A 57,671-nucleotide genomic window follows, 5' to 3' on the forward strand; every position below is an offset into this window, starting at 1 on the left:
ATGATTCCTCCTTGTAAACTCTGAATATTCTTTCTTGTTCGTTAACCTAAACAAGCTTATTGAATGTTATGATTTTGACTCAAACTTATACCCGACGCCCCAAACGGTTTTGATAAAATCATCATCGTTATTAGGCGTGGCAAGTTTGGTTCTCAGGCGGTTAACTGTACTGCACACCGTGTGGTGATAACCGGAATGATGAGTATTCCAAACATAGTCAAGTAGCTCATCTTTACTGTATACGCGTCCCGGTCGTGTAGCTAAAAAATGAAGTAAGGTAAATTCTGTTGCAGTCAATGGGACATCTTGATTATTAAGTGAAACCTGATGGCGCTCTGGTTGAATAGTGAGGCCACCAAAGCTCATAACCAATTCTATGGTTGAAGTATCTTGATCTGTTGATTCAGCATGGCTTAAGCGACGGAGTACATTCCTAACACGAGCTTGAAACTCCAGCACACTAAATGGTTTAGTGATGTAATCATCAACACCAGCTTCTAAACCCGACACCTTGTCTAGTTCCGAGTCTCTTGCCGTTAGCATCAATACAGATGTCCAGTCCTCTTGTTGGCGCAGCAGGCGACAAAAATCGAGGCCATCACCGTCAGGTAAGCCTCGGTCAAGCACAATCAAATCAAACTGACCTCCTTTATACAACGCTTGAGCCTTTGCGATCGAATTAGCTCTGACCACATCATGACCTTGAAATTTAAGATGCATCTGCACCAGTTCTGCCAAGTCATCATCGTCTTCAACCAACAATATGTTTGCCATCAAATTTACCGCAGCACTATTCATGATCCCTGCTCTATTTGGATTTTGCCCACATAAAACTGACCGGAACAGAGCAGGAATTCTTTCATTGCACCTTCAAGTCAATTACTCAGTTCGAGTAATTGTGATTCTTGCGCCTGGGTTAAGGAAACGATGGTTGCCATTTAGTGCCGACGTCGTCAGGCCATCATCTTGGCTTATAATGCCTGCGTGGAAGCTCACTACATCCGTGTCATTTCTTGTGGTGTTAAAGCCTTCACCACCGCCAGCAGGTCCCGGAATGGTTGCAGCAAGCTCGTCGTTCAATTCAGTCCCCGAATCCCAAACATTCATGTTCATAACGAAGGTGTCACCCACGGCTAATGACTTAAGCGACAAACCGGATTCACCAACAAACGCATCATTGGTGTTAACCAACATTGAAGCCACAGAGAGGTAGTCTTCTTGGTTAGGTTCAACACGGATTGAAACAGTGTCGCTTTCACCAGAAAGAATCAAACCATTACCAGAGATGCCTTGATAAACGTTGGCGTCACTGTCACTGAGCGCAATCAACTGTGCATTGCTACCCCCTTCGGCTAAGTATTCAAGTTCGACCGAGGTACTTTGCCCTACTTCAAATAACTCGAAACTATTATTGTGAGTCAGCACCGCAAGTGGAGACATAGGTTGATTTGGCGTGAGGTTAGTGACACTTACATCATATCGGTAGTAATCGTCGCCATCGTCCGGACAGCCAGCTAAGACGGCGACAGATGCAGCGATAAACAAAATTCTAGCTTTCATAGATCCCCCTTACTTCACAACAATAGTGATGGTTGCGACAGGGTTTAACCAACGATGACTACTGCTATCGAGGTCACTGATACCTCCCGCCGCATCACTATCACCAATGTTACCCGGATGAATATGAACCTTAGCGTTTGACACCGCAGTTTCTACACCAGTACCACCAGCACCAAAGGTAATAAATGGAGGGTTTGGCATACTGCCTGCCAATTCATCGTTCGCTTCAGTACCCGCATCATAACCGTTAAGCGTTGCTTTGTAAGTGCCAGCTTGAGTTGGGATCTTCCAGCTATCTAAACCCACAAAACCATCATTAGTCGGTAATAGCATTGCGCCTAGCGACAGGTAAGCTAAGTTGCCAGTATCAATATCAAATGTCGTTGCAACACCTGGATCAAGAATACCTGTTGCAGGGTTCTCAACCACTACACCACCCGCATTAGCAATTAAGCTAGATAGGCCTGAAATAGCGCCGCCTTCTGCCATAGCTTCTAATTCCGAAGAAGCCGTTTCACCCGTTCTAAACATGAACAAGCTAGAGTCATGAGCTGCTGCCAAGATAGGCGTAAAGTAGATCCCTTTCGTGGCATTGGTAACGGTCACCTCAAGCTGTGCCGCCTGAACTTGACTTGTTCCAAGCGCCAACATAGCTGAGCTGATCACTAAGCTGATTTGAGTGCGTTTATTCATTTTGATTCCATCCTTTATCGAGTCCTATCGTTGCCAACAAAACGAATAACAGCCAGATACCGTTACCTTTGCCAGAACGAACTGTGGTGTTGTTAACTCTAAGAATGACGTTCAAATCTATCAGCAACTTCATTGAATTCTCATAAAACTATCACAAGTTTCTTCAAACTTCTTACTATGCAGAAAGACAGGCATAAGAGACTGATATATATAGAAACTCTCGTTATAAAAATGAGAATTACACAAGGAGTCATGCTTCAAGAATAGCGCAGACCAAACGCAAAAAGGCCCAGTCGATATACCGACTGGGCCTTTCTGTGATGTACAAAGCTTCTCTCAGGAAAGCTCTATTCGCTTCCAACTGAGCTCGCCGAACAACACCACTTTAGAATGCGTAGTTTGCGTCAACAAGTTCGCTTACTTCAACTTTGCTTACTTCTGCGCGAGCTTCAAGCCACTGCGCTACTTGCAGTTGCTCTGCTTCTGTCACTGAACGGTAGCGCTCAATAGAACATAAGAAACCTTCGAACAGCTCTAAACCACCGCCACCAAAGCAAAGGCCAATGCTATCAATGAAATCGATAAATTCATCGATGAACACATCGTATTGGTCAAAATCAGCAATCGAAGTCGTGCAGCTTACTTCAAAACCTAAAATAGCGAACTCACCTAGGTATAACTTCTTGCGTAGGCGACGATTTTTGTTTTCGATTTTATCTAATTTCATAACTGTCTCTCTTTTCGTTTAATAGAGCATTTATACACAGTTCCTAGCTAATCCCCAAGAGTTTTGTATTACACAATAGCCTTAACGGCAAAAATCGTGCTACAGAAACAAAACCTTAATCAAAACTATAAAAACTTGTCACTTAACTGCTTCACGATTGGTCACACATTGACCCAAGTTATTAACTCATTCGTTGATAGCTGGGTTACTCATGAATAACAAACAATAAAGTCAGCCAACAGGAAGCAGTAGCGATGAGCAAGGAAACATTTAATAGCACTCGTTTCAACAAGAGCAAAAACAAACCTTTCGAAGAAGTATTAGACGCCAACCTATCAAGAAGAAACGTATTGAAAGGCGGTTTGGGTATCAGCGCAATGACAGCCTTTGGTGCATTTGGACTTTCCGGGTGTAACTCTTCTAGTCCAAATGCTTCTGTCGGTAATGGTTCAGGCGCCTCAAGTGCTGTACTGAACTTTGATTCGATTCCGGGTTCACTTACCGATGCGGTTTCCGTTCCACAAGGGTATGTTGCACAAGTTTTAGTCCCATGGGGAACACCTCTAAACGCACAGGGCAGCTCATGGAAAGATGACGGCAGTAATACGAGCACCGATCAGCTCAATGCGCTAGGCATGCATCACGATGGTATGCACTTTTTCCCGCTAGACGACAGTGATACTGATGGCTTGCTATGTATTAACCACGAGTACATAGATACTTCCGCACTGCACCCCAGCGGCCCGACGATTGTGGGGGGTGTTCGCACTATCGTCGATGAAGTTCGTAAAGAAATTAACGCTCATGGTGTATCTGTCGTACGAATTCAACTTGAAGACAATATGTGGACACTGGTCGATAATGATCCACTCAACCGTCGTTATACTGGTGCAACGGTCATGGACCTATCGGGACCTGTTGCGAACACAGAGTTGACCGTAACCCGCTTCTCACAAGATGGCAGCCAAGCTCGCGGTACACTAAACAACTGTGGAAATGGTTTTACTCCTTGGGGCACTTATCTAACGTGTGAAGAAAACTGGCCAGGGTACTTTGTGAATACTGGCATTCGAACTGAAGAACAAAACCGTATTGGTATCGATGATCAAAACACACGTTACTTATGGGAAACTTTGGCAGGTAATGCAGAAGAACGTTTGGATGAATTTACTCGATTTGACGTAGAACCGACCGGCACAAGTTCAATTGACGATTACCGTAATGAAGCAAATGGTCACGGTTATATTGTTGAAATTGACCCATATACGCAAAACTCTCGTGCCAAAAAGCGTACTGCCCTAGGTCGTTTCCGTCATGAAGGTTGTACTTTTGGTAAGCTTGAAGAAGGTCAACCAGTGGTGTTCTACTCTGGTCACGACTCTCGCTTTGAGTACCTATATAAGTTTGAATCAACAGCCAACTGGGACCCAGCAGATGCAAACCCTTCAAATCGCTTGACAGCTGGTGATAAATACATGGATGAAGGTACGTTGTACGTGGCGCGCTTCAACGAAGACAGCACCGGTACTTGGCTGCCGCTAACACTAGAAAGTACCACTGTTTCTGGAGGTACACTGGCGGACAACTTTAACTCGTTAGCAGAAATAATCCTAAACACGGCAGGTGCCGCCGACCTTGTTGGAGCCACTCCAATGGATCGTCCGGAGTGGTGTACAGTAGACCCATACACTGGTTCTGTATATCTAACGTTAACCAACAACACTTCTCGTACCGATGAAACAAACGCAGCAAACCCACGTTTGAACAACAAATTTGGTCATGTGATTCGTTGGGATGAGAGTGAAGCTGCATCAGACTTTACATGGGATATTTTTGTGTTCGGTTCACCAGCCAATGGTGATGCAGACACTAACCGTTCAAGTTTGACTGACATGAACCAATTTGCGAGTCCGGACGGCTTAGCGTTTGATCCCCGCGGTATTTTGTGGATTCAAACCGATAACGGTGCAGACGAAGTTACGTCTTATACTAATGATCAAATGCTCGCAGTCGTACCATCAAAGCTGACAGATGAAAATGGCACTCAAGAAGTGGTTGGTGCCGATAATCAAGCAGAGCTCAAGCGCTTCTTTGTTGGCCCTAACGGTTGTGAAGTAACAGGCTTTACCATCAGCCCAGATTACAAGTCATTATTTGTAAACATTCAGCACCCTGGCAACTGGCCATACAGCACCGATGCAGCAGAAGAAACGCCATCAGGAGTTTCAGTTCGCCCAAGAGCATCTACAGTTGTGATTCGTCGTGAAGACGGCGGTGAAATCGCGGTTTAATAAGCAAATCTAGCTAAGATCAGTAACCTTACTGTTATCTAGCTTCTGTTCGCTAGCTAAATCAAATCAAAAAGAGCGATAAGGCTAAATACCCTATCGCTCTTTTTATATTCTATGAACTAGCTAACCCGTTGAGCATCGTTAGCTAACCAGAATTAGCTCACAAACAACCACACGCCAACGCCCATCATTAACGTACCAGCAATACGGTTCATCAACTTAACGTTATCGGCTTTACCCAGCATATGTTTTAGGCTCTTACCACCTGTCGCATACAAGGTCATGCAGACAAATTCAGAAACGAGAATAATAGAAACAAGAATAAACAACTGAGGCGCCAAATCGACATTACTATTAATGAAAGGAGGCAGTAATGAAATCATGAACGCCCAACCTTTCGGGTTGGCAATTGCTGTCACGAAACCTTGTACCACAAGGTCCCAATCATTGTTCACTTCAGTTGTTTGATTATCAGTACTGATCGCCAACTTGCCTCTTGAACGCCACATCTGAACACCCAAATAGAACAAGTAGCTTGCACCCACAAATTTGAAGGCCGTAAATAACCATGGATAATTAAGCATAATAGAAGCAATACCCAGTACCGCTGCGACAGAAACCACAGCGACACCGGCCAGTTCACCGATCATCATCCATAATGTACGTTTGTAACCAATGCTCATACCCAATGTCAAAGCTAAGGTCATACACATCCCAGGCGTAATTGATACGAAGAAAAACGTGGGAATAAAAGCCCAAAGTAGTGCGCTATCCATATTATTACCTATCGACTTATTTTTATTTAATGGTTCTTGTTTCTTGATCGGGCTTGAAATGAAGCGAGGTTGAAACGAAGTAGTAATGACAATAAACAATCTTACTAAAAATACAAACAAAAAGAGCCACATAACAGTGGCTCTATTCAACACCAACCGTAATTACTTACGACGGTTTTTAATTCGCTTCATCATAGTCAAACGACGCTCAGCACTTGCTTGATCTTGAGGCTCTTCGCTCGCGTTGTTCTTGCGACCCTGACGGTTTTTGTAAGCCGATTTTGTGTTCAACTTCTCAATGTAAGCATCACGTTTCTTCGGTTCATAACCTGGTTGTTCGACACGGCGAATACGTTGTTGAATAAGTGTTTCAACTTGAACAACAGTCAACTCTTCTTCGCGGTTAACGAAAGAGATTGCATGACCTTGTTTACCAGCGCGGCCTGTACGACCAATACGGTGAACGTAATCTTCCGCTAGGAAAGGCATGTCGTAATTAATTACGTGTGGCAAGTCTTCAATATCAAGGCCGCGGGCTGCAACATCGGTTGCTACCATTACACGAGCTCTGCCTTCTTTAAAGTCATCTAATGCACGACGACGAGCACTTTGCGCTTTATCACCGTGGCAAAGAACCGCTTTGATACCATCTAACTTAAGTTCTTTAACTACGTCATTCGCTGTTTCTTTGTAGTTCACAAACACAAGTACTTGGCGCCAGTTTTTACGACCAATCAGTTCAGAAAGCAGTTCTGTTTTACGTTCTTGATCCACTGGATAAACCACGTGGCCCACCGTGGCGGCCGTTGAGTTTTCACGTTCAACACTGATGCGCTTTGGTTTACGTAGAATATCAACTGAAAGTTGGTTTAACTGAGTTGATGTTGTTGCCGAGAACATCATGATTTGTGGAGACGTTTCTACATCCAACATGATCTTACGAACGGCATTGATGAAGCCCATATCGAGGATTCGGTCAGCTTCATCAAACACTAGGAACTCTAGATTAGCAATCGACACGTTACCCGCTTCCAAGTGCTCTTCTAAACGGCCTGGTGTTGCAACCAGAATATCAACACCCAGTTCTAATTGACGAACCTGTGAAGACATTTTGTTACCACCATAAACCGCAGCAACGCTTAGTTCAGTGTATTTCACGTAGTCTTTAATGTTTTGAGCGATCTGTGCAGCAAGCTCACGAGTTGGCGCTAGAATAAGTCCACGAGCCGTGCCACGAGAGGCTTTTTTATCACTGTTCAATAGATGCTGAATAACAGGCAATGAGAATGCCGCTGTTTTACCCGTACCGGTTTGAGCAGTAGCAAAAATATCATGGCCTTTACGAGCCATTGGAATCGCTTTTTGTTGAATTGGAGTGAGTTTTTCATAACCACACTCAGTCAACGCTTTGACTAATTCAGGAGCAAAACCTTGAGAAGAAAATGACATTGTTACGGGTTCCTTAAGCAGACAGCCTACATTCTTATTTCAGCCGAGCACTATAAAGTAATTAGAGTGATTTATCTCACATTTATCGTGATATAACGCAAACTTTCTCATTTAATCGGGTGTTTACCTCACCATCCGCGAAGCAAACACCAGAATCATCATTCCAAACAGGATAATTGGGCTATTTGATACCACACAACTTGAGTAGAATCTGCTCGAGATCACCCCAAGGCATTAACTGCGAATCGATCACTTCCAGTCGGGATTCAAAGCCATCAAGGGAAATTTCATTCACTGATACTACTTGATTCGCGACGTTAAACGCATAGCAGCCTTGATTAGTATTCACGACAGCTTTTACACGCTCAGCCGTCAGATCCGACAGCATTGAGAACAGCGCATCGAAATCAAATTTATGCTCTGCACCAAACAGCCAGCCACAACTAAAGTAACCCTGCCCTTTGTTCTCTTTTCGAATGAACGCTTCACCGGGAGGAAGTAGGAATTGAGGTTCTTGTTCGGCGTGATCATGATGGTGCGATTCAATATGAGATGAAGCACTGCCGTGTACTCTTTCGATATCTAACACTTCCAAAGGCACTTCACCATCATGGATTAACTTGTGGAACACTTTTGATGGCGATTGGTTAGTGACCCAGTCATTAAATACATCGATATCTTCAGAATGCACTAAATCAACCTTAGTGCCTAAAATCACATCAGCACTGCCTAGCTGATCGTTAAAGTTCTGATTCAAGGTGTACTTTTCATTAGATAGATTTCGTGGGTCAACCAAACCAAGCGTCGCTTTTAAATCAACATACGGTGTGTATTGTTCTGAAGTCAGCGTAGCAATAACCTGCTTAGGGTGGCCAAGTCCTGTTGGCTCAATCAACAAGCGATCAGGCTTCTGACGAAGCAAAGCGTTGATACCCACCGACATTGGAACGCCAGCCGTACAACACATACAACCACCTGGCACTTCTTTAATTAGAGCTCCTTGATCTGTCATCAATGCCCCATCAATACCGATTTCCCCGAACTCATTAACCAGAACAGCCCAGCTTTCATTTTCAGGTTTATTTTTTAGCAGGTTCAAAATAGCGGTTGTCTTACCAACACCCAGAAAACCCGTGATTATGTTTGTAGGAACTTTTTTGGTCATATCAGTCCTCCTTTTTTAGGGAGTATATACTCAATTAACGAAAAGTTGACCCCAATCGCTTGTTTATACTGAGAATGATTTATAGAGGAATGATAATTAATAGAATGGCAAGGGATAAGCAGGAGAGATTAAAAGCGGGAATGGATGATCCAGACGAACTAAAGGCGTACTTCATCAGTACGCCTCACCCTCGTTACTCAATCGTGAGTTCGCGAATCAGGAAGCCTTAAATATCGACCTGAACAATTAACGAGGAACTAAAACTTTATTTCTGAATCCATCCAAATTGTGTGTAAAACCTCACTTCTCCTTGCGGTTTGTTATGTTGCTTTACGATTTAACTATGGTTCATTTTTGGGGATATTCAAGCCACCGCCAGATAATCGATCAAAATTGTGACGGTGATACCACTATTACCCATAGATTCCATAAATGGAATGAACGCACTCCATAAATGAAATTCAACTTTTCATCTTTATTACTATAGGATATGTATAGGAAGCGTATAATTCATAACAGCCCCGCCTTATCGACACAGGAACCTAACCTCAATGACCAGAAGAGAGAAAATTAAGCAGTCCTTACTCGCAAAAATGCCAAGGGATGCTATCAACCAATTTCTCTCTAGAGACAAAACACCCGCTTCTGTCCTCTTTCTTTCTTGTATCGTTGGCGTGCTTGCTGGGGTTGTTGGCACCTATTTCGAAGTAGCCGTTCATTTCATTTCAGAAACTCGTACCGATTGGCTAAAAGATGAAATTACCAATTTTGTTCCTCTTTGGTTAGCCGCTTTTATTATCAGTGCAGCATTCTCTTTTATTGGATATTTCCTTGTACATCGCTTTGCTCCAGAAGCCGCAGGTTCAGGTATACCTGAAATTGAAGGTGCTATGGACGGAATGCGTCCTGTTCGATGGTGGCGAGTATTGCCAGTCAAATTCTTTGGAGGTATGGGAGCACTAGGTTCAGGTATGGTTTTAGGCCGTGAAGGGCCGACTGTTCAAATGGGCGGCAGTATTGGTCGTATGGTAACTGATATTTTTCGCGTCAAAGATGATGATACTCGACACTCGCTGCTTGCTTCAGGAGCGGCTGGTGGTTTAGCTGCAGCATTCAATGCGCCACTAGCGGGAATCATGTTCGTCGTCGAAGAGATGAGACCCCAATTCCGCTACTCGCTCATTTCGATCAAAGCAGTGATCATCTCTGCTATTTCAGCCAATATTGTTTTTCGTTCCATCAATGGACAATCGGCCGTTATCACGATGCCTCAATATCAACCACCGGAATTAAATGCGCTTTGGTTGTTCTTGTTATTAGGCGTATTGTTCGGTTTGTTTGGCGTAATTTTCAATAAACTGATCACGCTGTCGCAAGACTTATTTGTTGCGATACACAAAAATGACCGCAAACGCTATTTAATCACCGGCACCCTGCTTGGTGGCTGCTTTGGCTTGTTACTGCTTTACATACCTGAATTAACAGGCGGTGGTATTGGTATCATCCCGAATATCACTAATGGTGGTTACAGTGCAAACGTACTGCTGCTGATCTTTTTAGGACGTGTTATCACCACCCTACTTTGCTTCGGTTCAGGCGCTCCTGGCGGCATCTTTGCACCGATGCTCGCACTAGGTACACTCTTTGGTTACGCCTTTGGGCTTACTACAGCAGCATTCTTCCCAGAACTGAATATTGAACCGGGTATGTTTGCGATTGCAGGTATGGGAGCTTTGTTTGCTGCTACGGTACGAGCACCCATTACAGGTATACTATTGGTTATTGAAATGACCAATAACTACTATCTTATTCTACCGTTGATCATCACTTGCTTAGGGGCAGTTATCATTGCTCAAATGCTAGGTGGGCAGCCAATTTACAGTCAATTACTTAACCGTACGCTGAAAAACGAGAAGCTCAGACAGCAAGATCTCCCACAGCAAGATGAAGCACGTTAGCGACATTGTATGCATTACATCTCTGTGATAGGTCAGTACAAAAAGTTAGCTAATTACAAATAACTCAAGAAATAAAGCACACTTTCCCCGTGCTTAATGTCCCGATTCCGCATCAAAATCAAAAAAGCAAACGTTAAACTTGCTATCATCCACTCAAAATTATTTGAGTGCTCTTAACATCTATTGATGGCATAACTGAACGTTCTAGCTAGAACAGACATTCGATAATTCACTCAAATACTATAAACACCTCACATTCTATAAATTATTAAGTTGGAGCAAGTCGTTGAACTGGAGAAGATTAACCCAGGTAAAAAATGTGCCGCCATCTCAGGCGTCTTTAGCACTTGGAGTAATTGGACTAGGACAAGCATGGGCTTTATATGTCCCAGGCATTGGTGAAATCATTCGCCCTTACCTAGCTTCATTTGGCGCACTATTATTGCTGCCCGTTTTATTTCGTTACCTAACGAGTTTAAACACTTTCTTAAATGATATACGCCATCCCTTAAGTGGTAGTTTGATGGCACCAATGAGCATGGCGCTTCTTATCCTGTGTGATTATTTAGCCGAGATCTCTGCAGTCATTGCTTACCCCGTCTGGTTCTGCGCGTTGTTGTTGCACTTTACAATGATGGTATTGTTCTTTAGTTTCCAGATCATCAATTTCAAAATGTCGAACATTGTACCAAGTTGGTTTCTGTATCCGGTGGGCTTGATAAGCAGTTCGTTAGCGGGCACACAATTTGGACACACCGTCTTTTCAGAAACACTTGCAGCCACTTGTATTGGCATCTATTTTCTTATGCTGCCAGTGGTATTGTACCGCTTAGTATTCGAAGGAAATCTACCCCGGCGAGCAAGGCCAACACTGGCCATTATGGCGGCTCCGGTGAACCTGTCTTTAGCCGCTTACTTGGTAAATTTCGACAATCCAGACCCGATTCTTACTGGCGCGTTGGCAGGCATTGCTATCACGATGACTTTACTCATTTACTTATGCTACATCCGATTAATGCGCCTAAAGTTCCAGCCTTCGATTGCTGCCGTCACCTTCCCTTCCGTTATCAGCGCGATAGCTATGCACCGCCTAACTACGTTTTTCGGCGCTGAATATCCACAATGGTATTGGCTGCATAAATTCGGTTTCTTTGAACTGACCATCGCAACCATCTTAGTGATTTGGGTTGCAGGTGGTTACGTGAAAATGTACTGGCCAGAGTTTTTTGATGCTGAATATATGTCTAAGAAGATCAAGCGCCTTTAAAGCTAAACCAAGTAAAATACGGAGCGCGTATCACCACGGATACTCGCACCGTAAGCACATGAGAAACTTATATGCTGGCTATTGGCTAGTTGGTGTTAGATGTTATGCTCCAACCAATAACGTCAATAACCTGTTTACCTTATTAATCGATCAATGCACCCTCTTCGTCAAAGAATGGGTAAGGTCCATCGCTATCATCAATGTAACTGATATGAGAAACGACTGTCCGACCTTTTACCGTTAGCAATTGAATCGCTTTTGGTTCCAACGAAAATGACGAACATGCGTTCGGATCTAAATCGAGTGTCACTGAATGACTGTGAGATGGCCCAACCCAAACTGGAATTGAATTCCAAACGGCAGTAATCGGTCGATGTAGATGACCTGCGCAGATACCAGTCACATTGCCATATCTTTTAAGGACATCATATAATTCATCACTGTTTTGCAAATTCTGGACATCCATGTGATTAAGGCCAACTTCCATAGGGGGATGATGGATAAATAACATCGATGGCTTAGTTGAATTTTTAGTCAAAACAGAATCAAGCCACTCCAGTGTTTCTGTTGTTAAATAACCATATGGCTTGCCAATTACAGATGAGTCCAGTCCTACTAATATCAATTCATCTTTCTCGGCCACAAAATTGCAATATTGCGGATGATCAAAGGATACAAGATTCGATAACCCATCACGTAAATTATGCCTATCATCATGATTTCCAGGAATAACATGCAATGGCATTTCAAACTCTGCGAGAGCCTTATTAATCAATTGATACTCTTCAAGCACTCCGAAATCACCCAAGTCTCCCGTCACCACAACACAATCAGGTCTCGGGCGTAAGTCGTTGATATGGTTTACGGCATCATATAAACATTTCAACGTATCAACTTTCTTATAGGCCGGCTTGCCCCCCTGCTTGATGTGCAGGTCTGTCAGTTGTGCAATTAACATAGTATTACTTCTTTAAAAGAATTAGCCGCTCAGGGGCGAACGAGATAATGACAACTTGACCAATTTGATAATCAACTCGAGCAAAACAATCAACCATCAGAGTTCTGTTTTTCTGTAAGCCCGACAACGTTACGCGCGTGCGGTCGCCAAGAAATACAGTACTAATAACCGTTGCAGTTAGTGCGCTGTTTTCATCAGTTACTTGCGTTAGTAAAATATCTTCAGGCCTTAACATTACACTGATTTCTTTATTAGTAGAGACCTGTGAGAGCACTTGATCAGACAAAGTAATCTGTTTGCCTGTATCCAACATCAGTTGTCCATCACCCACACTCCCTTCGAGTCGGTTCATTTGACCAATAAAATCGGCAACAAAGTTGTTAACTGGCTTCAAATAGATATCTTTTGCTGAACCAATTTGCGCAATTTCTCCATGGTCTAAAACCGCAATGCGATCCCCCATAGCCATTGCCTCTTCTTGATCATGAGTGACATATACCGCTGTAATGCCGAGTTTTTTTAAGAGATTTCGGATATCACCACGTAACCTTTGTTTCAGCAGAGCATCTAATGCAGATAACGGTTCATCAAGTAAAAGAACATCTGGTTCAGTGATAATTGCTCTTGCTAAAGCGACGCGCTGACGCTGGCCTCCTGAAAGCTGATGGACATTTCGACTTGCATACTTTTCTAAGTCGAACATGTTAAGCATTTCTTTTAGTTTTCTGGTTATCTCAGACGGAGCGACTCCACGAACCTTAAGTCCATAAGCAATGTTTTCGCTAACATTCATATTCGGGAATAGAGCATAAGACTGAAACACCATCCCAACTTTACGTTGTTCGATTGGTAAACACGTAACATCATGATCACCAAACACAATCGTGCCGCCATTTTCATCCGCAAACTCTAGGCCTGCAATCATACGCAATGTAGTTGTCTTTCCGCATCCTGATGGGCCCAGCAAAACTAAGATTTCGCCCGCCTCAATTTTGAGATTTGTCGGCTTTAACGCCAAGGTTCCATCTGGGAATGTCTTCGTAATATTATTTAGCGAAATTTCCACGCCATTTTTTTTCTCTAACATATTAATTTTTATCTTAATTATTTATCACTGGTTTCTTGTTCAATGCTTGAGCCAAGACCAATAGAGGGAGAATTAAACAAAGGAAAATAAGTGTGTACGCTGAACTTATCTCAAGTCGCATAGAAGCATATGAATCAGCAAGTCCAACAGGCAGCGTTTTCGTCAATGGTGTGTGTAGCATCCACGTCAGGTTAAACCCGCCAATAGACAAAGTGAGTGTCATCAACATACCAGCGACAATACCAGCCTTGCAGTTGGGTACAATCACATCAAAAAATCGCTGCCAAAAAGTCGCTCCAAGACTTGCCGCTCCTTCCTCAAGAACACGGAAGTTAATACTCTGCAAAATTGATAGAACAGACTTAACCATGAAAGGCAGTGTGAAAATCACATGACCAACGAGAATAAACATCCAACTTGATCGGAAGTCAGTAAACCCTCCATACGCTAGAATCAAACCTAACGAAATAGCCATTCCCGGAATTGCAATGGGGAGTGTAAGTAGCTCGTCAAAAATAGAAGCCCATCGACTTTTACTTTTCGCAAGTACGTAAGCACACGGTACACCTATGACAACATTGATTAACGTGGTTGCAATGGCTATTTGTAGGGTTAACCAAATCGTATCTGAATACAGTGCCCATACTTGTTCAACCCAACGAAAGGTAAACCCACTTTTAACACCAACAAAATAGTTATTTGTGAGACCAGCAACTACCGACATAAACACTGGCACAATTAAGAATGCACATACCGTCAATGTGAAAAACAGCTGCATGTAAAAGTATTTATCTTTTTTCATTATTATCCCCCCATCGCTGCAGATGCGTTGCCATGACGCTTAGCAAACGCCAAACAAAACCAAGTCACTAGGCCGAGAATCAAACTCAGTGCAGCTGCCATTGCGAAATTGGCATTGAGCGTAAATTCGGTATATATCGTCATAGGAAGAACGTTGATATTAGTCGCCAACGTAAACGCGGTACCAAATGCACCCATAGATGTAGCAAAACAAATCGAACCCGAAGAGATTAGGCCAGGGGTTAGCGCCGGAAGCGTCACGTCTTTAAAGATCTGCCAACGATTTGCACCTAGGGATCGACCGGCTTCAAGTAGATTGTGATCGAGCTTTTCCGCCGTTCCCATTACGGTCAATACAACCCGTGGAATAGAAAAATATAAATAACCCAAAAACAGCCCTGCCATCGTATAAGCAAACATCCAACGTTCACCCGTCAGCATCAAGCCAAGCTGAGCGAAAAGCCCCTGCCGCCCTGAAAGCATGATGACAAAAAAACCAATAACAACACCAGGGAAAGCCAATGGGAAGCTCAGCATTGCAACCAAGACCTGCTTACCTTTAAAGTCATAGCGAGTTAAAAACAATCCTGAGATGGTCGCTATCGCTAAACTAACCAGAGTTACTAAAACAGACAGTCCAACTGTCGAAATCAAACTTTTTAAATAGATAGGTCTAGTTAAAATATGCCAGTAACTTATAGCACCGCCATCTATTAGCGAAACCTTGATTAACTGCACGACTGGCAATAGAAAAAATGCACAGCTAACGGTGATGGCTGGCAAAATCAGAAATAAGGAAATATGATCATTTTTCATAGAGATATTGGCGGGTGTAACCCCGCCATCCAACATTTTAATAGGCTATTAGTTCACTTCTCGAATATACATATCCGCAAATGTAGATTGATTTTCAGACATTTTTGCGAAATCAACAGAGCCTACTCGTTCGTACTCAGAAGCTGGGAGGAACTTACTTTGCGCCTCTTCGCTCATCACACCATCAATTACTGGGCGTAAGTAGGCTTCTGCCCATAATCGTTGACCTTTATCTGACAAGACAAAGTCTAAAATCTTCTGAGCATTCTCTGAATTCGGAGCATTCTTCACTTTACTCATTACATAAGGAACAGCAATTGAGCCTTCCTTAGGAATAACAAAGGCAGCATTAGTAAAGTCATTGTATTTGGCACGATACGCATTGAAGTCATAATCGATTAAGATTGGAATCTCTCCAGAAATCACACGAGCGTAAGAGGTTTGTCTAGGAACTATTGGGCGGTTATTCGCCAACTTCTTGAAATACTCGATTGCAGGGGCAAAATTATCAATACTCCCTCCCATGGCTTCATTCACTGCGACCGCACTCGCGTAGCCAACAAAGGCACTCGTTGGGTCTAAGTATCCCACCATCCCACGATATTCAGGTTTTAAAAGGTCTTCCCAACTTGTCGGTACGTCAGCACCATCAAGTGCGTCTACGTTTACAAAAAATCCAATAGTACCGGAATGAATGGCAAACCAATGTCCTTGTGGGTCTTTCATGCCTTCGGGTATCTGGTCCCAATTCTTTGGTTTATAAGCGCTTACAACACCTTGCTCTGTCGCATTAATACCGAAAGAAACACCGTAATAAACCACGTCAGCAACTGGGCTATTCTTTTCCGCAACCAGTTGGGATAAGGACTGACCTGAGTTCTTGTTGTCCATAGGAACTCGTATTCCTAGCTCTTTATTGATCAACTGAAGTTGCCCACCCCAGTTCGCCCATTCTGGTGGACAGTTGTAACAAATAGCATTGGATGCCTGAGCCTGAAAAGCGACGCCAGCAAAGCCAATGAGTAAGCTAGTTAGTTTTCTCATTTTTGATGACTTTCCAGCTTGTAATAAATGATGTTGTGCCATTGCGTTCTCCAACAAATCGTCCGTTAACTAAATTGGGTGGTTACCGGAACCGCACCAAGCGATCCCTTCATTTGTAGTTCATATTTCAGCGAAAATTCACGCTGGGCGATTGAGCCTACTTTCGCATTAAACAAAATATCGACAGCCATTTTCCCCATATCGAAATGTGGGATAGCAACCGTCGCCAAGCTAGGACAAACCAACTGCCCAAGCCCCATACCATCGAAGCCCACGACCGAAACATCTTGCGGGATTCGTCTACCTATACTCCTAAGTGCGTTCATTGTTTTAAGCGCCAGTAAATCATTGCTGCAGAACCACGCTGTAGGGGCAAAATCCCCATTGAATAGCGTCATCTCAGAATCAGTGAATGGGATAAGCTTGTTTTGGTCTACTTCAAGAAGCTGGCTCAATTCGACACCGCTCTCACGTAGGCCTTGCTTAAACCCCTCATATCGTTTTTTCGCACGGTCGGATGAAGCAAAGTGACCAGTAATCATCCCTATCTCTGTATGCCCATATTCAAAAACTTTCTTTGCGACGTCCTTACCTGCTTGATAGTTATCAACGTAAACGCAAGGCTCATTTTCAGTAGATTGGTTGTGCAACAAACAGTAAGGAAACTTAAAGCTCCGCAGTAATTCGAGAGCCGCATTATCCGAAGCGTTAGCTATCGTCAAGATCACTCCTTCAACCCTTTGACGAATAAAATCAACCGCAGCTTGTTGCTCTTGTTCATTGTCATACTGGGTGTCTAAAACTAAAGTTGAGTAACCAAAATGTCTCGCCCGTTCCTGAATACCCGCAACAACTTCTGAAAAGACAGGGTTAAGGAGACTCGGAATCAGTACACCAATCGTCGGATTTTTGTTGAGCTCAAGCGCCTGTGACTTTCTCTCAATTCGATATCCTGTCGTCTCAATCACTCGCTTAATCTTGTTAGCTGTCGTCAAAGCCACTGATTGTGGTCGATTAACAAATCGAGATACCGTTGCTGGAGAAACTCCCGCAAGATCTGCCACATCCTTGATGTTCAATCTCTTTCCTTAACCTGTGCCGTAAGTTGACGAACGAAAGACTAGATGAAGGGTATGACAGTTTTATTAATGAAATCAGCAAAATTAACACTTTTAGCAAACGTTAATTACACGTTCAGAACATATAGAACCACGTTATCAAATGAAATAAATTCGTTTCATACGATAATGCAAGTTTTCTAGTTATCCCTGAGAGAGAAATATATTTATGTGAGAGGTTATAACAGGGTCGGAAATAGGCGTTCGATTAACGACCGCTTTTTTAACGGGGGGATTTAAGCTAAGTGGACGGCGTAATTTAGCGATACAGAAAATGTAAAATAAGAAAAGTACATACATGTAAAAAAGGCCTCACAATGTGAGGCCTTTGAATAGGCAAGGTGTTAATAGTTCAGGCGAGTGTTAGTAGATCAGGCGAGAACGATTAGAAGTTAGCGTGAGGGCCAAAAACTTCGTAGTGGACGCGAGAGCGGTCTACTTTAAGTGCATCTAACTGTTCTACGATATTCTTCATGAAGCCAACAGGGCCACAGATGTAGAAATCGCTCTCTTCAAAGCCTTTAGTGTCAGAGATAGATGCTAGATCCATTTGACCTTGATGTGTGTTTTCACATGCAAACTCGTCTTTGTTCATGTACCACGTTTTCGCTTCCCAACCTTTGTCGGCAACAATGTCTTTTACGCGAGTAGTGAACGAGTGCTGATCTACATTCTCACAAGCGTGAAGGTAGAGTACTGGCTCGTTTTTCTCTTTAGTGTTTAAGAACTCAAGCATGGACTGCATTGGCGTAACACCAACACCTGCAGAGATAAGCGTTACCGGTTTGCTGCGTTCTTGATAAATGAAGTCACCAGCTGGCGCGTAAAGGCTAACTTCATCACCAACAGCAACCGTGTCGTGTAGGTGGTTGGACACCACACCTTGCGTTTCTTGACCTTGGCCTTCACGCTTCACAGAGATACGGTAGTATTTTCCGTTTGGCTTATCAGACAGTGAGTATTGACGAATCTCGCTGTATTGAGAACCTTCAGGTTTCACTTCGATACCGATGTATTGACCTGGTGTGTAGTCTAAAACTTCACCGCCATCTTTTGGCTGAAGGATAAAGCTTGTTACAAGTGCTGATTCTTCAATCTTATCTGCAATCACAAACGCACGTGCTGCTTCCCAGCCACCTACAGCTTGCTTACGCTGCAAGTAAAGTTCAGCTTCACGATCGATGAATACTTGCGCTAAGAATAGGTAAGCGGCTGTCCATGCTTCTTCAACTTCTGGAGTAAATGCGTCAGCAGCTAATTCACGTAATGTTTCAATCAGGTGTAAACCAACAATTTGGTAATGCTCTGGTTGAATGTTAAAACTGGTGTGCTTCTGAGCAATGCGTTCAACCGCTGTTGTAAGCGCTGCTAGGTTTTCAATGTTCTTTGCATAAGCCGCGATAGCTTCAAACAGTGCTACGCCTTGGCGACCTGTTCTTTGGTGAGTCATATTGAAGATATCTTTCAACTCAGGGTTATGCGTGAACATACGCTGATAAAAATGCTGAGTTAAAGCAGGGCCTGCACTCTCAAGTAGAGGAATAGTAGATTTGATGATTTCGATATGTGCATTGTTAAGCATGAATTTACTCCGAACACTGAGCCTTATGACCTATATGTCATTTTGACTACTGAAAATTTAAGAATGACTTATCGATTTTCTGAAACGTTAGTTATTTTTAGAAACCGAGTTATTTTGACTCACTTTTGTTTCAAAAAATCGAGGAACCTGATTAATGCAGCCTGATTGATTGAGATCAAGAATAGTCTTTTCAATCAGCGTTATAATACGTATTCCACGACTGTCATTGCACAATCAGTGCCAAGTTTATCAATCCCCGTCATTACTGGTTTCATTCTCAAAATTCATCTTATAAAAATGTCAAAAAGACCTTTTTTTTAAGTCTATAAGACTCTATTATGTAGATAAACACACACAGTTAGAGTTTTTTATGCAAGATATCTCCGCATCTACCCTCATGGAAATGACCATTGGCCTCGCGAGTGGTGTGAACGATCAAGATCGTTTTAATCGCCTTATCGATGCCATTCGTAAAACCATAACGTGTGATTGTGTCGCGCTTTTAAGCCTTCAAGGCGACACTTTAGTCCCTATTGCAATGCAAGGGCTTAGTCGAGATACATTCGGTCGTCGCTTTATCATTTCAGAACACCCGCGTTTTGAAGAAATCTGCGCGTCTCGCTCTCCTGTTCGTTTCGATGCCGACAGTTCCCTACCCGATCCTTTCGATGGTCTGCTGATAGACCATGATGGCGATCTGCCAATGCACGCTTGCATGGGCCTACCTTTGCTATTTGGCGACAAGTTATTAGGGGTTCTAACTCTAGACAGCCTAAAACCTGATGTCTTCGCTAACATCCCTGCTCGCAACCTCGAAGTACTGGCTGCTATTGCGGCGTCATCCATGCAAATGGCACTAACCTTCTCGCAACTTGAACATCAAGCGAAACAGTCAAAACAGTTACTGGAAGAGTTGAATGTCGAGTCATGGGAACGTGATGGCGGCGAGTTAATTGGTAACAGTGACACCATGGTCGCGCTTAAGAACGACATCGCAGTTGTTGCACCGTCTGAGTTTAATATCTTGATTCACGGTGACACGGGGGTTGGTAAAGAACTAGTAGCTCGTACGCTACACCACCAATCACAGCGTAAACGCAACCCGCTGGTCTACGTAAACTGTGCTGCTATTCCTGAAAATTTGGTTGAGAGTGAATTGTTTGGTCACGTTCGTGGTGCGTTCACTGGTGCAGACAAAAACCGCTTAGGTAAATTTGCTTTAGCCGATGGTGGCACACTGTTCCTTGATGAGATTGGCGAATTGCCTTTAGCCGCGCAAAGTAAACTACTGCGTGCTCTACAAAACAACGAAATCCAACCGGTTGGCCAAGACAACATTCAGACCATTGATGTACGAGTATTGGCAGCAACTAACCGAGATCTAAAGCTAGAAGTTGAAGACGGTCGATTCAGAGCTGATTTGTACCACCGCCTGAGTGTGTACCCTATCGCGGTGCCTGCACTGAAAGAGCGTGGTGACGACATCAGCTTGCTAGCGGGTTTTTTCCTAGAACAAGCGCGTCGTAAGCTTGGTATCAACCAAGTTAAGTTCCGTTCTGATGTTCTGGTATTCCTAAACCGTTATGGTTGGCCGGGTAACGTGCGTGAACTTGAGCACGTGATCAGTCGTTCAGCATTGAAAGCGTTAGCACGTAGTACCAATAAAAACTTGGTGACAATCACCAAAGAGGATTGTGGTCCTCTCGACCAAGATCAACCTATTGCGACTACACAAACGAAGAACACACCGTTATCAACGCCAACGATCGATCTTTCTGCAGGGCTACGTGGTGCAACGGATGATTTTCAACGCAGCATCATTACCGAGGTGTTGGAAGATGCCAACTTTAACTGGGCACAAGCAGGACGAGTTCTGAAAACAGACCGAGCAAATCTGACTCGGCTTTCTAAGCGTTTAGGGTTAAATGTGGCTAAGTCTCACACGATCGAACGGACAAAATAGATATTAGCGGTTTGTTGCGAGCATCTGACAAAACTTGTGTATATAATGCTGCAAATTGTAACGCTAATTTTAAATATGTAGAGAGAGTTATGAAGTTTATCCGTTGGTTTTTAGGTCGTGTCATCTTGCTATTGAATTTTGTTTTCAGCCCTCGTGGTGTGAAACGTTCTCAAGAAGAGCAAAGCAAAGTGAATGAGCAAGCAAAAACGCACACGTTATACCAGTTCGAAGCGTGCCCATTTTGCGTAAAAGTGCGCCGCGCGATGAAACGTCAATCGGTTCAGTTTGAACTTCGCGATGCAAAAAACAATGAACAACACCGTGCAGAGCTAGAAGCTGGCGGCGGTCGAGTGAAAGTACCTTGCCTACGTATTGAGAAAGACGGCAAAACTGAGTGGATGTACGAGTCTTCAGACATCGTCTCTTACTTAGAAAAACAATTCGCATAAGCTCACAAGCATAGCGAAAGTCAGATACAAAAAAATCCCTCGAATGTGAAGGATTTTTTATTTCTGTTATTTAAGCCTAGTCGAGACAAATCAAACCAATTGAGTAGCGGCAGCTCAAAAGGTTACTTTGCCACAATCAGCATTAACTCGACACGGCGGTTACACGCTTTGCCTTGTGCTGAAGCATTAGTACATGCTGGTACATACTCGCCAAAACCACGGGTATAGATTGAGCGGCTTGAAACGTAGTGACTTTCCAATCGAGCTTTCACTTCTTTTGCGCGCTGCTCTGACAGAGGATCATTGATTCGATCTGTGCCCGTGTTATCGGTGTGCCCTTCAATCACAACATCGATATCTTGGCGTTGAGAAAGGTAGCTACCTAATGTGTCTAACCATTGGTTGTAAGCAGGTTCAGGAAATGCTGAGCCTGTTTTAAAGTTCACATGCTGTTCAAGCTTTACCATCACATGGTTACCCGGCAGAACTTCAAAATCGATACGGTTTTGTCTAAGGAAAACTTCTAGCGGATCATTGGTTGATACGCCGCGACCATAGTTGGTTGTGATAGTGGTTTGTTGACGAGCGTTGTTTTGGATCGCATAACCACGATTACTCGCTAAAGATGTCGTTTGAACCACACCCCATTCAGGATGCATCAAGTCGTAATCAGTTTGTGGCGCGGTTTCTAGCAGATCGCCACCTAACATACCCGTTGGTAACGTCGTTTCACACCCTGCCAAAGCTATGCTTAACATTATCGCTAAATATCTCATTACTTCACCAACCATTCATGCAGATAAACCATTCACTAATGTCTATATCGGCACCAAGAAAAAAACTTTAGACAAAAACTTTAGACGAAAAAAACACATCCAAAAAAAGTGCTTTTGATCACAGTTAACCGTCAACTAGCCTGTCATCACCCGCTAGTTCGAACTGTTTGCATTTATTTACCTTATAATTGTTTTCCAATTCTTACTAAATAGTTAGAATCTCACGACTTCTCAACGCTAGAGCAAACATTATGTTTAAACCACTTACTAAATTCATTACAGCACTCGCTGCCGTGCTTGTTATCGCGGGCTGTAGTGAAACAGATGAGCCACAACAAGGTGTTCAATACGAAGCACTTCCAGCGGCTCTGACTGAATTTAACTTATCTCCGATCACTGAAATCTTCTCTCTTAATTGTGGTCATTGCCGTCAAATGGAAAGTGCAATTCCAGAGATTGAATCACTGACAGACCAAAAGATTGGCAAAGTTCATGTGACTTTCAACGAAAGTGCTCAAATCAGCGCGATGATCTACTACACAGCGGTAATGCAGCTTGACGCAACGCCTGACCACGCTTTCATGGATGAGCTATTCGGTGCGGTTCAAATGGGTGCAGATGCGACTCCTGAACAACGCCAACAAGCTTTAGAAACAGCATTTACTTCTCGTGGTTTGGTTAGTCCATACCAGCTGAATAAAGAGCAACAGGTTGCGCTTTTTGAATACGTTAAGAAAGCAGAAGAAGTCTCAGTAAAAGGTCAAATCAACTCAGTACCAACGTTTATCATCAACGGCAAATATCAAGTACTGACTGCCGGTCACCAAGATGTTACTGGGATCGCAAAAACGATTAACTTCCTTTTGACTCAACCATAGTCACAGCGGTAGTCAATTAATTAACACCCTCTGCATTAACTACGAAACTCAGCATTAACTATAAATAGGTTTTACTATGTCTAAATTTATCATCCCGGTCATTGTCTTTATTTTGGCTGGCTTCATGATCTACCGCACTTGGATGAACCATAAATCTGGCGAAGAAAATATCAAGCAAGGTCAACAGTTCCTCATCGAAAACGGCGCCAAAGACGGTGTGGTTACAACTGAAAGCGGTCTTCAATATCTTGTACTTGAAGAAGGCACTGGTACTGAGCATCCAACTAAGAACAGTAAAGTAACGGTTCATTACCACGGAACACTTATAGATGGCACTGTCTTCGACAGTTCTGTTGAGCGTGGCGAGCCTATTTCATTTGCTCTTAAGCAAGTAATCAAAGGTTGGCAAGAAGGTTTGACTTACATGGTTGAAGGTCAAAAAGTTCGTCTATTTATCCCGAGTAAATTAGCTTACGGGAAAGGCGGCTCAGGTCCTATCCCACCTTCATCGACTTTAATTTTTGATGTTGAGCTAATTGCCATTAAATAACCGAATAGTAATCAAGCAACAATCTCATTGATTTAAGCCCCAACATGCTAGATATGTCGGGGCTTTTTTGTATTTATCCGCTTACCGTTTAGTGCACGCTTGAATCGACAAGTTAAAATCTTCAAGAGCACGCTACCTTAGACGTTATGAAGATTTCACAATGCAGAAAAAACCAACCACTAGACGACTGGTCTAATTTAAATTATAGTAACGTCCATGAACGAAAAAACGAACGATACTCGCCTGCATATTTTGAATGTGGGATATCAATTAATAGTGAACAACGGCTTTAATGGCGTTGGTTTATCGCAATTGCTCAAAGAAGCGGATGTTCCGAAAGGTTCGTTTTACCACTACTTTAAATCGAAAGAGCAGTTTGGCGAAGCATTGATTCAACACTATTTTGAAAATTACATAACTAAAATTGAATCGATCTTAGTGCATGGCGAAGGTAATCATTTTCAACGAATCATCAGTTACTTTTCGCTGTGGACAAAAATTGAAAATGGTACCTGCAACGCTCATAAGTGCTTAGTGGTTAAACTCAGTGCAGAAGTGTCTGATCTTTCTGATCCTATGCGCCAAGCTCTACATAAAGGAGCTGGAAAAGTCACCCATACGATTGAGAATTGCGTTGTTGGTGGTGTTGAAGACGGCTCTATTAAAGTTAATAACAGCCAAGATGCCGCTCAAAACCTTTACTCGATGTGGTTGGGTGCAAGTTTGCTAAGCAAGTTAAGTCAAAGCTCACATAGCTTAGAATCGGCACTGAGACTGACCAAGCAAGTTTTACAAGGTAACGACTAAATACTGAGACCTAAATGCAGGTCACTAGGTGTGTTATCACACAAAAATACACAGTATTAATCGCTATTGATAAAAAATTACCCGCCCTCTTATCAATTTGGTGATGGCGGGATTTTTAGACGACAAGACTAGACGACTGGTCTAATTCTAAATGAACATAATCAAAATTAAGGACATCCAATGACTCAACAAGACAATCGCCGCATCGTATTGGCTTCTCGCCCAGTTGGCGCACCTACTCAAGAAAACTTTCGTTTAGAGACAGTAGCCGCACCAGCAATTAAAGATGGCGAAATGTTACTTCGCTCAGTGTACCTTTCTCTAGACCCATACATGCGTGGCCGAATGAGCGACGCTAAATCTTACGCTGATCCAGTTGCAATTGACGACGTGATGGTCGGTGCAACCGTGTGTCAGGTTGAAGAGTCGAATAACAGCGATTTTGAAATCGGCGAATGGGTATTGGCTTATACCGGTTGGCAAGATCTCGGGGTTTCTAACGGTGAAGGCCTAATCAAACTAGGTAAAGAGCCAACGCACCCTTCTTACGCGCTTGGCATCATGGGCATGCCTGGTTTTACGGCTTACATGGGTTTATTAGATATTGGCCAACCGAAGAAAGGCGATACGCTGGTTGTAGCTGCAGCAACGGGTCCAGTAGGCGCAACCGTTGGACAAATCGGTAAGCTAAAAGGCTGTCGTGTTGTCGGTGTTGCTGGTGGTCAAGAGAAGTGTCAGTACGCTAAAGAGGTTCTTGGCTTTGATGAATGTATCGACCACAAAGCCGACGACTTCGCTGATCAGTTGGCTAAAGCGTGTGACAACGGGATCGATGTATATTTTGAAAACGTAGGCGGCAAAGTTTTCGATGCAGTAATGCCATTACTTAACACCGGTGCTCGTATTCCTGTTTGTGGTCTTATTTCTCAATACAACGCGACTTCGCTTCCTGAAGGCCCAGATCGCATGTCTAGTCTTGTTGGTACCCTACTGGTTAAGCGTATTAAGATGCAAGGCTTCATTATCTTTGATGACTACGCGCATCGTTACAACGAGTTCGCCGTACAAATGACAGAATGGTTGTCACAAGGAAAAATGCAGTACCGTGAACACCTAATTGAAGGCTTAGACGAAGCACCACAAGCTTTCATGGGCTTATTAGAAGGTCAGAACTTCGGCAAGCTTGTTATCAAAACGAACGAACCTAAATAACTCAATCAGCTGAAGCAGCAAAATAGGCAGAATAATGATTACTTTACATCACCTAAACAAATCACGTTCGAAGCGTATCATCTGGTTATTGGAAGAGCTTGGTGTTGATTACCAAATCAAACCATACCAACGAGACAGTGTCACGTTTCTAGCACCACCAGAATTGAAGTCAGTTCATCCGTTGGGTAAATCTCCAGTCATTGAAGACGATGGCGTCGTGATCACTGAATCTGGCGCTATCACCGAATACCTAATCGACAAATACGGCCAGGGTAAGTTCGCACCAATACGCGGTACAGCAGAATACGTAGAATACTCGCAGTGGCTTCACTTCGCTGAAAGCTCAGGCATTTTACCAATGTTACTTAAGATCTTTGTGATGAAAGACGGCGCCGAGACCAACTTCCTAAGCGGTTACGCAGATGCTGAAAGCCAAAAAATCCTAACCTATGTGAATAATGCACTGGAAGGTAAAACCTACCTAGTTGCAGAAACACTCACTGGTGCTGATTTCATGATGTCGTTCATCGTTGAAATCGTAGGGAACTTTGGAGCAACGGCGCTCTACCCGAATATCGCTAAATACGGTGAGCTTTTAACTAGCCACCCAGCTTACCAAAAAGCAGAACAAGTGGAGTTAGAACACTCGAACTGATCGAGTTTAACTCATTGTATGCCTCCTTAGGGTAAACACAAAAACTAATGAAGCCAAAGCCGATTTATCTTCGGCTTTGGCTTCTCATTTGTCTTCATTTCGACCACAATATCGAACTCTAACTGAACAGCCATAGAGTTTGATCTTAATGTCAGCAAACCTCACTCAATACACACCTCTGCACCTAGTAAATTCGAATGTAGATTTAGCGCTACCGACTCGCTTTACGTTTCCGTATTACTATACCCCGCACCCTACGTGTGAATTAGCTATGCTGCAGCTTCAACAGTCGCTTACGGACTGTGGTGTCAATGAAACCTCGCAAGGTAATCTCTACGCAGTGCTGCTTGTTCAGAATCCAACCACGCAAGAGTTGGGCTACCTTTCTGCGTTTTCAGGCTTGCAGTTAGATCCGGCTTTGATCTATCAGTTAAACAACATTAACTTTGTTCCACCAGCCTTCGATTCAGAAAAGTTTCAATCTCAAAATAGTGCAAACCTCGCTCTGCAGTTGCAACTAGAGAATGACATTAAGAAGCTACAACAGTCGCACAACCTGGACACATTATTGGTAGAGCTTGAAGAGTTAAAAGTCGAATCAGCACAAGCTATCGAGTCCTTTCAGTTAGCCATGGCCGCAAATAAAGCTCAGCGCAACGAACTCAGAGAGCAAGCCAATCACGAAAAGGCATTAGGGAATCAAGAGTTAGCATCGAACCTACTCAAGCAATTAGGTAACCAAAGTAGCCAAGAAAAGCGAGACTTAAAAGGACTTCGTATAGAATGGAAACAGAAGATTGCAGAACGACAATCGCAAGTTGATGCGATAGAAAGTGAACTGAAAAATCGTAAGCAAGGTTACCAAGTCATCTCGGCACAATTGGAAACTCAACGTTTATCGCACTATCACTTTATCAATCAAGCCAAGCAATCCAAGAGCTTGCTAGAATTATTAGACGGTAAAGATGCTCTTGAGGGCTCGGGAGATTGTTGTCTACCTAAGTTGCTCAACTTTGCGTTTGAATGCGGTCTAAAACCTTTGGCGTTGTCTGAGTTTTGGTGGGGGCAACCACCAAAATCTCAAATTCGCCAACACGGTAATCTATACCCTGTTTGCCAAAGCAAAAGCTTCGAGATTCTAGACCATCAACTTATCGGTATTGAATTGGAAGATAACCCTTTGATCGTTAACCCTGCAATCGGCAAATCTTTCGATATTGTTTATGAAGACAAAGAGATCGTGGTGGTAAATAAACCTGACGAATTTCTCTCGGTTCCTGGCAAGTTTATCGAAGACTCAATTTATACACGCATCAAGGCGCGTTACCCAAATGCGACAGGCCCTTTGATCATCCATAGACTGGACATGTCGACCTCTGGCTTATTAATTTTGGCGCTTACAGCCGAATCCAATAAACACATCCAGAAGCAATTTATCGATAGAACCGTAGTGAAACGATACACAGCTCTTTTAGAGGGTGAAATAGACGGTAAATCTGGCGATATCAGCCTGCCGTTGCGTGGTGACATTACAGACAGACCAAGACAGCTGGTTTGCCATAAGCATGGCCGAAATGCAGAAACCTATTGGGAAGCGGTCAGTAGCAACAATGGTAAAACTAAGGTTCACCTATACCCCAAGACAGGGCGTACCCATCAGCTTCGGGTGCATTGTGCTCATCCATTAGGCCTTGGTTTACCGATTCGCGGTGATGACTTATACGGATACAAACGCGAGCGCTTACACTTACACGCTGGCTACCTAAAGTTGATTCACCCAACAACCGGAGAATGGATGGAGTTTGAAGTACCGTCAGAATTCTAGATGACCAATTGTTACTCTTACCCTTTGTGCCGTTAAAACAATTCAGGGTTCTACATCTGCTTAAGATATAAAACCCTGAAATTTGATTTTTTAATGTGCTTATCGCAGCTTAGTAACGTGCTTGCACGGCTAACTTTAACACTGTAGGCGTCTAGCCCATCACATCTGTGCGTTGCTCCACACATTCGTATGAGCCCATTTCGAATTCGCGACAGATCCAAGGCCTATTTTCGTAAATAGTGCACATCAGAGTTTCTCTATCTACTGCAGAACACCAGCCATCGTCTAATCTCAGCATGGTTTCACCGCCCCATTCGTCATAAGCAATATGCTCTTCAGGAACGCCCGTATCTGTGATAATCATAACCTCTAAGCGACAACAGCATGCCTGACAATTGGCACATGTGACTTCGGGTTCAGTTACGTTCTTTATCTCTATGGTCATAAGTGACTACATTGCTAAATTTTGCGTATAGTAATCGAAACCGACCGCCACGGCTAATAAAGATAGCGAAGACGGTGCTTTCATCGGTGTGTAAACAACAATGGGCCCTGTGATTCACTCACAACACCCAAAACATTTCAGCTTTCATCACGAACGGATTGCCATTTGTTCTACCTAGAACAAACCCGCAAAAAACAGCTTAATGTAATCCATAATTCGCTTGAAGATACCGCCTTGTTCAACCGCTTCAAGTGCGATCAACGGTTGAGTTTGCACATCTTCACCATCAACGGTGTAATGAACTACACCCAAGGTTTGGCCTTTTGTAATTGGAGCTTTCAGTTCAGAGTTGAGCTCGATAGATGCAGTCAGTTTTTTACTGTCTGACTTAGGCAAAGTAATAAATGTATCTTCTGCAACACCTAGCTTCAATGTGTCTTGCTCACCAAACCACACTTTCTCTTCAGCAACTTGATCGCCACCTTTATGCGGATTTAGCGTGTCGAAGAAACGAAAGCCATAGCTCAATAACTGTTTGCTGTCTGACTCACGACTCTTAACACTTGATGCGCCCATCACGACAGCGATCAGTCTCATCTCACCTTGCGTAGCAGAACTTGCTAAACTATAGCCAGCACCAGACGTATAGCCCGTTTTCATGCCATCAACAGTTAAGCTTCTATCACGAAGCAAACCATTCCGGTTATGCTGTGTAATGCCGTTATAACTGAACGAGCGCTCGCTATATAAGCCATACACATCTGGCAGATCCCGTATAATAGCGCGGCCTAAAAGCGCGATATCGTAAGGCGTTGAGTAAAGATCGTCTGCGTCTAAACCATGTGCATTAGCAAAGTGGGTATTTTCTAGCTTTAAAGACGTAGCCCAAGAGTTCATTAGATCAACAAAAGCGTCTTGTGAACCTGCTACATGTTCTGCGATTGCAACACTAGCATCGTTGCCCGATTGAATAATCAAACCACGGTATAAGTCCATCATTGCGACATCGGTGTTCACTTCAATGAACATTTTTGAAGAGTCCGGGAAGTTCTTCGCCCACGCGTTTTCGCTGATTCGTACTTGATCGTCAGCAGAGATGTTACCTCGTTTCATCTCTTGTCCAGCCACATAACTGGTCATCAGTTTGGTCAAGCTCGCTGGATTTAACTTAGTGTGCGCATTTTTTTCTACCAGCACATCACCAGAATTAAAATCAATTAACACATACCCTTTTGCACCTAAACTAGGTGGGCTTGGTACTATAGAAGGTGCTGCCACAGCTGCATTACTAACCATCGCTGCGTTACTTACAATGAATATACTTAATAGAGGAAGAGAGTATTTGGAAAACAGTTTCATTGAATCAAACCTAAGTTAACGTTTTGACCAGTATAGACAAATGCTAGCAAAAGAAGCGCGAACTTTACGTTGCTTTACGCAAATGTACCTTTAGTTACAAATAAAAAAGTATAATCTGCGATCTGTCCATTTTTTAAACAAGTAATATTGACTCAGTGAATGTATTTAATGTTTAGTTTGAACGTTGTGGCATGTGTCTAAATAGCATCTCAATAAAGCCTGTTATACGCTGTTTACTTTCATTTAGCTCTAAGTCAGATTGAATTCCAGATTGAGCCAACGCCTGCCATTGTACAACTTCAGAGTTAGGGACGAAAAAGACAACATAGAGAGATCCTTTCTCTGCTAGTTTTCCATCGCCGTCATAAAATGGTACCCCCGTTGAGAGCTTAATAGCATTGAAAATAGAGTCGTCATTAAGTACTGACTCCTCAGCTAAACCAAAACCGACAACAACGTCGCCAACACCGCCATCTTGCCTCAACTGATAGCCTTTCGCTGCTAATTGATCTCGAATTACATCACGTACTAGGTCGGTAACCATCGTCTTGTCGTATTTCTTAGACAGGTAGACTTTCTCTGATTCAGGATGCCATGAGTACGTTACGACACCATGTTTCATGAAATCGAAGTCTCCACTCGTGACCACACCATAGCTATGAGTGGGTGGTATTTCTTGCGTTGTACAAGCTACAAGCCCAATTGTAATCAAAGCCAACAATGCTGCTTTCTTTATGCCCTTTATTGCACAAATAGATCGTTTTATCATTCGTGGCTTCCTTACCTATATAAGAGTAAATATCAATTCAAGCTCCAACATAAACAGTAATTATATTAAGAGATAGTGCATTAAACGTTTGCGTAATCGCTAACCTTCACTTCTGCCAGTTTTGGGGGTTTAATCACAAAAAAGGACTTGGTATAGTCTACCCCGTTAAACATAACCAGACCATTCGAGGCACGGAGCTTCCTCAATCATCTCATGAAGAGAAGAATTGGTACCGACAAAGTATCGGCAAATTTAAGAGGGTCAAACAATGGAATTCAATATGGTTGAAATTTTAGGTTACGCTGCGTCTATTATGGTCGCAATTTCATTAACAATGAAAGACATCGTTCGTCTGCGTGTCCTTAACTTTATTGGCTGTACTCTCTTTACAGCATACGGCGTTATGATTGATGCATGGCCGGTTGTTGCAACCAATGGCTTCATCGCTTGTGTAAACATCTACTTCCTTGCAAAAATGCAAAAGGAAAAAAAAACGGAAGCGATGAAAGCAGCGAAAGCTTAGATTAGCGACTAACACTTTCAAGTAATTCTGAAAAAGCCCAAACCGTTCTTCTCGTACTAAAAAAGGCAGAAGCACAGTTTGGGCTTTTTTATGTCTTTCGTTCTCTAAAGCTTCATGAATACGCGATGCGGTATTCGTTTTCTCGATATACCTGACAATTATTACGACCGCTCTCCTTCGCTTGATAAAGTGCTTGGTCGGCTTTATCTATCGTACCTTCGATATGAAATAGCACTTGAGCATAACAACACCCGGCACTGATCGTCACTGGCGACACCAAGCCTTGGGTTTGCTCTACGCTATGTCTAATTGCTTCAGACAGTTCATATAACTGACGCTCATCGCAGTCAAAGGTCACCAAAATAAACTCTTCGCCGCCATATCGAGCAATCAGGCGTTCATTATTTACAAAATACTTTAAGGTTTGGGCAACTGCGCAGATCACTTTATCGCCTTCTGCATGCCCATATTGGTCATTAACCAACTTAAAATAGTCAATATCCAACAGGATAACCCCGACACCTTGCAAAGGGTAAGGCGAACAATCTGTTATTTTTAGCTTTACCTGTTCAATAAAGCTGCCCCGGCTGTGAATTCCTGTCAGGTAGTCAAGGCTCGCGACATTTAAGATCTGTAAATGGCGATGGCGTAAATAAAGCACTAAAACCGCGATAATACTGAGCAAACTGACCACAAGTGCCATTAAGCTGACAAGCAGTAACCTATGATTTTTGTTTAGCTCTTGCTCCAGGACACCAGCTGAAATAACCCAATTCAAATACGGGTAAAACTTATAGAAAATATTCTTACTGGTTGTACCGTTGTCTCTAGATATTGAGTAACTGAAATGCCCCTCTGGATTAATCATTACTTTATCAATAAGCAACTCTGAAGAGTAATTGATTAACGCCTTTAACTGCTCATGCTCAAAGCTAGGTTGGAGAACTAATTCACCCTCTAAATCAACAATATAAACGTAACCACTATCACCGTAAGAGTATTTTCTTAGCTTGTCTTTTAGCGCTTCAAGATCAACCAAATACATCAACTCATCTTTATAAGTCGTTGCAACTAAGACATTACCTCCAGGTAGCCTAACGGAGTATGCCACTTTCGCGCGTGGGTTTACCTCGTGTGGATTGGCGTGGTAATACTGTGACATTCCTGACTCTACGCTCAGTTGCTGTCGAATATGCGTTAAATGTGCACGACTTTTACCTTCAAGGAATGGATGGTATAGGTGGATACCTTGTGGTGACATCAAATAAATGTAACCCGACTCTCCGATGGTCAATTCATTAGCAATTTTTTTTACTTCTTGGACTTGTTGCTCAGGGCTGACAAGCAGCATGTGAGATGTCACCGTGTCGGTCACACCCGTTAGATAGGTCTTTATTGCTTCGTTAACTGTGGTGTCTACAATATCGTAACTCGCGTTCACAATTGTACGAAAGAAAAATTGGTTGGATTCTGATAGTGATTCGTTAGTTCGGTTAAATTGCAGAGCTGAAAGAATCAAAGAAACAACAGCCAGAACAATTGAAAAACTAAGAATGTATTTACGTCTGACTGTCAAAGATTACCCCATAATTTTCTAATTTTAGGTAACGTTACTAATTTCCATATAAGCAGACTGTTTTATATCATATTTGTCAGTTTTACTGAACGAACGTCGCTATTTTTAAGGCTTTCTATACGCAATCTGTGACTTATAGCAAAAACGCCGAACTGGATTCAGTGCGGCGTTTTAATTTTACTTTTAGAATAAGCTAATACATTGATAATTTGGGATAATACATTCATATCTATTATCAATTATTGCGTTCTTACCATTGTCTTACGAACAAACTTTAGTCCAACTGCCATCGCTACCCGGTTCAGAACTTGTCCACCAATTTGCTTGGTAAATACTACCGTTGTACACCACTTGGTCACCTGTATTTGCATGGCTTGAGTTACCCGCCCAATCGTTCTGAGGTAAATCAGGATAAACGACTATACCTGCCGTATCACAAGTACCAGGACTAGTGCCGCCATCACCAGGGTTGCCTCCACCAGAACTAATATCACCGAGTGGTAAGTCTGGTTGCTCAAAGCTAAAGGCATAATCGACTCCGTTCACACTCACAGCATAGTTAGCAGGGCCCGAGATTGGCAGGTAATACACCATATCTAGCTCATACACACCACCTGCAGGAAGTTCTTCCCAAGTCGGCAAAGTAAACGCTACTCGATGCATGGTTCCATCTAATCCACCAATGTTATCCGCACGAGTATGACCCGAAGCAATCACAGTTAAACCACCACCAGATTGATCTTTTGCATTGTCAGGCGCCGATACTGGAATATCGAATTGAAACTCGGTACCGCCAGGAAGTGCTTGCCCTGTGTTGTTTGTAAACGTGATCTTAGGATTGATTGGGTAGTTTTGGTCACCGACTTTGAAGCCACCAACTGAAACCGTAATATCTAACGCTTCTGTCGGGATAGCACCAGTCGCCACTTTGTTTCCGTATGGAGTCGCAGACTTAAACTTATCGTAGATAGCTTTCGTCATTGTATTACCCATGTGGAACTCACCGTTACCGCTGTTACACGCTTGTTCTGTCGTATCGATTGAAGTTCGGTTGCCACTCGCATCGAGTACATAACAGTTATAATCACCTGCTAGTTCCCAGAACATGATACCGCCGATCTCTTTGTCGATAACGTAGTCTGCTTTCACATCAATAGACTGTTTATCTTCCGTTGAAAGGAATACGCCCTTCTCTGCATTCCACAACCAAGGAGCAACCGCCACGCTGTCATAGTTACGCGTGTAAGTACCTGCTAAAACATCCGACGGATCATTTACAGGATCAAGCTTGTAAGCCTCAGCGTAAGAACCCCAAATACCTTTCTCTAGGTTCTTAGCGTGCCACATTGGGTTAGAGCCCGCGCCCATTTCGTTGCCTTTCGGATCGGTATCGTGCCACATGTTATCGATACCAATAGCGCCATGACCACAGTTGTTCTTCTCACCTTCACCGGTGCCTGCTGAACATTCAGCTTGGTTTGGTAGGGCAGCTCGACCCCAAAGACCATTTTCGCCACCTGTCACACCTTGCCAGCCACGAGTGTAATAAGGCACACCGATGTTAATACGACCTGCTGGCATAGAGCCACGGAAGTAATGGTAAGCCCAATCGGTGTTCAGGTAACCGATACCACCGTAAGCCGCAGTACCGTAAACGTTCCACTGTGCTAACTCTGAGTCTTTACCTGTATCAAACAACGCAGCGTTATGACCTACGTGATCGTTCCACGCACCGTGAAGGTCATAAGACATGATGTTTACGTAATCGAGGTATTTGGTTACATCGAATGTTTCCATACCGCGCAGTAGGTAACCAGAAGAAGGAGCCGCGATCGTTAACATGTAGTGATTGCCATCTTCAGCAGACGCCACATCAAGCTTCTCACGCAACACTTTCATCAACACTTGGTACGAAGCCCACAGGTATTGACGACGCGGCTCCATGAAGTCTTTGTCGTACGGATTACCGGCACCCGCCATAGAAGTTGGGTATTCGTAATCGATATCCAGACCATCGAACTGGTACTTACGCAGCATTTCAACCGCTGAAGTGGCGAATGTTTCGATACCTTGATGGTTAATAGAACTGTCGGCGTTGGTCGTCATTGTGTAGAAACCACCATCAGCCACTCGGCTACCGTCAGTGGCGAAGTGACCACCCGTTTCCGCCCAGCCACCGATTGAGATTAAAGTCTTAACATCGTGTTTTTTCTTAGCGGTCGCTAATGCACCGAAGTGGCCTTTGAAGCCTAAGTTAGGATCAACTTCAACGCCCGGCCACTCTTTACCAACCGCTGCGTTGTTCGGATCGTTCACATCACCCACGTTTACTTTGCCATCTGAGCCAATGCTCACGAAAGCGTAGTTAATGTGTGTGAGTTGTTCCCAAGGGATGTCATTTACTAGGTAAGCAGCTTGTGGGTCATCCCCTGCACGCCAGCTGGTGAAGTAACCAATGACACGACGTGGGTGATCCGCGCCCATTTTCTCACGGCCTTCATCATCGTAAATAGTACAGTAAGGAACATCGACACCTTGGGTTTGATATAAGCCATCAGGTCGACAAGTGCTCACCGTTGGTGTGCCATTCACCGTCAAAGAAGCCAGCGCTGAATCTGTCGTTGCGCCTTGATTGTCAGTCGCTTTTACGTAAACCGCTAAAGAACCCGCTTGAGTGGTTGTGTAATCAAGCGTGTAAGGGTTAGTTGCAGCTGTGCCAATAAGAGCGCCTGCCACATAGAAATCTACTTTGTCAACCGTGCCATCGCTGTCTGCTGCTGTTGCGGTAAGCGTTACTACACCACCAACATCGACCGAAGCTGCTGAAAGCGCAACCGAAACTGTCGGCGCTTCATTCCCTGGCTGTGCTGAATCAACAGATACAGAAACCGCGCTTGCAACACTCGCTGCGCCTTCATTGTCCGTTGCAACAACTGAAACTTGATGGTTGCCAGACGTTGCAGACCAAGCTGCTTCGAATGGTGCCGATGTCACAACCGCGACCGAAGCACCATCGACAAAGAATTCCACGGAAGCAACAGTGCCATCAGCATCGAGTGCTGTTGCGCTTAATACGACATTGTCGCCTTCAACAATTACATCTGATGCCGTTGGTGCTGTTAACGAAGCCGTTGGTGCTTCATTTGGTGTACCACCGCCTCCATCCCCGCTACACACATCTAGCTTTTTCCACTGTGCATAGTCACCTTCAAATTGGCTTGGGTTGTTGTTTTGATTCCAGTAATTTGCTGAGTACGCGCTGCCGTCATGTGAAACCTGATCACCACCGGTGTATACCGTGGCAGAGTCCCACGTTTCTAACGTTGAACAATCAACAGCCGCATAACTGTTGAACGCCATCAAGCATGACGCGGTGAGAGTACTGAGTGTAAAAACCGTCTTGGCCACTCTTCCTTGGTTTAGGTGCATGTTAGCTATCCCTTAAGTTGTTGTTTCAAGATGTTTAATTTAAATGGGGCTTTACTTACCACTTAAATCTCTTCGCAAAACAACTGTAGGTAACAACGTAAATTAAACACCTAAAATATTCTTTATTTATAAAATGACTCGCATTAATTTGCTGTATGCATGCAATGAATCGACACTTATTTTGCACCAACAACTAATATTAATTTATTTCGGAAAGCTAAAAATAACGTATCTAAAATCGGGAATGTGATCTGGATTCAAGACAAAACTCGCGTTAAAACTAGCCAAAAAGTAGAGATTTACAGTCGATTCAAGCTTCTTTTATGAATTCGCCCACTTTTTGGTAACAAATGTGTTAGTATCTGCGGCTTTTTTGACGAACCTCACATTACTATGCAAGTGTGAGAGAAATACATAGGCTTAAAAGAGCCAAATTTAGCGGAGAAATAATGTCCAACTTGACGCAAGTCGCCAACGAAAACATCAACGCAGAATCTACTTCTATCGATTTCAATAAAGCTCAATCTTTGGGTGAAAAACTGGAACTCGGAAACCCAGTCTTCTGGCTTAGTGGCAGTTTTTTAACCCTCTTTGTCGTACTCGCCTTCACCAACACCTCCGTGTTGTCCGAACTTGTTAACATCGGCTTCAACTACTCTACCAAGTGGTTCGGTGCTTTCTGGCAAGTCCTTCTACTTCTCAATTTCATTATCGGCTTAGTGCTAGCACTAGGACGTACAGGCCACGTTCGTTTAGGAACGCTTGCCTTGCCTGAAATGACCACTTTTAAATGGATGTCTATCGTCTTATGTACGCTGCTAGCCGGCGGTGGTGTGTTCTGGGCAGCCGCAGAGCCAATTGCTCACTTTGTTTCAGCACCGCCACTTTATGGCAATGCTGATCCTCAAGCGATGGCGTTCAACGCTCTATCACAATCTTTCATGCACTGGGGTTTCCTTGCATGGGCCATCTTAGGTGGCTTATCTTCTATCGTACTAATGCATCTGCATTACGATAAAGGCCTCCCTCTTAAGCCCCGTACTCTTCTTTACCCTGTCCTTGGCGACAAAGCGATTAACAGCTGGGTTGGTAACGTAGTCGACGCATGCAGCATTGTGGCTGTAGCCGCAGGTACTATCGGCCCTATTGGTTTCCTTGGCCTACAAATCAGTTACGCCCTGAGCGAACTGTTTGGCATTTCCGACAGCTTTGCAACTCAAAGTATCGTTATTATCTTTGCTATCGCAATGTACACGCTTTCTGCTTTGAGCGGCGTGAACAAAGGCATCCAACTGGTTAGCCGTTACAACATCATCTTATCAGTGTGCCTAATCGGCTACATTCTGCTAGTAGGCCCAACGAGCTTTATCATTGATGGCTATCTACAAGGTATGGGCGAAATGGTGGATAACTTCATCCCAATGGCACTGTACCGCCAAGATACAGCGTGGCTAGGTGGCTGGACGGTATTCTTCTGGGGTTGGTTCTTAGGCTATGGTCCGATGATGGCAATTTTCATTGCTCGTATCTCACGTGGCCGTACGATTCGCCAAATGATCGTTTCTATCAGCATCGTTGCACCGCTAGTAACGTGTTTTTGGTTCAGTATCGTTGGTGGTAGTGGTCTAGCGTTTGAATTAGAGAACCCAGGCGTAATTTCTAGCGCGTTCGAAGGCTTCAACCTTCCTGCTGTGCTACTGGCAATTACCGCTCAACTGCCGTTCCCTACTTTGATTGCGATTCTGTTCCTTATCCTGACGACCACGTTCATCGTGACAACAGGTGACTCGATGACTTACACCATCAGTGTGGTAATGACAGGCACTACAGAACCAAATGCAGCCGTACGTACCTTCTGGGGTATCATCATGGGTGCAGTAGCAATTGCGCTTATCTCAATGGGTTCTGGCGGTATCTCCGCTCTACAGTCGTTCATTGTGATCACAGCCGTTCCGGTATCGTTTATCTTACTGCCATGCTTATGGCACGCACCGAAGATCGCGAAACAGATGGCCAGAGATCAAGGTCTCGCTTAATGCCTAATCCGATTTAGTTTCGGGTAGCGTTTAAAACGAAAAAGTCACTCAAGTGATTCACCTGAGTGGCTTTGTTTTATCGGTTTGTTACTTGTATTAACGAATTCCGCTTATTGAAACTTTTCACCCGCAGCAGCCATGAACGACTTTTCAACCAATAGCTCAGGATTTGCGAGTTCTGCTTTTGCACATGCACGGCTTGGTGCACAACCTTCAGGGAACCATGAATTCCATACTTCATTAAATACATAAAAGTTAGTAAAATCAGTCAGATAAACAATCACTGACTGAATTACGTTACGCACAACATCACTTTCTTTCCATAATAATCGAGACGATAAAGGGACATGTATAAGCTACCTAGATAAATTCACTAATTATCATCATCACAGCGAAATTAAATTTTTACTTGTACGGTCATATTCAAGGATTTTATTAAATGGAGTATTTTTATGCATGTTCAAACCTATGATTTAAAACAGAGTAATTGGGGATATAACCTTGGCGTGATTGGTGTCGCATTGGTGTTAACTTGGATTGGTATCTACAAATTTACCCCAACCGAAGCTATGCTCATTGAACCCCTTATCGCTAATCACCCTGCGCTAAACTGGCTCTACAGCCTATTCTCAGTACAAGCGGTTTCAAATATGGTTGGTGGTGCAGAAATTATCGTGGCTGTTGGGTTAATCGTAGGATTCATTAACTCTAGAGTGGCCTTTTATTCTGGCATCGCAGCAGCGGCTATCTTTGCCGTAACACTGAGCTTCCTAATTACAACGCCAAATACTTGGAAAGTATCGGATGGCATCTTAGTTACTAATTTCTTCCTAGTGAAAGACATCCTGTTTTTAGCGATCGCTATTAGCGTAATCGAACGTAACAAATCTCAGAAGTAACCGTAAATCTATAAGTGGCCGTAACATTAAACCTTGAAATAAAAAGGCTCGAAGCTGGCTAGAAGGACACTGCCAGCTTCTAATGTATAAAGTTTTACTCTGTACTAGCATCGTGACTAAAGCCCTGTCTTGTCACCAAGCCCCATTTTTCGCCCTGATATTGATCTTCTACGTAGTTACCTGAGGTGTAGTCACTAATAACCCCTTTCCAAAACTTAACAGCATGCTCGTCTGGTTTATCTCCGATGATCTTTGTATTGATTCGCACAACAATTGATGTGAGCGCATCTTGTCTAAATTTATTATCTCTTTGATGATAGAACAAATAATAAATATCAAACATTCACTGAAGAAGATATAGCCTTACGATAATGATTGGCGTCTTGGTTTTGCCCTTTAAATACAACGTAATTCTCTACATGTGCAACTAAGTCAAAACCGGCCTTGGATAAAATTTTATTCGAACCGACATTACCTACTAGCGCATAGGCATCAACATATTTAAGGGAGGATTGCTCGGCCAAGTAGATAAGTAACTTCCTCACCGCGTTAGACGCAATACCTTTAGAACCAAATGCGTGCCCCACTCGATAACCTAGTTCTCCACTTTCAGCGTTCTGGTCGATATCACGAACGTTGATTCGCCCACATATAGTGCCATTAGCGTCTTTGACCAACATAGGAATCATCTCGCCATTATCGTATTCAGTTAGAAAGCTCATGACTTGCTCGGCAGCACCCGCATTGGAATAGAAACGGTCTTCCCGTGCTGGAACAAATTGCTCAAACCACTCTCTATTTTCGACTTCAAACTCCAATAAAGCACTGACATCGCTTGGGTGAAGTAAGTGTAAAAATACATCCATAATCAATACTCTATCGCTTATCTAACAAGCCATTTTAAACACTGATACTAAAATCACAATCGAACCTAAGAGATTATACCGTGAGAGTTCAGGTGAGTTGGAATGATGAGAGTTAATACTGAATCAAAGATTATAAGGATTAACTTATCAAAACAGTCCAACTAAAATAACCGAAAACAACACACCACCGAAAAAACTCGGTGCGTGAAATGACTGGACTTTAGCTTTCATACTCTCTCTAGCTATTTCTTCTTGGTAAGTCTTAACGGCAAGTTCTTTTACGTAATTATTTTGCATAATAAGCTCCTTTTAAATGGTTAAGAGAAGCTTAAGACTTGAAGTTAGGTTGAGGTAAAGCAAAAAATCAGATTAATTGAACACTTTTTTTGTTACTCGAGGATTACCTTGAACACATCGTTATTTACACCGCCAACATCCACTAACCCTCCCGGTTTCATAAGAAGCGTGGTATTCAATTGCCGTGTTGAACGTGGCTCTTTCGTTTCTCTAATCACTAACATATTAATCAAGAACTCAGAGTCTTGCTTTGATATTGAGCCTGAAAAAGTCACGCTTTCAACTCTATCTGCAAGTATAGAATTAAATGTTTTGTCTTCTAACACACCCGCGGAGATCGATTTATCGCCATAAAAAAGTGTGATGGTTGTTGGGTCAGGTGCCAACTCTTGCTTGGATGAACACCCCATAATAGCTAGGCACAACATTAAAATAACTCTAAATTGCATAAACTGAATTTCTTACGTTAAGCATCTGTTTTTCATATTAAAACACTTCAACTCTATAAACACCATATCTCTGGGATAAGCTTAGTTGTATTACTTCGAGTAACTTGTGTTAGAGGCTTAATGAAGGGGATATTTCTTGGAATGGGGCCACTAATCAGAGAATCGGCTCTGGTTCCTTGTTAGGAACTAGAGCCTGAATTTAAATGCTTTTATCGAAGGGGTTCAATTGATCTAAGCGAGGACGTCTTGTGGAGGTGTACCTTCACAGTTAGAAACGACTGCATCTATTTGCACTAAAGCATTCATAGGAATCTTTGAAACCCCTACCACTGTTCTTGCCGGTAAGTCAGCATTAAAGAACGTAGTGTAGATCTCGTCTACCACATCAATATCTGAAACATCTTTAAGCTGAATATTAATTTTCACCGTATCGTCCATCCTATGGTCAACACTTTCAATGATCGCCTTAATATTCTTAAGGCATTGTTCAACTTGATCTTTTATGCCACCTGAAACTATTTCATTGGTTTTCGGATCTAGTGGTAGTTGACCAGAAATATGATTGTAGTGAGAGAAAGCAACGGTGTGAGAATAAGGCATGAATGGCGCATCAACTGTATTATTAGCTTCAATAACCAGTAAGCAAGTGTCTTCTGGCAGTTGTGGCGGTGTGCCATCACCATGTGAAACGGATGTATCAATTTGAATTAAAGCGCCCATTGGTAATTCTGCTGCATTAACAACGGTACGAGCAGGAACATAGCTTGGGAAGAATTTAGCACAAACTTCATTTACCACTTCCGTATCTGCGATATTTTTTACGTATATAGTCGTTTTAACCACATCACTCATGACATGACCGATGCTTTCTAGAATCGCTTTAATGTTTGATAGACATTGTGACGTTTGCGCTTCGATACCACCATCAACCAACTCACCTGTATTTACATCGATAGGCAATTGAGCCGAAAGGTTGTTGTAGTGAGAAAAAGCCGCTGTCTGCGTCGATACAGCACTCTGAGGTGCATTATCTGTATTTCTTGATACCTTAACTAGTGCGCAAGGTGCTTGTGGTTTAGTGCCTTCACCGTTTGAAATCAAAGCATCCATTTGAACTAGTGCATCGCTGTTTTGCAGTGCAGTTACACCGACAACGGTACGTGTAGGCATGCTGTTGTTAAAGAAGCTTTTGTAAACTTCATCGATAGCATCGATATCAGAAATATTCTTAACGAAAACATTAACCTTCACTACATCATCCATAACATGGTCGATGCTTTCAACAATGGCTTTAATATTATTTAAGCATTGTGCTGCTTGGTCTTTAATATCACCAATCACAACTTCACCTGTTTTAGGGTCAACAGGTAATTGAGCTGAAAAGTTATTATAATGAGAAAAAGCGACCGTTTGTGTAGATACAGAATTTGTTGGTGCGTTTTCAGTATTTCTTGAAATTTTAATGATATCGCTACTCATAGGAATTATCCTTTAAATAATATAGGAATACGTATTTATAGTGAACAATCGTATTAGAAAGAATGATTAAAGTAGCGCCATGTTAAGTGAATTATTAGAGGGTAAACGTGATATCCATCAGACTCTCAGTTGACTATAAATCAGCAAGTTACAGAATAATTAGTCATCAAACGACTAATTATCCATGATAAGGGGCTTTATCGAGTGCTAGATTATCTTTATTTTCTAATCATTCAATAATCATGAATACAATCTCAGAAAGAACGAGGGATATTTTTCGCAATTTAGATTATATTTGATAAGTTGTTCACACTAATAGTCCTAAAATGCTCTTACCAGATTAATTATCGCGCTAACTATCTTATATACGTGCATAAACTCTTAGGCTAGTTAACTAATTATTTACAGGGCTACTGTTATGTAAATACATTAATAATATATTCGATAATCCAATACCAACAAGATGACAATATCCATAATTAGATACATTTACTCATATAATTAAACAAATGTGAGACTCAGGGGAAATACATGAGAAAAGTGGTTGTGAACCAAGTAGTAACGCTTTCTAGAAAGAAAAACTACACCGCTCTTGGCGTGGTATTGAAGTGACGCTTAAATTCACGGCTGAATTGGGATGGGCTCGAATAACCGACTCGACGTGCAGCATCGCTGATACGAAGGCCTTCTAGCTGAATCAGTTCTTTGGCTTTGTTGAGTCTTACCTTTTTCAAATATTGAAGTGGTGACTCAAAGGTGACATTACGAAAAGCATTATGGAAGGCAGACACACTCATGTTGGCTTCGTCGGCAAGCGATTGAACAGTGATGGTTTGGTCATACTCTTCATGCACTTTAGACAGCGCTTTAGCGACACGTGCGTAATGGCCGTCATGATGAGCTAAGTCAAACAGCACACGCCCTTCTGTACCGGTTAATGCGCGGTAGACAATTTCCGTCACCATGGCATCACCCAATATGTTGGCTTCGATGTCGCAATGCAGCATTTTGACCAACCGAGTAAAGCTCTCTAGCATCTGCTCTTCCATTGGCGTCGATTCTAAGCCACTCGAATTCTGTTTGTGCTTGTTGCAGTAGCTCTCTAGGAAGCCTTGGTCTTCGAGCTTTTTGACTAAGCTATGCAAGCGCTGAGAGTCGATACTGATCGACAAACCAAGCAATGGCTCACCATTAACAGGCAAGGCTTCGCACTCCAATGGCATTGGCACACCGACAACTAGATAGTCGCCCGCAGCATATGTGACAGGCCTGTCACCAATATAGATGTTCTTTTTACCTTGTCCGAGCATGATAATACCTGATTGGTAAGTGAAGGGTTGACGCAGATTCCCGACACTGCTCCTGTACAGCCATACACCGCCAATTTCAGTTTCTCTGATTCCTTCAAGATCATCCCAACCTTTGTGTTCTACATAAGACTGTAATAAATGCGCGAGTGTTTTCATAAGTGGCGACTTTCCATTCCAAGTGCTAAGAATATGTAAACTAGAGTAGATTAGAATATCAATTTTGTAGAAATAGGCAATTTATTTGGAGAATCAGCTCTTCATTACCCTGATTTACTGTACTAATATGCAAATATAGAAATTGAGCAATGAACCAAAATAATAAATTCAGCTTTACACAAGGAACTTAGAATGCAATTCACTTATGTTAATCCTACTGTTATCCACTTCGGTCAAGGCCAAATCAACGCTATCAGCCAAGCAGTTGATACATCAAAGAAAGTACTTGTCATCTACGGTGGCGGTTCAATCAAAAGCAACGGCGTTTACGATCAAGTAGTCGCTTCACTTAAAGATCACGCTTGGATTGAGTTCTCTGGCGTTGAAGCGAACCCAACAAAAGAAACATTAGACAAAGCAGTCAATCTTGCTAAAGAAGAAAACGTAGAGTTCATTATCGCTGTTGGTGGTGGTTCAGTAATCGACGGTTCTAAATACGTTGCTGCAGCGGCTAAATACGACGGCGACGGTTGGGACATCTTAGCGGGTAAACACCAGGTAACAGAAGCGACACCAATTGGCGCAGTACTTACACTTCCTGCGACAGGTTCTGAATCTAACATGGGTGCGGTAATCACTCGTAAAGAGACACAAGAAAAACTGGCCTTCATGAACCCTGCTGTTCAACCTAAGTTTGCGGTTATGGACCCAGATGTAATGAAGTCTCTTCCAGAACGCCAACTGATTAACGGTTTGGTTGATGCTTGGGTACACGTATGTGAGCAGTACATCACAATGCCAACAAACGCGATGGTTCAAGATGGTTACGCAGAAACACTGCTGAAAAACCTACTTGTGCTTGGCAAGCAATATGACGAGCGTGACAACGACGCATGGCGTGCAAACCTAATGTGGACAGCAAACCAAGCGCTCAATGGCTTAATTGGTACAGGTGTTCCTCAAGATTGGGCAACGCACATGATTGGTCATGAGTTCACAGCACTATGGCACGTCGACCACGCTCGCTCTCTTGCGATCGTTCAACCTTCATTACTTCGCAACCAAATCGAAGCGAAGCGCGGCAAGCTAGAGCAAATGGGTCGTAACGTATTTGGCCTAGAAGCAGGAGCTGATCTAGCAGAACGCACTATCGATGCAATCGAAGCGTTCTACCACAGCCTAGATGTACCAACTCAGTTCGATGGCTATGAAACAAATAAAACAGCAGCAGTCGATAAAGTTGTCGCTCAACTTGAATCTCACGGTTACCTAGAGCTGGGCGAGAACAAAGCGATCACGCCAGCAAAAACACGTGAAATCTTAGAGTCTGCAATTCAATAAGAATTGCTAAAACTATAAGAAAGATAGGGTAAACGATAAATCAAAGCTGATGCGGTCAGTGTGATAAATCACAAAACATGATTTATGCCGTCACACTGAACTAATTTCTTTATTATCTCGTACATCAAAAAACAGTGCTCAATTTGGGCGCTGTTTTTTTGTTTGCCCTACATGATGTTATTAAATTCTCATAAGCTCTTAATTTTATGTGCAATCACATTTCTATATTGTTAAGGTAAACCTGTCTCTTTACTAGGTATGAACAACGATTTGAACAATCTCAAGGAAATGGTTAAGTTTAAGTCACTTAACAAGTGGTATGGTGGTTTTCATGCCCTAAAGGATATCGATTTAAAGATTGAACAGGGAGAAATAGTGGTGATTTGCGGACCGTCTGGTTCGGGTAAATCAACCTTGATCCGCTGTATCAATCAGCTAGAACCCTTCGAGAGTGGCGAGCTTTCCGTGCTAGAACAAGCGCTCCCGTGTAAGTTCAACACTCCTGGCCAGGTTGGAATGGTGTTTCAGCACTTCCATTTATTCCCCCATCTTACTGTGCTTGAAAACCTGACTCTGTCTCCGATTCGTACGCTCAAGAAAAGCAAAGAAGCGGCAGAGAAAACGGCGATGCATTATCTCGAATGTGTACACATTGCAGAGCAAGCGAATAAGTACCCAGCTCAGCTTTCTGGTGGCCAACAACAACGTGTTGCGATTGCTCGCTCTCTTTGTATGAAGCCTGAACTTCTATTGTTTGATGAACCAACATCTGCGCTTGATCCGGAAATGATCAATGAAGTGCTTGATGTGATGGTTGAGCTTGCCAGTGAAGGGATTACCATGGTGTGTGTGACACATGAAATGGGCTTTGCAAAGCGTGTTGCCGACCGTGTCATATTTATGGATGAAGGACAAATCGTGGAATCCAATACACCACAATGCCTGTTCGAGAATCCTCAACACGAGCGTACTCAAGCGTTCCTAAATCAGATTCTGACTTACTGATGCTGCTTAAAATAGTGAAGCCTGCCCTATCTGCGTTAGTACAAATTGTTGTACTCGCGGCAGCTGTTATCTGGATCCTCGATTCTGGCGCACAAGCCATGGGATACAGCTGGCAGTGGGAACGCGTGCCCGACTACATTGCCTTTTATGAAGACGGCGAATGGTGGCCTGCAGAATTGATGGAGGGGCTACTCGTTACCATCAATATCTCTTTGATTTCTTTGGTCGCTACGCTAGTTATTGGTTTAACTACAGCTTTGCTACGAAATTCAAATTCCGTAGTTGGACGCACTTTAGCCACCAGTTATGTCGAGTTGATTCGCAATACCCCACTATTGGTACAAATTTATTTGCTCTATTTTGTGTTTGGCCCCGTATTAGGGCTGGATCGTTTTAGCACAGCCGTTTTAGCCTTAGCACTTTTCCAAGGTGCATATACCGCTGAGATATTTAGGGCTGGTCTGAACGGTATTGCAAAAGGACAATTTGAAGCCGCTCAATCTTTGGGCTTATCAAAGACCTATACTTATTGGGATGTGATTCTTCCTCAGGTAATTCAACGCACCTTGCCACCTTTGACAAATGAAGTCATATCTCTTATTAAAAATTCTTCGATTGTGAGTGTCATGGCAATTTTCGACCTAACAACCGAAGCCAGAAACATCGTTTCTGAAACCGCGATGCCATTTGAGATTTGGTTCTCTGTGGCGATCATCTATCTTGCTCTTACACTTTCACTTTCTGCCGTTGCAGCTTGGCTTGAGCATAAGCTCGGAGCTAACTGGCGAACACAATAAGGATTTATCAGCATGAAGCTATTTAAAACCGCAATTACAGCTCTACTTGCGCTTGCCGTAAGTTTGCCTGCACTTGCTTCTGAAACGCCAAACCTAGATAAAATCAACGAACGTGGCTCTCTACGTGTTGGTATGTCGACTTTTGTACCTTGGGCAATGCGTAACAAACAGGGCGACCTTGTTGGCTTTGAAATCGATGTGGCAAAACGCCTCGCTGAAGATTCAGGCTGGAAAGTTGAGTTCGTACCGACGGCGTGGGATGGGATTATTCCTTCTCTACTGTCGAACAAGTTTGACGTGATCATCGGTGGTTTATCGATCACTGAAGCACGCTCTAAGAGTGTGCTGTTTACTGAACCTTACTCTCATTCAGGTGTTCAATTAGCAGCAAACAAGGAACTAGCTGAAGGCTTTACACAGATCTCTGATTTCGATTCTCGTCGTGTGAAAATTGCAGCACGTCGCGGCGCATTCACGGTTCAAGTGGCTCGTGAAACTTTCCCGAAAGCGAAAGTACTTCAGTTCGATGACGATGCTCAAGCGTTCCAAGAAGTGCTAAACGGCAATGCACACGCGGTTATCGCATCTAGCCCGAAACCTGAGCACGAAACAATCAAAAACGCAGACACTCTATTCATCCCATTTGAAGAACGCCTATCAAAAGGTAATGAAGCATTTGCTGTGCGCCTAGGTGAAACAGACAAAACTGAGTTCTTCAACGCGTGGATCAAAGCACGTACTGAAGACGGTTGGTTGAAAGACCGTTACGAGTACTGGTTCTCTACTCTAGATTGGCAAGATCAGATTGCTCAAGGTCAGTAATCTGAAACTGAGCTCAGTTTTTAATATGAGCTAATCTGTCGAATCTAAATAAAGGCAGTGCGCTGTTTGCACTGCCTTCTCATCGAAAACTTAAGTAGCCTTTTTAAGTAGCTTTATTTGATTCGTTTTAGATCCAAGCAACAACCCAATAATAATTAATGTTTAAACAGGAATGACGTGAGTAGTACTAGCGCATTATCAACGCCCAAGCCCAACCTTCACACGAAGCCTAGGTATCAACGCCTCAATCTATTAGATGGAGTGTTGTTTGCCATCATTTGTGCGTTCGCAGGTTGGCTTTATTATCGTTCTTCTGTCGGTATCAACTATCAGTGGCGATGGGAAGACGCGTTCACATTAATTTTTATTCCACCTTCTCAAGGCAGTATTCCTTACTTCTTCCAAGGCTTGGTCGCAACATTGCGTTTGAGCTTGTGGAGCATGGTGTTAGCGCTCTCTTTCGGTACCCTGTTAGGGGTAACAAGACACTCTAAGATCGCTTTCTTCAAAACACCTGCGTTGATTTTCATTCAATTGGTTCGAAATATTCCGCCATTGGTATTTGTGTTTATCTTTTACTTCTTTGTCTCTAACCAGCTGATCCCTCTACTTGGTTTAGAAAGCATTTTACGTGAACACAATGGAGAAATTAACGCTGTTCAAGATTTCCTATTTGGGCCCGCAAACCTTTGGGAAAACTTAGCCTCTGGTGTTATCTGTATTGGCCTGCTCTCTTCAGCTTATATCGCTGAAGTGATTCGAGCTGGTTTAGAAAGCATTCCTAAAGGGCAATGGGAAGCGGCTGATTCACTCGGGTTGTCGGCATTCTCTAAATATCGATTTGTAGTTGGCCCTCAGGTATTAACGGCGATTACGCCACCTTTGGCAGGTCAGGCAATTTCGCTAGTGAAAGACACCTCAATTGTGTCACTGATTTCTATTCAAGAGATGACGTTTGTTGGCACCGAAATGGCGAACTCTTCCGGTTTGATCTTCGAGATCTGGCTGATTGTAGGCGCGGTTTACTTCGCACTATGTTTCACCCTTTCACGTATTTTCAAAGTCATCGAACAACGTTCGAGTGTTTACCTTAACCGTTAAAATTAATGTTTATTTTCGCGTGAATTCGAGCGTCAGATCGATGGCCAACATCAACACCTAATTGATAATATTCATCAACTTAACCTGATTGGTTTAACTCATTGACCAATCAGGATTAATTCGCTAAAAACTATCTATCGAAACACAGCAAACCCCTCATTTAAACACTATACTTTCAGTACCCAATTTCATTGATTCTTCTCAAGGACTTCACTCAGCATGGACAATCATAAACAAAGAGCTTTTTGCGCCGTTGTGGGCGCATTGGTTGGAGACGCTGCTTCAATGGGGCTGCATTGGCTGTATGACCAAGAGAGGATCTTACAGGTAGCTGGCTTTGAGCCAGAATTTCGTTCGCCAAACCAGTTCGATTATCAAGACAAAGGATATTTCGCGCACCAAGGAAAAACCGCAGGCGATCAATCGCAATACGGTGCTCAGTTATTGGCGATGGTCGACAGCCTAGTCGACAATCAACAGTACAATGAAGCGAGTTACATTAAACACTTCCGCTTCTGGTTTGATTTTGGTGGCAGCTGGCAAGGCTACATTGATAAAGCCACTCGTATGAGCTTGCTGAACATACATCAATTAGAGCTAGCTGATGCCCCAATCACTGCTTGTGGCGCAGATGACACCCAGCTACCTGCTGTTTCAAAGCTAATTCCTTTGGTGGCGTGTACTTACACTTCTCACACTTTACCAGCGATGGTCGATAGCGCAGTGCGAGTCACCAACAATAACGATAAAGCGGTAGAGTGGGCACAAGCCATCACACTACTGATTCAAGCTGCGATACAAGGTAATTCACCACTACAATCGGTAGAAATGGTAAGACAAACCTGCAGCAAGTTTATACACGATCAAATCGATGAAGCACTGGCTGAACCTGAGCTTTCAATAACAGATGCCGCGAAGAAGTTTGGACTGCATTGTGAACTGAGTGCCGCGTTCCCACTGCTGATTCGCATCATTGCGGGTGCTCAGAATTATAAACAAGGCATTCGCGACAACATCTTATGTGGCGGTGACAGTTGCGGGCGTGCAATTGTGATTGGCGCGGTATTAGCGGCGTGTTTCTACGAAGAAGATGGCGCGATTCCAACTGAGTGGCTTAGTAAGGTAAACCTTAATGGCGGTGTATTGTCTCTGCCGATTGAATAACATTTTTCGTTCAAGAATCAATGACTATGGCAATAACGTAAAGGTGCCATAGTCATCTAATCAACGAATCATCCAGTCAGCTAGCCTTCAAAATCACTGACTTCCCATTTATTGCTCACTTCGTTCGTCAACAATTCCTGAAAAGGTTCAACATCTTTCTGTTCCCACAAGTCAACTTGCACATTGAAAAAACGGTCTTTCTGTTGAGTCGCATAAACAAACAGTGGAGAGACCGTTACAGCGTTCTCCTTAATGGTATGCTCAATACCTAAGTCAACGCTAAGAAATGATTTACCACCATTGACAGCAAGGCCACGACGCATATTGCATCGGAACTGCGTTAAGATGTAATTTCCCGGTTTGATACCATCAAACAGTGCGTATTTAGCGTCTTCATATACAAACATACGTAGGGTTTGTGGTTCAGAACCAACCAAGTTCCCATCAATTTTTTCTTTTAAATCAAATACGAAGGTTTCACATGGGTATGTCGAGTCGTGCTTAGAGATAATCGTTGCAATAGCGAGTGCACCATTTCCCTGTGGTTCTGACAATGTATCTGTAGCTGTATTTGGAAGTGTTTTACAACCTGTAATCCCGATAGCCAATGCAGCAATTAAAAAACGTTTCATATAAAGCCTTTATTATTATCACTGAAATCATGCGCAGACACTATCATTAAAAACAAAGACTCCAACCACAAATTTATAAAAGAGTGATATTGTTAACATTGTTTTATTTATCAATAACTAACATAAAAAATCTCCACTTTGATTTATCCAATAGAGTCACTTTCAAGGAAGATCTCTTCAAGTTGTTCATTGTTAACTAAGAGGCGTTTGTAGATACACCTCCCATGTCTATGAATGCATTTTTATGCCAGTCGTTTAAATGTTATCCGTTTAAAGAATATCTATTTACGCCACATATAGACAAACTGGTCGTTTTGCGAGGTGATTTCAAAGCCAAACCTCAAGTACAACTCCCCAACTCGATTACCTTGTAAATAACACAACGCCACAGGCTTATTGAGTTTGGCTGCTTGAGCTAAGCAATCCGTTAAAACTTGGCTACCAATGCCCTTTCCATGATACTCAGGTAACAAAAAGAATCGGCAAAAATAGAAGTGATCGTCTTTGTCTTGAAGTAACACACTGCCAATCGCTTTGCCTTGATGTTCAATGATCTCGGGCCGTTCTTCAGCCCACTCTTCGGCGTGTATATCTCGTTGAACTTGCTCATCCCAACCAAATACAGCCTTGATTGGCTCAAACTCCGCGGCTTTTTTTAGATCGAACAGAAATTCATAATCTGATGACTGAGCGGGTCTTATCGAATACTTCAAAATATCTCCATATAAATCCTATTCCCGCCAACTAATCGTCTGACTAAGCCCTACAATACATGGTGTACTCTTGATGCCCTGTGTGCTCATCGGCTTGTTCACTTACGATCTTAAAACCTTGAGAAAGGTAGAACTCAATGGTCGCTTGATTCTCTTTGTACACATTCAATAACAAGTTCGGACATTCAAGCTTGGCATGTTGCATGAGCTGTTTCCCGATGCCACTCCCTTGATGCTCAGGGCGGACAAAGATCGCCGCTAGTATCCCTTCGTAAAGTGAATAGAAGCCGCGAACCTGACCATTGACTTGATACACATAGCTCTGTGATGCAGGAATATATAGGTCGCGCATATTAGCCACTTGCGACTCCCAAAACTCAGGAGTCACAAAGTCATGGGCTTTTATCGAGGCGGTTAACCAAAGATTTAAAACGGCTTCAATATCGGCTGGGTTGTACTCTCTAATCATCTTAATTCTCAGGCAATTAATATTGTTTAAACTGCGAACCAATATGCCAAGAAGCGACGTAAATTCATTGAAGATTTACGACAATGTCCCAGTCAGAATTATTGAACGGTAATGATAGACCAATACCATTGGCCGCTATTGTTTCTTAACGTATTTCGCCGTAACGAGCATTTCACCGCCACCATCCAGCTTGCAATCTAACTGATGATCTTTGCCTTCACTAATTCGTCTGATTACCGCTTTAGTGCCTATTTTCAGTACAGAAGAACTGCCTTTAATTTTTAGATCTTTAATGAAGGTAACTTTATCGCCAGTGTCTAATACAACACCATTCACGTCCTTTACACGCGCGGCTTCTCTTTCTAAACGCTCCTCTTCTGGGTTCCATTCATAGGCACACTCAGGGCAGATTAGGTTGTTTTGGTCTGGATAGACATATTCAGATTGGCATTGCGGACAAGGAGGTAAAGACATACGTTAATACTTAATTTAAATAGAATTTACGTCCATTTTAATGACTCTTGCTAGGCTTAGCGAGCACAAACCTAACAAATTATCTCAAGATAAACCTAACGTCGGAAAAGAGCGGCTCTGAAACGGACAAACACAGCCGCTAAGCTGTGTTTGTTTATGAATCGAGTGTGCCTGAGCGACAGTTGTAAGCTAGTCAGATTAACGCTCTACTTTTGGTGAGTAGATCGAATACGCCGTGATTTGTCCTGCCACAATCGCGGAGAACATAAACAGCGCCGATAAACCGATACTCGGGATCGGCAAGATTGATTGCTCAAACACAGATTGACTCGCACTCACCAATACTCGGCTACCCGGAACCAAGATGATGATACCCTGCACGATGTAAATAGAGCCGGTGAGCTCCATCTTTTTAGCAATCCAAGTTCCGTACAAAGTAATAAGAACCGTGGTTACCCAAGTACCCACAACCCAACCACTATCAAAACCAAGGTAGAACGGCCCCCACATGCCAAGAACCGCAACTGGCAAGCCAAGCAAAATGTCTTTAGGGCGCGCATTGAACATTACCCCGATAGACACAGAGATCAGCACTAAACCCGATATATGCATCCACGTGGGCACTGCATTGATATAGTCAATAGAGACCGCTTGTCCCCATATCGCTTCACCAATATTGAGACCCATGATAATCCCAACAAACAATTTGATTAGGGTTAAGGCACTCTGGCCGAGCAAACTAGTACCTGAAACTAAATCATTAAAGGCCAAACACTCTAAAGCGTTGGCTATAGATAAACCGGGGACAAACAAGACGATAGAGGCAATACACAACGCCCAAACAGGTATTGGTAGCCCTGTACTCGCTAAAAAAGCCACGAAGATACCCGTTAACAAAGCTGAGATGAACTCAACCGCGATAGCACGACGTGAATGAAGAACTTGCTGACAGACCCAAACCATTAAACCCAACAACGCAGAGAAACCGACCGCTTCCAGCGTACTGCCAACTAGCATTAAATACGCAGGTGGAATCCCCATATTGGCAAGTGCAGTCACAAATTTAGAGTAACCGACAGGCTCTGGGACTGGTTCGCTACTAGGCTGATTAATACGAATGATGGTATTGGCCAACAAACTCAGATTAATTGAAGCTGGCTTTAGACGCTTAAGAATTACGGCGTTGTTATCGTCTGGGAATTGATAATTGATCGCGGTTGGCGTCGCTTGAATCATCACATCAACGCCGTGCTTTTTTGCATAGAATTGTGTATATTTTTCAAGCTTATACGGAGCACAACCACTGCGGTGAAGAGTATCACCAATTTCAACAATTTTGTTAATTCGGTACTGAGAAGGCATGGGTATTTGAGGCGAGACAAAATGTGCGGCAAATGTACCAAACGATAGACGGAATGACGAGACTTTTGCGTGAATTATCAACTAAATTCGTTACTTTTTTCGTCAAAGACTTAGAAGCATCGATAACTCTACTTATTTGTAATTAGTTTAATGAATATAACGCATCGTTCGAAAGTTAAAACTATGCATCCACACTGTTATTAAAATACTCGAAAATTCGGTTTAGAATCAATTTGTGTTAACACACGTAACCTCGAACTTTGCTCTTACTTTGGACCTATTTGGGATATAAATGGCCACCAATGTAACTTTATCGAATCGAATGAAACGCTTCCCTATTACAAATAATGGTTATCTAGATAACGGTTATTTGAGAGCCTCCTGCTTAACGAGATTTTAGTCACATTTTATTCACTCTCAGGACGCCAGATATGATTGAAAAACTAGCGGAGTGGTGGTTATGCGAGCACTTAGAATAAAAATGAAAGAAAAAGGTTTCGTTTTCAGTTAGATGTGGCATTATCAAACTCGTTAAGACGATGTGCGTACATCGTATAATGGCTATTACCTCAGCCTTCCAAGCTGATGATGCGGGTTCGATTCCCGCTGTACGCTCCACTCTTCTTGATGCCTCAGTCTTACTCTTAAGACAGTGTGCGTGCATCGTATAATGGCTATTACCTCAGCCTTCCAAGCTGATGATGCGGGTTCGATTCCCGCTGCACGCTCCAACTTCTGTTTAGTTTCAAATTCTCTTTATTTACAGTACCCCTTTAGATCCACCATCTCCTCTTAGCTTCAAAACCTAAAACAATTAAAACTACGCACTTCACTGTGTGATTTCTTGTATTAAAAAAGAGCAATACCAAATGATATTACTCTTTGAATATTCTTAATTTAATTGATTACCTCAATCAAGCTGCCCTTCATCTAAAGCAGAAGTAACCCATACTAGCGGCGCATTCCAGTTGATGGTTATCTCGTTCAACGTCCAAGCTCCAATATTATCGCTGTAACACGTTTGTCCAACACACTTGCCTTTCATCACAGCGGCAATAGGATCACTAAAACTTACCGAATTTGGGCCTCCAATTAACGCACCCGGTGCTGGTTTTGGTGAACTTTCATCAGCAGCGTAAGCCCAGAATCGATGATGAGGATTCTCAGCAGGTTTCGTTCCATAACCAGTAACATAAGAGATATTCATCGGGTTGCCTCCGAGGATATAATCCATCGCACTAGCCGCCGCTTTGATGTAGAGAACATCATTGGAAAAATCGTGAGCGTAAATCAAAAAGATACTACGGTTTACAAGGTTGGAGTTTGAGCCCCACGAATACTCTTCGACGGTATAAGGGATGTTGTAGCCTTCATTGGCAACTTGCTTAGTATAAGATTCTGCCGTTTTAATGATGTTCTTACGTGCTTGTTCAATAACTTGGTTGTCCAATGAGTTAGGTACCACGGCTAAACTCACGGTGCCCGCAGGCGCTATATACTGCCAATACATGTCACCATCGGCATTGATATTACCTTTAGGCACTTCAAGATAGTGTCGCGAATCAACCAATACCTCTTTATAAGCCTCATCATTGGTTGTGATAAAGAGCTCGGCCGCAGCCCAGTATCGCTCATCACTCAATTCGATATCATCATACGGCCCTGACCCCGTGAAGTTGTCGTAAGCATAGATATCTTGATGTTGATTTGCGGCGTTCCACGCTTTGGTCGCTGAATCCAAACATAACTGCGAGAAATCACTGTCGATATCTTTCCAAATACGTGCACACTGAGCACCAATGGCGGCCAAATTCAATGAGGCCGCAGTCGTCGGATAACCAACATAGCGTTTCTGAGTATCTTTGTGTGGCGGTAATGGCATGCCTGTCCAAGACTCATCCGCGATCTTGTGAAAAGCCAACCCTCTCGCGTTAATTTCGGTAAGTTTGAGGTTTTTACTCGCAGACTGATTACCAACAGGAACGGCGATAGGCGTGTCAGAATCAACTTGCATCGCTAACATGAACTCTATGTTCCAGCGAGCTTCAGACAACAACGGGTTAACGCCATTGGTTGCTTCAGGGATTTTTACTTTGCTCTCTGAAAAAGGAAGTGATTTGTTCTCTAAGAACTTCCCTCGCTCAAATAGGTTCAAGAGTGTCCATGTTGAGATGCCACTGTTCACCGTATATTTACCATGATCGCCTGCATCGTACCAGCCACCGGTCGCATCAATCGTCAGATCGCAGCCAGGCCATTTATTTCCCCAACTATCGACTTTATCAAAACATGTTGCAGTATCGGACATGTGACCCCCGGGCCTCGCAAGATCCTCACGTTGAACAAACTCTGGCTTTATTTCAATGCCGCTGCGATTTTGATAGAAGTAAGACAAAGCATCGAGCTTCAACTTACTATAAACATCGTTTCGAATATCGAACGGATAACTGACATCATCGCCGACTTCGATCGTTAAGCCTTTCATTGTGTCTGTATAGTTTGAAAGATTAACTCGGTGAATGTGCTCACCCGACGCTTTATTCAGGCCGAATACTTCAGTTTTACCAAGATCAAGGCTGATCCCGGAATGAGATATTAATGTCCATTTCAAAGGTGTCGTCGACGTATTTTCAACGAAGATAAATTTATCGGATTGAGGTAAGAAGCCAACTTGATTGGCTCGAATAGGCATCTTAGTCGCCACTTTTACAAATGGCTTACCTACGACAGAAACATTGTCTACACAGATGATACCTTCCTTCTGTGCGCCTAATTGAAACTGGAATTCTGTATCGGCGTCACTATCAAGTTCGTGTACAAAATCAAACGTATAGCTTTGCTTGTCTGTTGATATACCCACGTCACTTAGAAAATAATGCGTATAAGGAGGCCCTTCATGTTGGATCAAGGCTTTCATCTCAGTATCAATATTCGCATATGCATCGAACGATACCTGATATTTCTGACCTTGCTCTAAGCCAATATCGCTATGGCCTAAAATGATATCCCAAGAATTTTTTCCTGGGTTTTTAATATCAATACACGCTTCATTACTTTCTGTAGCTATGTTGGCGCCAGCATTCCACCAACCATCCATATTGCCTTTAAAGTGACTATTTCTAATCTGCTCTTCTGCGTGAATAGCTCCAGAAGATAAAATCATGATAATCGCGAGAGATAACGTTCCTTTTTGCATCATTATTCCTTAGAGATGTTTCATATATCCAAAGAAACTAGCGAAATAGATTCAATAATAGAGCGTTAACATTCGCAAAAAATGGACTCGTAAAAATAAATATTATGATTTCTTGTGATGTTTAACACTAAGGAACAAGCTCATGAATCAATTGCATGGATAGCCAAAACAATATTGTGCTAGTGCTTCTCAATTAAACTCAGATTTCATAAAAGTGCGGGTTTAATAATCTTGGTCAATATCCAAAAAAGCAGTTGTGTTAATGTGCGCGCATTAGCAACAACCAAAAATAATTAAAAATGTTTAAAAACAATGCGTTAACAATAAACATAGAAGCAATCAATATCGCACTGTCAAAAGTCGAAAATGCGAACAAAATTCAGCTTAATACGTTGAAAGGTTATGTGAGCGGTGTTTTTCAAGGTAGTTGTCATCATTTGCTTGCTTATTAAGCAGCTTCTCTTTCTGGATTCAGATGAACGTCACCAACAGGCGCACAGTTCCTGATATCACCAGACCACCGCTCAGGCTTTCGCTGTTTTGCAGCGAACAATACCTCTACACGACGCTTCAAGATCTCTTTATCTTTTCCATT

General features: G+C 42.9%; 55 protein-coding genes, 2 tRNA genes and 1 pseudogene (2 of these 58 only partly in view). 22 read left to right on the forward strand and 36 right to left on the reverse strand.

Annotation, left to right across the window (positions count from 1 at the left end; translation table 11 throughout):
• The 6 genes from OCW38_RS18815 to OCW38_RS18840 form a co-directional block, all read right to left on the reverse strand.
• Positions 1–2 carry a 2-nt sliver of a sensor histidine kinase gene (locus OCW38_RS18815; protein WP_016768118.1) on the reverse strand. The gene continues 1,372 nt to the left of window position 1, outside the view, so just 2 of its 1,374 coding nucleotides fall inside the window; its start codon straddles the left edge of the window (only 2 of its three bases are visible, at positions 1–2); the stop codon falls past the left edge of the window.
• A gap of 64 nt (positions 3–66) precedes the next feature.
• Positions 67–798, reverse strand: a complete 732-nt coding sequence (locus tag OCW38_RS18820; protein ID WP_065612465.1) for a response regulator transcription factor — start codon at positions 796–798, stop codon at positions 67–69.
• A gap of 81 nt (positions 799–879) precedes the next feature.
• Positions 880–1,560 (reverse strand): spondin domain-containing protein, encoded by a 681-nt coding sequence (locus OCW38_RS18825; RefSeq protein WP_016789085.1) that lies wholly within the window; start codon positions 1,558–1,560, stop codon positions 880–882.
• A 9-nt stretch (positions 1,561–1,569) separates the two neighbouring features.
• Positions 1,570–2,253, reverse strand: a complete 684-nt coding sequence (locus tag OCW38_RS18830) for a spondin domain-containing protein (RefSeq protein ID WP_261895723.1) — start codon at positions 2,251–2,253, stop codon at positions 1,570–1,572.
• Positions 2,246–2,386: a hypothetical protein gene (locus OCW38_RS18835; protein ID WP_016768121.1), complete on the reverse strand. Its 141-nt coding sequence runs from the start codon at positions 2,384–2,386 to the stop codon at positions 2,246–2,248. The genes OCW38_RS18830 and OCW38_RS18835 overlap by 8 nt, the downstream gene beginning before the upstream one ends.
• A 252-nt stretch (positions 2,387–2,638) precedes the next feature.
• Positions 2,639–2,980, reverse strand: coding sequence for a YggL 50S ribosome-binding family protein (locus tag OCW38_RS18840; protein WP_004731398.1), 342 nt, complete (start codon positions 2,978–2,980; stop codon positions 2,639–2,641).
• A gap of 254 nt (positions 2,981–3,234) precedes the next feature.
• Here OCW38_RS18840 and OCW38_RS18845 point away from each other — a divergent pair, with 254 nt between their 5' ends.
• Positions 3,235–5,271: a PhoX family protein gene (locus tag OCW38_RS18845; RefSeq protein WP_010430150.1), complete on the forward strand. Its 2,037-nt coding sequence runs from the start codon at positions 3,235–3,237 to the stop codon at positions 5,269–5,271.
• Between the two features lie 155 nt (positions 5,272–5,426).
• On the opposite strand, the gene OCW38_RS18850 is transcribed toward OCW38_RS18845, so the two are convergent.
• From OCW38_RS18850 to OCW38_RS18860, 3 genes are all read right to left on the reverse strand, one after another.
• The gene (locus OCW38_RS18850; RefSeq protein WP_010430153.1) at positions 5,427–6,047 is read right to left on the reverse strand and encodes a LysE family translocator; all 621 of its coding nucleotides are present in this window, start codon (positions 6,045–6,047) and stop codon (positions 5,427–5,429) included.
• 162 nt (positions 6,048–6,209) lie between these two features.
• Positions 6,210–7,496 (reverse strand): DEAD/DEAH box helicase, encoded by a 1,287-nt coding sequence (locus tag OCW38_RS18855; RefSeq protein ID WP_010430156.1) that lies wholly within the window; start codon positions 7,494–7,496, stop codon positions 6,210–6,212.
• A gap of 181 nt (positions 7,497–7,677) precedes the next feature.
• Positions 7,678–8,661, reverse strand: a complete 984-nt coding sequence (locus OCW38_RS18860) for a CobW family GTP-binding protein (protein ID WP_010430159.1) — start codon at positions 8,659–8,661, stop codon at positions 7,678–7,680.
• Between the two features lie 551 nt (positions 8,662–9,212).
• Between OCW38_RS18860 and clcA the strand changes: the two genes are divergently transcribed.
• A complete protein-coding gene (gene clcA / locus OCW38_RS18865; protein ID WP_016796294.1) occupies positions 9,213–10,619 on the forward strand; it encodes a H(+)/Cl(-) exchange transporter ClcA in 1,407 nt (468 codons plus the stop codon).
• A 286-nt stretch (positions 10,620–10,905) separates the two neighbouring features.
• On the forward strand, positions 10,906–11,886 hold the full coding sequence (locus OCW38_RS18870) for a TDT family transporter (protein ID WP_022571033.1): 981 nt from the start codon (positions 10,906–10,908) through the stop codon (positions 11,884–11,886).
• Between the two features lie 142 nt (positions 11,887–12,028).
• On the opposite strand, the gene OCW38_RS18875 is transcribed toward OCW38_RS18870, so the two are convergent.
• The 7 genes from OCW38_RS18875 to hmpA all read right to left on the reverse strand — a co-directional run bounded on the left by OCW38_RS18875 (position 12,029) and on the right by hmpA (position 19,292).
• Complete coding sequence (locus tag OCW38_RS18875) at positions 12,029–12,844, reverse strand: phosphodiesterase (RefSeq protein WP_065612466.1); 816 nt, start codon at positions 12,842–12,844, stop codon at positions 12,029–12,031.
• 4 nt (positions 12,845–12,848) lie between these two features.
• Positions 12,849–13,931: an ABC transporter ATP-binding protein gene (locus OCW38_RS18880; RefSeq protein WP_065099676.1), complete on the reverse strand. Its 1,083-nt coding sequence runs from the start codon at positions 13,929–13,931 to the stop codon at positions 12,849–12,851.
• A 13-nt stretch (positions 13,932–13,944) separates the two neighbouring features.
• Positions 13,945–14,733 carry an ABC transporter permease gene (locus tag OCW38_RS18885; RefSeq protein ID WP_261895729.1) on the reverse strand — a complete coding sequence of 263 codons (789 nt, stop codon included), beginning with the start codon at positions 14,731–14,733 and terminating at the stop codon, positions 13,945–13,947.
• A gap of 2 nt (positions 14,734–14,735) precedes the next feature.
• Positions 14,736–15,548, reverse strand: a complete 813-nt coding sequence (locus OCW38_RS18890) for an ABC transporter permease (RefSeq protein ID WP_016789081.1) — start codon at positions 15,546–15,548, stop codon at positions 14,736–14,738.
• A 48-nt stretch (positions 15,549–15,596) separates the two neighbouring features.
• Positions 15,597–16,634, reverse strand: a complete 1,038-nt coding sequence (locus OCW38_RS18895) for an ABC transporter substrate-binding protein (protein WP_010430183.1) — start codon at positions 16,632–16,634, stop codon at positions 15,597–15,599.
• A 23-nt stretch (positions 16,635–16,657) separates the two neighbouring features.
• Entirely contained in the window at positions 16,658–17,671 is a 1,014-nt protein-coding gene (locus tag OCW38_RS18900; protein ID WP_010430185.1) for a LacI family DNA-binding transcriptional regulator, read from the reverse strand.
• Positions 17,672–18,095: 424 nt separating this feature from the next.
• Positions 18,096–19,292 (reverse strand): NO-inducible flavohemoprotein, encoded by a 1,197-nt coding sequence (gene hmpA / locus OCW38_RS18905; RefSeq protein ID WP_065099678.1) that lies wholly within the window; start codon positions 19,290–19,292, stop codon positions 18,096–18,098.
• 370 nt (positions 19,293–19,662) lie between these two features.
• Here hmpA and norR point away from each other — a divergent pair, with 370 nt between their 5' ends.
• Together norR and OCW38_RS18915 are read left to right on the forward strand one after the other, a co-directional pair.
• The gene (gene norR, locus OCW38_RS18910) at positions 19,663–21,255 is read left to right on the forward strand and encodes a nitric oxide reductase transcriptional regulator NorR (protein ID WP_016796583.1); all 1,593 of its coding nucleotides are present in this window, start codon (positions 19,663–19,665) and stop codon (positions 21,253–21,255) included.
• Between the two features lie 89 nt (positions 21,256–21,344).
• Positions 21,345–21,704 (forward strand): glutaredoxin family protein, encoded by a 360-nt coding sequence (locus tag OCW38_RS18915; protein ID WP_010430193.1) that lies wholly within the window; start codon positions 21,345–21,347, stop codon positions 21,702–21,704.
• Between the two features lie 122 nt (positions 21,705–21,826).
• On the opposite strand, the gene OCW38_RS18920 is transcribed toward OCW38_RS18915, so the two are convergent.
• Positions 21,827–22,462 carry an OmpA family protein gene (locus tag OCW38_RS18920; protein WP_016768131.1) on the reverse strand — a complete coding sequence of 212 codons (636 nt, stop codon included), beginning with the start codon at positions 22,460–22,462 and terminating at the stop codon, positions 21,827–21,829.
• Positions 22,463–22,731: 269 nt separating this feature from the next.
• On the opposite strand from OCW38_RS18920, the gene OCW38_RS18925 reads away from it, so the two are divergent.
• The 6 genes from OCW38_RS18925 (at position 22,732) to OCW38_RS18950 (ending at position 28,407) form a co-directional block, all read left to right on the forward strand.
• Positions 22,732–23,358, forward strand: a complete 627-nt coding sequence (locus tag OCW38_RS18925; protein WP_010430200.1) for a thioredoxin domain-containing protein — start codon at positions 22,732–22,734, stop codon at positions 23,356–23,358.
• A gap of 76 nt (positions 23,359–23,434) precedes the next feature.
• Complete coding sequence (locus OCW38_RS18930) at positions 23,435–23,908, forward strand: FKBP-type peptidyl-prolyl cis-trans isomerase (RefSeq protein ID WP_016768133.1); 474 nt, start codon at positions 23,435–23,437, stop codon at positions 23,906–23,908.
• 216 nt (positions 23,909–24,124) lie between these two features.
• Positions 24,125–24,715: a TetR/AcrR family transcriptional regulator gene (locus tag OCW38_RS18935; RefSeq protein WP_010430206.1), complete on the forward strand. Its 591-nt coding sequence runs from the start codon at positions 24,125–24,127 to the stop codon at positions 24,713–24,715.
• 180 nt (positions 24,716–24,895) lie between these two features.
• A complete protein-coding gene (locus tag OCW38_RS18940) occupies positions 24,896–25,927 on the forward strand; it encodes an NADP-dependent oxidoreductase (protein WP_010430208.1) in 1,032 nt (343 codons plus the stop codon).
• A gap of 34 nt (positions 25,928–25,961) precedes the next feature.
• Positions 25,962–26,582 (forward strand): glutathione S-transferase family protein, encoded by a 621-nt coding sequence (locus OCW38_RS18945; RefSeq protein ID WP_010430209.1) that lies wholly within the window; start codon positions 25,962–25,964, stop codon positions 26,580–26,582.
• Positions 26,583–26,730: 148 nt separating this feature from the next.
• The gene (locus tag OCW38_RS18950) at positions 26,731–28,407 is read left to right on the forward strand and encodes an RluA family pseudouridine synthase (protein WP_010430211.1); all 1,677 of its coding nucleotides are present in this window, start codon (positions 26,731–26,733) and stop codon (positions 28,405–28,407) included.
• A 151-nt stretch (positions 28,408–28,558) separates the two neighbouring features.
• Here the strand turns inward: OCW38_RS18950 and OCW38_RS18955 are convergent, their stop codons facing one another.
• The 3 genes from OCW38_RS18955 to OCW38_RS18965 form a co-directional block, all read right to left on the reverse strand.
• On the reverse strand, positions 28,559–28,852 hold the full coding sequence (locus OCW38_RS18955) for a YkgJ family cysteine cluster protein (RefSeq protein WP_017076090.1): 294 nt from the start codon (positions 28,850–28,852) through the stop codon (positions 28,559–28,561).
• Between the two features lie 174 nt (positions 28,853–29,026).
• The gene (locus OCW38_RS18960; protein WP_016785964.1) at positions 29,027–30,211 is read right to left on the reverse strand and encodes a D-alanyl-D-alanine carboxypeptidase family protein; all 1,185 of its coding nucleotides are present in this window, start codon (positions 30,209–30,211) and stop codon (positions 29,027–29,029) included.
• 172 nt (positions 30,212–30,383) lie between these two features.
• Complete coding sequence (locus OCW38_RS18965) at positions 30,384–30,980, reverse strand: DUF4136 domain-containing protein (RefSeq protein WP_010430224.1); 597 nt, start codon at positions 30,978–30,980, stop codon at positions 30,384–30,386.
• 268 nt (positions 30,981–31,248) lie between these two features.
• On the opposite strand from OCW38_RS18965, the gene OCW38_RS18970 reads away from it, so the two are divergent.
• Positions 31,249–31,503: a YgjV family protein gene (locus OCW38_RS18970; protein ID WP_010430226.1), complete on the forward strand. Its 255-nt coding sequence runs from the start codon at positions 31,249–31,251 to the stop codon at positions 31,501–31,503.
• A 112-nt stretch (positions 31,504–31,615) separates the two neighbouring features.
• On the opposite strand, the gene OCW38_RS18975 is transcribed toward OCW38_RS18970, so the two are convergent.
• Together OCW38_RS18975 and OCW38_RS18980 are read right to left on the reverse strand one after the other, a co-directional pair.
• Positions 31,616–33,079, reverse strand: a complete 1,464-nt coding sequence (locus OCW38_RS18975) for a sensor domain-containing diguanylate cyclase (RefSeq protein WP_010430229.1) — start codon at positions 33,077–33,079, stop codon at positions 31,616–31,618.
• A gap of 261 nt (positions 33,080–33,340) precedes the next feature.
• Positions 33,341–36,508, reverse strand: coding sequence for a chitinase C-terminal domain-containing protein (locus tag OCW38_RS18980; RefSeq protein ID WP_261895738.1), 3,168 nt, complete (start codon positions 36,506–36,508; stop codon positions 33,341–33,343).
• A 449-nt stretch (positions 36,509–36,957) separates the two neighbouring features.
• On the opposite strand from OCW38_RS18980, the gene OCW38_RS18985 reads away from it, so the two are divergent.
• Positions 36,958–38,544 (forward strand): BCCT family transporter, encoded by a 1,587-nt coding sequence (locus OCW38_RS18985; RefSeq protein ID WP_016785965.1) that lies wholly within the window; start codon positions 36,958–36,960, stop codon positions 38,542–38,544.
• A 110-nt stretch (positions 38,545–38,654) separates the two neighbouring features.
• On the opposite strand, the pseudogene OCW38_RS18990 reads toward OCW38_RS18985, so the two are convergent.
• Positions 38,655–38,837, reverse strand: a pseudogene (locus tag OCW38_RS18990) (Rid family hydrolase); the annotation flags it as partial.
• Positions 38,838–38,996: 159 nt separating this feature from the next.
• On the opposite strand from OCW38_RS18990, the gene OCW38_RS18995 reads away from it, so the two are divergent.
• On the forward strand, positions 38,997–39,443 hold the full coding sequence (locus OCW38_RS18995) for a DUF417 family protein (RefSeq protein WP_010430252.1): 447 nt from the start codon (positions 38,997–38,999) through the stop codon (positions 39,441–39,443).
• A gap of 94 nt (positions 39,444–39,537) precedes the next feature.
• Here OCW38_RS18995 and OCW38_RS19000 read toward each other — a convergent pair whose 3' ends face one another.
• From OCW38_RS19000 to OCW38_RS19025, 6 genes are all read right to left on the reverse strand, one after another.
• Positions 39,538–39,786, reverse strand: coding sequence for a hypothetical protein (locus OCW38_RS19000; RefSeq protein ID WP_010430255.1), 249 nt, complete (start codon positions 39,784–39,786; stop codon positions 39,538–39,540).
• Complete coding sequence (locus OCW38_RS19005) at positions 39,779–40,309, reverse strand: GNAT family N-acetyltransferase (protein ID WP_016768139.1); 531 nt, start codon at positions 40,307–40,309, stop codon at positions 39,779–39,781. Before OCW38_RS19005 ends, OCW38_RS19000 begins: the two co-directional genes overlap by 8 nt.
• Positions 40,310–40,456: 147 nt before the next feature.
• A complete protein-coding gene (locus tag OCW38_RS19010) occupies positions 40,457–40,606 on the reverse strand; it encodes a hypothetical protein (RefSeq protein WP_010430259.1) in 150 nt (49 codons plus the stop codon).
• A gap of 92 nt (positions 40,607–40,698) precedes the next feature.
• Complete coding sequence (locus tag OCW38_RS19015) at positions 40,699–41,055, reverse strand: hypothetical protein (protein ID WP_010430262.1); 357 nt, start codon at positions 41,053–41,055, stop codon at positions 40,699–40,701.
• Positions 41,056–41,286: 231 nt separating this feature from the next.
• Positions 41,287–42,534: a RidA family protein gene (locus OCW38_RS19020; RefSeq protein WP_016768141.1), complete on the reverse strand. Its 1,248-nt coding sequence runs from the start codon at positions 42,532–42,534 to the stop codon at positions 41,287–41,289.
• 581 nt (positions 42,535–43,115) lie between these two features.
• A complete protein-coding gene (locus tag OCW38_RS19025; RefSeq protein WP_010430267.1) occupies positions 43,116–44,000 on the reverse strand; it encodes an AraC family transcriptional regulator in 885 nt (294 codons plus the stop codon).
• Between the two features lie 192 nt (positions 44,001–44,192).
• Here OCW38_RS19025 and OCW38_RS19030 point away from each other — a divergent pair, with 192 nt between their 5' ends.
• The 6 genes from OCW38_RS19030 to OCW38_RS19055 all read left to right on the forward strand — a co-directional run bounded on the left by OCW38_RS19030 (position 44,193) and on the right by OCW38_RS19055 (position 50,230).
• Positions 44,193–45,341 carry an iron-containing alcohol dehydrogenase gene (locus tag OCW38_RS19030; RefSeq protein WP_010430270.1) on the forward strand — a complete coding sequence of 383 codons (1,149 nt, stop codon included), beginning with the start codon at positions 44,193–44,195 and terminating at the stop codon, positions 45,339–45,341.
• A 258-nt stretch (positions 45,342–45,599) separates the two neighbouring features.
• Positions 45,600–46,346 carry an amino acid ABC transporter ATP-binding protein gene (locus OCW38_RS19035; protein ID WP_016768142.1) on the forward strand — a complete coding sequence of 249 codons (747 nt, stop codon included), beginning with the start codon at positions 45,600–45,602 and terminating at the stop codon, positions 46,344–46,346.
• Entirely contained in the window at positions 46,346–47,143 is a 798-nt protein-coding gene (locus OCW38_RS19040) for an amino acid ABC transporter permease (protein ID WP_010430277.1), read from the forward strand. The genes OCW38_RS19035 and OCW38_RS19040 overlap by 1 nt, the downstream gene beginning before the upstream one ends.
• A gap of 12 nt (positions 47,144–47,155) precedes the next feature.
• Positions 47,156–47,965 (forward strand): transporter substrate-binding domain-containing protein, encoded by an 810-nt coding sequence (locus OCW38_RS19045; protein ID WP_010430279.1) that lies wholly within the window; start codon positions 47,156–47,158, stop codon positions 47,963–47,965.
• Positions 47,966–48,142: 177 nt separating this feature from the next.
• Positions 48,143–49,066 carry an amino acid ABC transporter permease gene (locus tag OCW38_RS19050; protein WP_261895743.1) on the forward strand — a complete coding sequence of 308 codons (924 nt, stop codon included), beginning with the start codon at positions 48,143–48,145 and terminating at the stop codon, positions 49,064–49,066.
• A gap of 219 nt (positions 49,067–49,285) precedes the next feature.
• Positions 49,286–50,230 (forward strand): ADP-ribosylglycohydrolase family protein, encoded by a 945-nt coding sequence (locus tag OCW38_RS19055; protein WP_010430284.1) that lies wholly within the window; start codon positions 49,286–49,288, stop codon positions 50,228–50,230.
• Between the two features lie 80 nt (positions 50,231–50,310).
• On the opposite strand, the gene OCW38_RS19060 is transcribed toward OCW38_RS19055, so the two are convergent.
• From OCW38_RS19060 to OCW38_RS19080, 5 genes are all read right to left on the reverse strand, one after another.
• The gene (locus tag OCW38_RS19060) at positions 50,311–50,862 is read right to left on the reverse strand and encodes a hypothetical protein (protein ID WP_010430287.1); all 552 of its coding nucleotides are present in this window, start codon (positions 50,860–50,862) and stop codon (positions 50,311–50,313) included.
• Between the two features lie 281 nt (positions 50,863–51,143).
• Positions 51,144–51,575 (reverse strand): GNAT family N-acetyltransferase, encoded by a 432-nt coding sequence (locus tag OCW38_RS19065; RefSeq protein ID WP_010430290.1) that lies wholly within the window; start codon positions 51,573–51,575, stop codon positions 51,144–51,146.
• A 43-nt stretch (positions 51,576–51,618) separates the two neighbouring features.
• A complete protein-coding gene (locus tag OCW38_RS19070; protein WP_010430294.1) occupies positions 51,619–52,044 on the reverse strand; it encodes an N-acetyltransferase in 426 nt (141 codons plus the stop codon).
• A 135-nt stretch (positions 52,045–52,179) separates the two neighbouring features.
• Positions 52,180–52,518 (reverse strand): zinc ribbon domain-containing protein YjdM, encoded by a 339-nt coding sequence (locus OCW38_RS19075; RefSeq protein WP_010430297.1) that lies wholly within the window; start codon positions 52,516–52,518, stop codon positions 52,180–52,182.
• A gap of 198 nt (positions 52,519–52,716) precedes the next feature.
• Entirely contained in the window at positions 52,717–53,880 is a 1,164-nt protein-coding gene (locus OCW38_RS19080; protein WP_010430301.1) for a threonine/serine exporter family protein, read from the reverse strand.
• Between the two features lie 543 nt (positions 53,881–54,423).
• Between OCW38_RS19080 and OCW38_RS19085 the strand changes: the two genes are divergently transcribed.
• Both OCW38_RS19085 and OCW38_RS19090 read left to right on the forward strand, forming a co-directional pair.
• A tRNA-Gly gene (locus OCW38_RS19085) sits at positions 54,424–54,498 on the forward strand.
• Positions 54,499–54,536: 38 nt separating this feature from the next.
• Positions 54,537–54,611, forward strand: a tRNA-Gly gene (locus OCW38_RS19090).
• A gap of 179 nt (positions 54,612–54,790) precedes the next feature.
• Here the strand turns inward: OCW38_RS19090 and OCW38_RS19095 are convergent.
• Both OCW38_RS19095 and OCW38_RS19100 read right to left on the reverse strand, forming a co-directional pair.
• Positions 54,791–57,076, reverse strand: coding sequence for a glycoside hydrolase family 9 protein (locus OCW38_RS19095; RefSeq protein ID WP_261895746.1), 2,286 nt, complete (start codon positions 57,074–57,076; stop codon positions 54,791–54,793).
• A gap of 448 nt (positions 57,077–57,524) precedes the next feature.
• Positions 57,525–57,671, reverse strand: a protein-coding gene (locus OCW38_RS19100) for an IS3 family transposase (protein ID WP_391852436.1); it runs 1,388 nt beyond the window's last position. Within the gene, positions 57,525–57,671 belong to an annotated coding region that runs on past the window's edge; the region does not span the whole gene.

The sequence above is a fragment of the Vibrio cyclitrophicus genome, assembly GCF_024347435.1.
In the GTDB taxonomy this organism is placed as follows: Bacteria; Pseudomonadota; Gammaproteobacteria; order Enterobacterales; family Vibrionaceae; genus Vibrio; species Vibrio cyclitrophicus.

Excerpts from the sequence above, each read along its gene's own strand:
- OCW38_RS18845 (WP_010430150.1), top strand. The coding sequence starts at position 3,235 with ATGAGCAAGGAAACATTTAATAGCACTCGTTTCAACAAGAGCAAAAAC.
- OCW38_RS18960 (WP_016785964.1), bottom strand. The coding sequence starts at position 30,211 with ATGAAACTGTTTTCCAAATACTCTCTTCCTCTATTAAGTATATTCATT.
- OCW38_RS18970 (WP_010430226.1), top strand. The coding sequence starts at position 31,249 with ATGGAATTCAATATGGTTGAAATTTTAGGTTACGCTGCGTCTATTATG.
- OCW38_RS19000 (WP_010430255.1), bottom strand. The coding sequence starts at position 39,786 with ATGTTTGATATTTATTATTTGTTCTATCATCAAAGAGATAATAAATTT.
- OCW38_RS18965 (WP_010430224.1), bottom strand. The coding sequence starts at position 30,980 with ATGATAAAACGATCTATTTGTGCAATAAAGGGCATAAAGAAAGCAGCA.
- OCW38_RS18925 (WP_010430200.1), top strand. The coding sequence starts at position 22,732 with ATGTTTAAACCACTTACTAAATTCATTACAGCACTCGCTGCCGTGCTT.
- OCW38_RS18820 (WP_065612465.1), bottom strand. The coding sequence starts at position 798 with ATGAATAGTGCTGCGGTAAATTTGATGGCAAACATATTGTTGGTTGAA.
- hmpA (WP_065099678.1), bottom strand. The coding sequence starts at position 19,292 with ATGCTTAACAATGCACATATCGAAATCATCAAATCTACTATTCCTCTA.
- OCW38_RS18920 (WP_016768131.1), bottom strand. The coding sequence starts at position 22,462 with ATGTTAAGCATAGCTTTGGCAGGGTGTGAAACGACGTTACCAACGGGT.
- OCW38_RS18840 (WP_004731398.1), bottom strand. The coding sequence starts at position 2,980 with ATGAAATTAGATAAAATCGAAAACAAAAATCGTCGCCTACGCAAGAAG.
- OCW38_RS18885 (WP_261895729.1), bottom strand. The coding sequence starts at position 14,733 with ATGAAAAAAGATAAATACTTTTACATGCAGCTGTTTTTCACATTGACG.
- OCW38_RS19075 (WP_010430297.1), bottom strand. The coding sequence starts at position 52,518 with ATGTCTTTACCTCCTTGTCCGCAATGCCAATCTGAATATGTCTATCCA.
- OCW38_RS19005 (WP_016768139.1), bottom strand. The coding sequence starts at position 40,309 with ATGGATGTATTTTTACACTTACTTCACCCAAGCGATGTCAGTGCTTTA.
- OCW38_RS18875 (WP_065612466.1), bottom strand. The coding sequence starts at position 12,844 with ATGTTAATTGCACAACTGACAGACCTGCACATCAAGCAGGGGGGCAAG.
- OCW38_RS18950 (WP_010430211.1), top strand. The coding sequence starts at position 26,731 with ATGTCAGCAAACCTCACTCAATACACACCTCTGCACCTAGTAAATTCG.
- OCW38_RS19020 (WP_016768141.1), bottom strand. The coding sequence starts at position 42,534 with ATGAGTAGCGATATCATTAAAATTTCAAGAAATACTGAAAACGCACCA.
- OCW38_RS19010 (WP_010430259.1), bottom strand. The coding sequence starts at position 40,606 with ATGCAAAATAATTACGTAAAAGAACTTGCCGTTAAGACTTACCAAGAA.
- OCW38_RS18915 (WP_010430193.1), top strand. The coding sequence starts at position 21,345 with ATGAAGTTTATCCGTTGGTTTTTAGGTCGTGTCATCTTGCTATTGAAT.
- OCW38_RS19095 (WP_261895746.1), bottom strand. The coding sequence starts at position 57,076 with ATGCAAAAAGGAACGTTATCTCTCGCGATTATCATGATTTTATCTTCT.
- OCW38_RS18855 (WP_010430156.1), bottom strand. The coding sequence starts at position 7,496 with ATGTCATTTTCTTCTCAAGGTTTTGCTCCTGAATTAGTCAAAGCGTTG.
- OCW38_RS19045 (WP_010430279.1), top strand. The coding sequence starts at position 47,156 with ATGAAGCTATTTAAAACCGCAATTACAGCTCTACTTGCGCTTGCCGTA.
- OCW38_RS18890 (WP_016789081.1), bottom strand. The coding sequence starts at position 15,548 with ATGAAAAATGATCATATTTCCTTATTTCTGATTTTGCCAGCCATCACC.
- OCW38_RS18860 (WP_010430159.1), bottom strand. The coding sequence starts at position 8,661 with ATGACCAAAAAAGTTCCTACAAACATAATCACGGGTTTTCTGGGTGTT.
- OCW38_RS18830 (WP_261895723.1), bottom strand. The coding sequence starts at position 2,253 with ATGAATAAACGCACTCAAATCAGCTTAGTGATCAGCTCAGCTATGTTG.
- OCW38_RS19080 (WP_010430301.1), bottom strand. The coding sequence starts at position 53,880 with ATGCCTTCTCAGTACCGAATTAACAAAATTGTTGAAATTGGTGATACT.
- norR (WP_016796583.1), top strand. The coding sequence starts at position 19,663 with ATGCAAGATATCTCCGCATCTACCCTCATGGAAATGACCATTGGCCTC.
- OCW38_RS19030 (WP_010430270.1), top strand. The coding sequence starts at position 44,193 with ATGCAATTCACTTATGTTAATCCTACTGTTATCCACTTCGGTCAAGGC.
- OCW38_RS18880 (WP_065099676.1), bottom strand. The coding sequence starts at position 13,931 with ATGTTAGAGAAAAAAAATGGCGTGGAAATTTCGCTAAATAATATTACG.
- OCW38_RS19060 (WP_010430287.1), bottom strand. The coding sequence starts at position 50,862 with ATGAAACGTTTTTTAATTGCTGCATTGGCTATCGGGATTACAGGTTGT.
- OCW38_RS18895 (WP_010430183.1), bottom strand. The coding sequence starts at position 16,634 with ATGGCACAACATCATTTATTACAAGCTGGAAAGTCATCAAAAATGAGA.
- OCW38_RS18955 (WP_017076090.1), bottom strand. The coding sequence starts at position 28,852 with ATGACCATAGAGATAAAGAACGTAACTGAACCCGAAGTCACATGTGCC.
- OCW38_RS18995 (WP_010430252.1), top strand. The coding sequence starts at position 38,997 with ATGCATGTTCAAACCTATGATTTAAAACAGAGTAATTGGGGATATAAC.
- OCW38_RS18850 (WP_010430153.1), bottom strand. The coding sequence starts at position 6,047 with ATGGATAGCGCACTACTTTGGGCTTTTATTCCCACGTTTTTCTTCGTA.
- OCW38_RS18930 (WP_016768133.1), top strand. The coding sequence starts at position 23,435 with ATGTCTAAATTTATCATCCCGGTCATTGTCTTTATTTTGGCTGGCTTC.
- OCW38_RS18985 (WP_016785965.1), top strand. The coding sequence starts at position 36,958 with ATGTCCAACTTGACGCAAGTCGCCAACGAAAACATCAACGCAGAATCT.
- clcA (WP_016796294.1), top strand. The coding sequence starts at position 9,213 with ATGACCAGAAGAGAGAAAATTAAGCAGTCCTTACTCGCAAAAATGCCA.
- OCW38_RS19015 (WP_010430262.1), bottom strand. The coding sequence starts at position 41,055 with ATGCAATTTAGAGTTATTTTAATGTTGTGCCTAGCTATTATGGGGTGT.
- OCW38_RS19035 (WP_016768142.1), top strand. The coding sequence starts at position 45,600 with ATGAACAACGATTTGAACAATCTCAAGGAAATGGTTAAGTTTAAGTCA.
- OCW38_RS18835 (WP_016768121.1), bottom strand. The coding sequence starts at position 2,386 with ATGAAGTTGCTGATAGATTTGAACGTCATTCTTAGAGTTAACAACACC.
- OCW38_RS18940 (WP_010430208.1), top strand. The coding sequence starts at position 24,896 with ATGACTCAACAAGACAATCGCCGCATCGTATTGGCTTCTCGCCCAGTT.
- OCW38_RS19040 (WP_010430277.1), top strand. The coding sequence starts at position 46,346 with ATGCTGCTTAAAATAGTGAAGCCTGCCCTATCTGCGTTAGTACAAATT.
- OCW38_RS18980 (WP_261895738.1), bottom strand. The coding sequence starts at position 36,508 with ATGCACCTAAACCAAGGAAGAGTGGCCAAGACGGTTTTTACACTCAGT.
- OCW38_RS19025 (WP_010430267.1), bottom strand. The coding sequence starts at position 44,000 with ATGAAAACACTCGCGCATTTATTACAGTCTTATGTAGAACACAAAGGT.
- OCW38_RS18945 (WP_010430209.1), top strand. The coding sequence starts at position 25,962 with ATGATTACTTTACATCACCTAAACAAATCACGTTCGAAGCGTATCATC.
- OCW38_RS19070 (WP_010430294.1), bottom strand. The coding sequence starts at position 52,044 with ATGATTAGAGAGTACAACCCAGCCGATATTGAAGCCGTTTTAAATCTT.
- OCW38_RS18825 (WP_016789085.1), bottom strand. The coding sequence starts at position 1,560 with ATGAAAGCTAGAATTTTGTTTATCGCTGCATCTGTCGCCGTCTTAGCT.
- OCW38_RS19055 (WP_010430284.1), top strand. The coding sequence starts at position 49,286 with ATGGACAATCATAAACAAAGAGCTTTTTGCGCCGTTGTGGGCGCATTG.
- OCW38_RS18935 (WP_010430206.1), top strand. The coding sequence starts at position 24,125 with ATGAACGAAAAAACGAACGATACTCGCCTGCATATTTTGAATGTGGGA.